Annotated in this window: 29 protein-coding genes (1 of these 29 running past the window's edge); 14 read left to right on the plus strand and 15 right to left on the minus strand. The window is 72.5% G+C overall.

The genetic code is table 11. The annotated features are described in order from the left end of the window. The 3 genes from IF54_RS44095 to IF54_RS0132250 all read left to right on the plus strand — a co-directional run. The coding region (locus IF54_RS44095) for a polyketide synthase dehydratase domain-containing protein (protein WP_037820930.1) at positions 1 to 2,694 on the plus strand (2,694 nt) is incomplete at its 5' end. A gap of 24 nt (positions 2,695 to 2,718) precedes the next feature. Then, a complete protein-coding gene (locus IF54_RS0132245) occupies positions 2,719 to 5,865 on the plus strand; it encodes a type I polyketide synthase (RefSeq protein WP_420790753.1) in 3,147 nt (1,048 codons plus the stop codon). A gap of 1 nt (position 5,866) precedes the next feature. After that, complete coding sequence (locus IF54_RS0132250; RefSeq protein WP_030325244.1) at positions 5,867 to 7,474, plus strand: bifunctional 3-(3-hydroxy-phenyl)propionate/3-hydroxycinnamic acid hydroxylase; 1,608 nt, start codon at positions 5,867 to 5,869, stop codon at positions 7,472 to 7,474. 239 nt (positions 7,475 to 7,713) lie between these two features. On the opposite strand, the gene IF54_RS0132255 is transcribed toward IF54_RS0132250, so the two are convergent. Further along, entirely contained in the window at positions 7,714 to 8,754 is a 1,041-nt protein-coding gene (locus IF54_RS0132255) for a 3-dehydroquinate synthase family protein (protein WP_030325246.1), read from the minus strand. A gap of 24 nt (positions 8,755 to 8,778) precedes the next feature. After that, positions 8,779 to 9,600 carry a lantibiotic dehydratase C-terminal domain-containing protein gene (locus IF54_RS40605; protein WP_051735616.1) on the minus strand — a complete coding sequence of 274 codons (822 nt, stop codon included), beginning with the start codon at positions 9,598 to 9,600 and terminating at the stop codon, positions 8,779 to 8,781. 295 nt (positions 9,601 to 9,895) lie between these two features. Here IF54_RS40605 and IF54_RS0132265 point away from each other — a divergent pair, with 295 nt between their 5' ends. The 3 genes from IF54_RS0132265 (at position 9,896) to IF54_RS0132275 (ending at position 14,112) form a co-directional block, all read left to right on the plus strand. Continuing rightward, positions 9,896 to 10,858 carry an ROK family protein gene (locus IF54_RS0132265; RefSeq protein WP_051735617.1) on the plus strand — a complete coding sequence of 321 codons (963 nt, stop codon included), beginning with the start codon at positions 9,896 to 9,898 and terminating at the stop codon, positions 10,856 to 10,858. An 82-nt stretch (positions 10,859 to 10,940) separates the two neighbouring features. Further along, a complete protein-coding gene (locus tag IF54_RS0132270) occupies positions 10,941 to 12,476 on the plus strand; it encodes an FAD-binding oxidoreductase (protein ID WP_030325252.1) in 1,536 nt (511 codons plus the stop codon). 37 nt (positions 12,477 to 12,513) lie between these two features. Continuing rightward, entirely contained in the window at positions 12,514 to 14,112 is a 1,599-nt protein-coding gene (locus tag IF54_RS0132275) for an FAD-dependent oxidoreductase (RefSeq protein WP_063754990.1), read from the plus strand. Here the strand turns inward: IF54_RS0132275 and IF54_RS0132280 are convergent. After that, positions 14,066 to 14,530 (minus strand): winged helix-turn-helix transcriptional regulator, encoded by a 465-nt coding sequence (locus IF54_RS0132280; protein WP_030325257.1) that lies wholly within the window; start codon positions 14,528 to 14,530, stop codon positions 14,066 to 14,068. The genes IF54_RS0132275 and IF54_RS0132280 overlap by 47 nt on opposite strands. A gap of 182 nt (positions 14,531 to 14,712) precedes the next feature. Between IF54_RS0132280 and IF54_RS0132285 the strand changes: the two genes are divergently transcribed. After that, a complete protein-coding gene (locus tag IF54_RS0132285; RefSeq protein WP_199821273.1) occupies positions 14,713 to 16,149 on the plus strand; it encodes an MFS transporter in 1,437 nt (478 codons plus the stop codon). Between the two features lie 716 nt (positions 16,150 to 16,865). Here IF54_RS0132285 and IF54_RS0132290 read toward each other — a convergent pair. The 5 genes from IF54_RS0132290 to IF54_RS0132310 form a co-directional block, all read right to left on the minus strand. Then, complete coding sequence (locus IF54_RS0132290) at positions 16,866 to 17,657, minus strand: arylamine N-acetyltransferase family protein (RefSeq protein ID WP_030325261.1); 792 nt, start codon at positions 17,655 to 17,657, stop codon at positions 16,866 to 16,868. A gap of 44 nt (positions 17,658 to 17,701) precedes the next feature. Continuing rightward, complete coding sequence (locus IF54_RS0132295) at positions 17,702 to 20,401, minus strand: helix-turn-helix transcriptional regulator (RefSeq protein ID WP_030325262.1); 2,700 nt, start codon at positions 20,399 to 20,401, stop codon at positions 17,702 to 17,704. Between the two features lie 262 nt (positions 20,402 to 20,663). Next, on the minus strand, positions 20,664 to 21,371 hold the full coding sequence (locus tag IF54_RS0132300) for an HAD-IA family hydrolase (RefSeq protein WP_078852180.1): 708 nt from the start codon (positions 21,369 to 21,371) through the stop codon (positions 20,664 to 20,666). A 47-nt stretch (positions 21,372 to 21,418) separates the two neighbouring features. Then, a complete protein-coding gene (locus IF54_RS0132305) occupies positions 21,419 to 22,510 on the minus strand; it encodes a Gfo/Idh/MocA family protein (protein ID WP_030325266.1) in 1,092 nt (363 codons plus the stop codon). Further along, positions 22,507 to 23,673, minus strand: a complete 1,167-nt coding sequence (locus tag IF54_RS0132310) for a DegT/DnrJ/EryC1/StrS family aminotransferase (RefSeq protein WP_030325268.1) — start codon at positions 23,671 to 23,673, stop codon at positions 22,507 to 22,509. The genes IF54_RS0132305 and IF54_RS0132310 overlap by 4 nt, the downstream gene beginning before the upstream one ends. Before the next feature lie 190 nt (positions 23,674 to 23,863). Here IF54_RS0132310 and IF54_RS0132315 point away from each other — a divergent pair, with 190 nt between their 5' ends. Both IF54_RS0132315 and IF54_RS0132320 read left to right on the plus strand, forming a co-directional pair. Continuing rightward, positions 23,864 to 24,307 (plus strand): type II 3-dehydroquinate dehydratase, encoded by a 444-nt coding sequence (locus IF54_RS0132315; protein ID WP_030325270.1) that lies wholly within the window; start codon positions 23,864 to 23,866, stop codon positions 24,305 to 24,307. Continuing rightward, positions 24,304 to 25,098, plus strand: a complete 795-nt coding sequence (locus IF54_RS0132320) for a thioesterase II family protein (protein ID WP_078852181.1) — start codon at positions 24,304 to 24,306, stop codon at positions 25,096 to 25,098. Before IF54_RS0132315 ends, IF54_RS0132320 begins: the two co-directional genes overlap by 4 nt. A 244-nt stretch (positions 25,099 to 25,342) precedes the next feature. On the opposite strand, the gene IF54_RS0132325 is transcribed toward IF54_RS0132320, so the two are convergent. Together IF54_RS0132325 and IF54_RS0132330 are read right to left on the minus strand one after the other, a co-directional pair. Then, on the minus strand, positions 25,343 to 27,949 hold the full coding sequence (locus IF54_RS0132325) for a LamG-like jellyroll fold domain-containing protein (protein WP_030325274.1): 2,607 nt from the start codon (positions 27,947 to 27,949) through the stop codon (positions 25,343 to 25,345). 47 nt (positions 27,950 to 27,996) lie between these two features. Next, positions 27,997 to 29,490, minus strand: coding sequence for an arabinofuranosidase catalytic domain-containing protein (locus tag IF54_RS0132330; RefSeq protein ID WP_234439118.1), 1,494 nt, complete (start codon positions 29,488 to 29,490; stop codon positions 27,997 to 27,999). A gap of 544 nt (positions 29,491 to 30,034) precedes the next feature. On the opposite strand from IF54_RS0132330, the gene IF54_RS0132335 reads away from it, so the two are divergent. The 5 genes from IF54_RS0132335 to IF54_RS0132355 all read left to right on the plus strand — a co-directional run bounded on the left by IF54_RS0132335 (position 30,035) and on the right by IF54_RS0132355 (position 38,743). After that, a complete protein-coding gene (locus IF54_RS0132335; protein WP_051735624.1) occupies positions 30,035 to 31,060 on the plus strand; it encodes a substrate-binding domain-containing protein in 1,026 nt (341 codons plus the stop codon). A 266-nt stretch (positions 31,061 to 31,326) separates the two neighbouring features. Then, positions 31,327 to 32,472, plus strand: a complete 1,146-nt coding sequence (locus tag IF54_RS0132340; protein ID WP_030325281.1) for a substrate-binding domain-containing protein — start codon at positions 31,327 to 31,329, stop codon at positions 32,470 to 32,472. A 2-nt stretch (positions 32,473 to 32,474) separates the two neighbouring features. After that, positions 32,475 to 34,040 (plus strand): sugar ABC transporter ATP-binding protein, encoded by a 1,566-nt coding sequence (locus IF54_RS0132345; protein ID WP_030325283.1) that lies wholly within the window; start codon positions 32,475 to 32,477, stop codon positions 34,038 to 34,040. Continuing rightward, complete coding sequence (locus IF54_RS0132350; protein WP_030325286.1) at positions 34,037 to 35,056, plus strand: ABC transporter permease; 1,020 nt, start codon at positions 34,037 to 34,039, stop codon at positions 35,054 to 35,056. The genes IF54_RS0132345 and IF54_RS0132350 overlap by 4 nt, the downstream gene beginning before the upstream one ends. Positions 35,057 to 35,176: 120 nt before the next feature. Continuing rightward, positions 35,177 to 38,743, plus strand: a complete 3,567-nt coding sequence (locus IF54_RS0132355; protein WP_030325288.1) for a BTAD domain-containing putative transcriptional regulator — start codon at positions 35,177 to 35,179, stop codon at positions 38,741 to 38,743. A gap of 38 nt (positions 38,744 to 38,781) precedes the next feature. Here IF54_RS0132355 and IF54_RS0132360 read toward each other — a convergent pair whose 3' ends face one another. The 5 genes in view from IF54_RS0132360 to IF54_RS0132380 are tightly spaced (at most 7 nt apart) and all read right to left on the minus strand, a layout consistent with a single transcriptional unit that may run on beyond the window. Further along, the gene (locus IF54_RS0132360; RefSeq protein ID WP_051735619.1) at positions 38,782 to 39,981 is read right to left on the minus strand and encodes an RICIN domain-containing protein; all 1,200 of its coding nucleotides are present in this window, start codon (positions 39,979 to 39,981) and stop codon (positions 38,782 to 38,784) included. Then, positions 39,978 to 41,057 (minus strand): RICIN domain-containing protein, encoded by a 1,080-nt coding sequence (locus tag IF54_RS0132365; RefSeq protein WP_030325293.1) that lies wholly within the window; start codon positions 41,055 to 41,057, stop codon positions 39,978 to 39,980. Before IF54_RS0132365 ends, IF54_RS0132360 begins: the two co-directional genes overlap by 4 nt. Next, positions 41,054 to 41,791, minus strand: a complete 738-nt coding sequence (locus tag IF54_RS39910) for a type VII secretion system-associated protein (RefSeq protein ID WP_078852183.1) — start codon at positions 41,789 to 41,791, stop codon at positions 41,054 to 41,056. The genes IF54_RS0132365 and IF54_RS39910 overlap by 4 nt, the downstream gene beginning before the upstream one ends. Continuing rightward, a complete protein-coding gene (locus tag IF54_RS0132375; RefSeq protein WP_030325297.1) occupies positions 41,788 to 57,591 on the minus strand; it encodes a hypothetical protein in 15,804 nt (5,267 codons plus the stop codon). Before IF54_RS0132375 ends, IF54_RS39910 begins: the two co-directional genes overlap by 4 nt. A 7-nt stretch (positions 57,592 to 57,598) precedes the next feature. Beyond that, positions 57,599 to 57,671, minus strand: the 3' end of a protein-coding gene (locus tag IF54_RS0132380; RefSeq protein ID WP_030325299.1) for a hypothetical protein. Its footprint extends 272 nt past the window's final position; 73 of the gene's 345 nt are visible here — the last part of the coding sequence; its start codon lies beyond the right edge, outside the window — the gene reads right to left on this strand; the stop codon is at positions 57,599 to 57,601.

Raw genomic sequence — 57,671 nt, forward strand, 5'->3', positions numbered from 1 at the left:
GCCGGGCTCACGTACGCGGAACCGCGCATCCCCGTGGTCTCCAACGTCACCGGAAAGCCCGCGACTTCGGGTGAGCTGACCTCTCCCGAGTACTGGGTGAGACACGTCCGCGAGGCCGTCCGTTTCGCGGATGCCATTCCCGCCCTTCAGGAGCAGGGCGTCACCGCGTTCCTCGAACTCGGGCCCGCCGGTGTGCTCACCGCCCTGGGGCAGGAGTGCGTCACCGAGGACGCCCTGTTCGTGCCGTTCCAGCGTGCGGACGCTCCCGAGGCGCGGGCCGCCGTGACTGCCGTCGGTCGGCTCTTCGCCGCCGGAGTGCCTGCGGACCTGGCCGCCTTGGCCCCGGGTGGGCGCCGGGTGGACCTTCCGACGTACGCCTTCCAGCGGGACTGGTACTGGCTGCGCCCTCTGGAGACCCGCTCCGATGCCGTCGGACTGGGACTCGACCTGGCCGACCATCCCGTCCTGGGTGCGGTCACTCGACTTCCGGATTCCGGTGGCGTGTTGGCGACCGGGCTGTTGTCGCTGCGAAGTCATCCGTGGCTGGCGGATCACGCGGTGGCGGGGTCGGTCGTGGTGCCGGGTGCGGCGCTGGTCGAGCTGGTGGTGCGGGCCGGTGACGAGGCGGGCGCGAGCGCGGTCGAGGAGCTGGTGATCGAGGCGCCGCTGGTGCTGTCCGAGACCGGCGGGGTGCGTGTCCAGGTGGTCGTCGGCGGGGTCGAGGACGGGCGGCGTGACGTCAGCCTCTACTCGGCCGCGCAGGACGCCGGGCCCCACGCTCCGTGGACCCGGCACCTCACCGGCACGCTCACCGAACAGGCCGTCACTGCAACGGAGTTCGACCTCATGTCCTGGCCGCCCGCCGGGGCCGAGGAAATGGCTCTGGAGGGCTTCTACGACGGCCGGCGCGAGGCCGGGCTGGCGTACGGGCCCGCCTTCCAGGGCCTCACGTCCGTGTGGACCAGGGGCGAGGAGGTCTACGCGGAGGTCGTCCTGCCGGAGGAGCAGGCGCCCGAGGGCTTCGGCATCCACCCTGCCCTCCTGGATGCCGCGTTGCAGATCGGCACCTTCTGCGGCACGGACGGCGGGCTGACCCGGCTGCCGTTCGCCTGGAACCAGGTGGCCCTGCACGCGTCCGGCGCCACCGCGCTGCGCGTCCGCGCGGTCCCCGTCGGCGCCGACGGCATCTCGCTGAACCTCGCCGACTCGACCGGCACGCCCGTCGCCGACATCGGCACCCTCATCACCCGCCCGCTGTCGCCCGGAGCCTTCGGCGCGTCCCAGGCGCCCGACGCCCTGTTCCGGGTCGAACGGACACCCGTGGCCGTCGGCGCCGAGGACGTGGCGTTCGCCGTGGCGGGCGAGGACCTGAGCGTGCTGGGGCGGGACGCGGCTCCCGTGGTCATCGCCGACCTGACCGAGGCCGAGGCCCCGGCCGGGCCCGCCCGCGCCCGCGAACTCGCCGGCCGGGCGCTGGACTTCGTCCAGAACTGGTCCGGTGGCCCGGAGTCGACCCTCGTGCTGCACACCAAGGGGGCCGACGCTGCCGACCCCGCGGCCGCCGCCGTATGGGGACTGGTCCGCTCGGCACAGACCGAGAACCCCGGGCAGTACGTCCTCGTCGACGCCGACCACAGCGCCACTCCTCGGCAGATCGCCGCTGCCGCCGTCTCCGGCGAGCCGCAGCTGGTGATACGGGACGGGGCGGTCGCCGCCCTCCGCCTGGCCCGTGCGACCGCCGGCGGTACATCCGGCCGGCCCCTCGACCCGGAAGGCACCGTCCTGATCACGGGCGGCACCGGCACCCTTGGCGCGCTGCTCGCGCGGCATCTGGTGACCGTCCATGGTGTGCGGCATCTGCTGCTGGTGGGCCGGCGTGGTCCGCGGGCCGAGGGGGCGGCCGAACTGGCTGTGGAGCTGGGTGAGTTGGGTGCCGAGGTGCGGATCGAGGCGTGTGACGCCTCGGACCGTGCGGCTCTCGAAGGGCTTCTGGCGTCGGTGGAGCGGCCGTGGGAGCAGGACGGCGGCATGCAGGACTCCCTCACGCACAGCGACCGCGAGCGGATGAGCCGCAGCGGCATGCGGGCGCTCGGCGGGGCCGAGGGTCTCGCCCTCTTCGACGCCGCGCTGCACGCCCCCGACGCGGCGCTGGTCGCGGCCCGCTTCGACTTCCCGGCCCTGCGCAGCCGCACCGGGGAGGACGCCGTGCCCGCTCTGCTGCGCGGTCTGGTCGTACCGGCCCGGAGGTCCGTGCGGTCGGCCGGGGCGGCTGCCGTCGAGTCCCTCGCCCAGAGACTGGCCGCGCTGTCGCGGGAGGAGCGGCGCCAGGCCCTCCTCGACCTGGTCGCCGAGCAGGCCGCCGCCGTGCTGGGCCTGGCGGGAGCGGAGCAGGTGGCGGACGACCAGGCGTTCAAGGACCTGGGCTTCGACTCGCTGACGGCGGTCGAACTGCGCAACCAGCTTGGCGCCCGCACGGGGGTGCGGCTGCCCGCCACCCTCGTCTTCGACCACCCGACGCCGACCGCGCTCGCGCGGCGCCTGGACGAGTCGCTGGTTCCGCAGGACCCGCAGGAGACGGACCCGCAGGAGACAGCGGCTCAGGCGCCCGCACCGGAGGCAGCGGCGGACGACCTGATCGCCGGCATGGACGTGGAGAGCCTCGTGGCGCGCGCCCTGAGCGGCTCGACCAACTGATTCGGTCTCGGACCGGGAGAGAAGATCATGACTGTTTCCGACGAACGACTCGTCGAGGCGCTACGAGCGTCCCTCACCGAGAACGAGCGGCTGCGACGGGAGAACGAGCGGATCACGGCCGCTGCCCAGGAGCCGGTGGCCATCGTGGGCATGGCCTGCCGGCTGCCCGGCGGGGTCGGCTCACCGGAGGAGCTGTGGGCCCTGGTGTCCGGCGGCCACGACGCCGTCACCGGCTTCCCCACCGACCGCGGCTGGGACCTGGACGGCCTCTACCACCCCGAACCCGGCCACCCCGGCACCACCTATGTGAAGGAGGCCGGGGTCCTGCACGGCGCGGGCGGGTTCGACGCCGGCTTCTTCGGCCTCTCCGAACGGGAGGCCCTGGGCACCGACCCGCAGCAGCGCATCCTCCTCGAACTGGTCTGGGAGGCGCTGGAGCGGGCCGGCATCGACCCGCACACCGTCCGCGGCAGCGACACCGGCGTCTTCGCGGGCCTGATGTACCACGACTACGCCAACGGAGTGCGCCAGGTCCCCGACGGCGTCGAGGCGTTCCTCGGGCTCGGCAAGTCCGGCAGCGTGCTCTCGGGCCGGGTCTCCTATCTGTACGACCTGACCGGCCCGTCCGTCACCGTCGACACCGCCTGCTCCTCCTCGCTGGTCACCCTGCACATGGCCGTACAGGCACTGCGCGGTGGCGAGTGCTCCCTGGCCCTGGCCGGCGGGCTTGCCGTGATGGCCACACCCGACGCCTACGTCGGTTTCGCCGCTCAGCGGGCGCTCGCCGCCGACGGGCGTATCAAGGCGTTCTCGTCCACCGCCGACGGCACCAACTGGGCCGAGGGCGCGGGCGTGCTGCTGCTGGAGCGGCTGTCCGACGCGCGGCGCAACGGGCACCCCGTGCTCGCCGTCGTGCGCGGTACGGCCGTCAACCAGGACGGCGCGTCCAACGGCCTGACCGCGCCCAACGGGCCCTCCCAGGAACGGGTCATCAGGGCCGCCCTCACCAACGCCGGCCTGACGCCCGCCGACGTGGACACGGTGGAGGCGCACGGCACCGGCACCGTACTCGGCGACCCCATCGAGGCCCAGGCCCTCCTCTCCACCTATGGCCAGGGGCGGCCGGACGGGCGCCCGCTGTGGCTCGGCTCCCTGAAGTCGAACATCGGGCACGCACAGGCCGCCGCCGGGGTCGCCGGAGTCATCAAGACGGTGCTGGCGCTGCGCAACGAGCAGTTGCCGAAGACCCTGCACGTGGAGCAGCCGACACCGAAGGTGGACTGGTCCGAGGGCGCCGTCGAACTGCTCACCGAGGCCCGCCCATGGCCCCGGGAGGAGGGACGCCCGCGTCGGGCGGGCGTGTCGTCCTTCGGCATCAGCGGCACCAACGCACACGTCCTGCTGGAGGAGGCCCCACCCGAACCGGCACCTGAGCCCGAGCCCGGCACCGGCTCCGTGCGCGCGGCCGGCCCCGTCGCCTGGGCGCTGTCGGCGAAGACCGCCGACGCACTGCGCGCCCAGGCCACCCGCCTCGACGCGTTCCTCGACGCGGCGGACCACCCCGCGGATCCGTACGACATCGGACACGCGCTGGTGCTGACCCGCACCGCCTTCGACGAGCGTGCCGTGGTCGTCGGCGACGACACCGACACCCTGCGCGCCAAGGTCCGGGCGCTCGCCGAGGGGAGTACCGGATCGCTCCCCGGCGTGGCCCGCGGCAGCCGCACCAAGGGCCGACTCGCGGTGCTGTTCACCGGGCAGGGCGCCCAACGCGTCGGCATGGGACGGGAGCTGTACGCGACGTATCCCGTGTTCGCGGAGGCCTTCGACGCGGTCGCCGCGGAGCTGGACCGGCATCTGCCGCGGCCCCTGAAAGAGGTCGTCCTCGAGGACGCGGACGCTCTGGACCGCACCGAGTTCACCCAGCCCGCACTGTTTGCCGTCGAGGTCGCGCTGTACCGCCTGTACGAGTCCTGGGGTGTGCGCCCGCACGCCCTGGCCGGGCACTCCATCGGCGAGCTGACCGCCGCCCACGTCGCCGGGGTGTGGTCCCTGGCCGACGCGGCCCGGCTGGTCGCCGCGCGCGGCCGTCTGATGCAGGCGCTGCCGTCCGGCGGCGCGATGGTCGCCGTACAGGCCACCGAGGACGAGGTGCGGCCCCTGCTCACCGAGGGCGTGGGCCTCGCCGCCGTCAACGGCCCGCGGTCCGTGGTGGTTTCGGGAACCGAGGCCGAAGCACTGGCGATCGGTGCTCACTTCGGCGAACTCGGCCGCCGTACCAAGCAGTTGACGGTCAGCCATGCCTTCCACTCGCCGCTGATGAACCCGATGCTGGCGGAGTTCCGGCAGATCGCCGCCACCCTCACGTACCAGGAGCCGCGCATCCCGGTGATCTCCGATCTCACCGGCCGGCCGGCCACCGCGGAGGAACTCACCTCGCCCGAGTACTGGGTGCGGCATGTCCGGGGCGCGGTCCGTTTCGCCGACGGCATCCGCGCGCTGCGCTCCCAGGGCGTCGCCACCTTCCTGGAGCTGGGCCCCGCCGCGGTGCTGTCCGCGCTGGGCCCCGGCTGCCTGGACACCGCCGACGACGGCGCTGTCTTCCTGCCCGCACTGCGCGTCGACGCCCCCGACGCACAGACCGCGCTCACCGCGGCCGGCGGACTGTTCACCCGGGGCGTTCCCATCGACTGGACGGCGCTCTTCCCGGGGGCACGGCGGGCGGACCTGCCGACGTATGCCTTCCAGCGCCGCAACTACTGGCTGGAGGCCCACGCCGTGACCACCGAGACGATCAGCACCCCCGAGACGGAGACCGGCGCCGCCGACCCCGGCGCCGAGGCCCAGGACGCCACCCGCCGAGGGCTCCAGGCACGGCTGGCCGGGCTGGACGCGGACGCGCAGCTCGCCCTGCTGGTCGACCTGGTCGCGGCGGAGGCGGAGACCGCCCGCACCGAGCAGAACCCGGACGACACCTTCGACGACGAACTCGACGGCGAGAGCCCGTTCTTCGAGGTCGGCTTCAACTCGCTGAGCGCCGTCGAACTGCGCAACCGGCTGGTCGAGGCCACCGGCCTCACCCTCAGCCCGATGCTGCTCTTCGACTACCCGACCCCGGGCTACGTCGCCGAGTTCCTTCTGGAGCAGCTGGCCGCCGAAGGAGGCGAATGAGATGACGGAGCACTCCGACGTCCTGATCGTCGGCTACGGCCCGGTCGGCCAGCTGCTCGCGCTGCTCCTGGCAGACCGGGGGCGCACCGTCACCGCCGTGGAACGCTGGCCGCAGGCCTACCCCATGCCGCGAGCCGTGGCCTTCGACGGCGAGGGCGCCCGGACGCTGTCCGCGGCCGGCATCGGCGGACTCGTCGGCCGGATCGGCGAGCCCTCCGGCGAGTACCGCTGGCAGAATGCCGACGGCCAGGTCCTGCTGCACATCGACGGATCCGAGCGGAAGCTGGCCGGGTGGCCCGAGTCCACCTCGATGTACCAGCCCGCGCTCGAGGCCGAGATGGAGGCCCGCGGGGCCGGCCACGACCTCATCACCCTGCACCGCGGCCACGAGGTCGTCCGCATCGAGGAGGACGCCGCTCCGGACGGAACGGTCCGTGTGACGGCCCTCGGACCGGACGGCGAGGAACGGCTCCTCACCGCCTCCTGGGTGGTCGGCTGCGACGGCGCGAACAGCTTCGTCCGCCGCGCCATCGGCACCGAGATCGCCGACCTCGGCTTCTCCCACGACTGGCTGGTCTGCGACGTCGTCCACCACGACGACCGCGTCTTCGACCCCAACAACCTTCAGATCTGCGACCCGGCCCGCCCCCGCACCTCGGTGTCCGCAGGCCCCGGCCATCGCCGCTACGAGTTCATGCGGATCGCGGGGGAGACGGTCGAGGGGCTCAACACCCCGGAGAGCTGCTGGCGGTTGCTGGAGCTCTTCGACGTGTCACCGGCGAACTCCACGCTCCGCCGCCACCATGTCTACAGCTTCCGGGCCGGCTCGGCCGAGCGCTGGCACCGGGGCCGGCTGGTCATCGCGGGCGACGCCGCCCATGTGATGCCGCCGTTCGCCGGCCAGGGCATGTCCTCCGGTTTCCGGGACGCGGGCGCGCTGGCCTGGCGACTCGACGCGCTGCTCGCCGGCCTGACCGGCCCCGAGATCCTCGACCACTACGAGGACGAGCGCCGCACCCACGTCAAGCACGCCGTCACCATGTCGGTGAACCTGGGCCGCATCATCTGCCAGACCGACCCGAAGGCGGCCGCCGACCGGGACCTGGTGATGCGGGCGGCCGCGGAGCGCGCGGCGGCCGCCGGCTCCGTGCCCCCGCAGCGTTCGCCTCTCCAGCCCCTCACCAAGGGCTTTCTGCGCCGCACGGCGAACGGCAGGCCCGCCAAGCCCGCCGGCGCGCTCTCCCCGCAGGCCCGCGTCGCCCAGGGCAACCGGACCGCCCTGTTCGACGAGATCGTCGGCCTCGGCTTCGTCCTGCTCACGACCGAGGACCCCGAACTCCTGCTCACCGAACCGGACCGTGCGTTCCTGGCCGGTCTCGGCACCAGGATCGTCCGCGTCCTGCCCTCCGGCACCGACCCGGCACGGGCCGTCCCCGGCGAGGTGGTCGACGTCGACGACGTCTACCTCCCGTTCCTGTCCACGGCCTCCGCGACCACGCTCCTGATCAGGCCCGACTTCTACGTCTACGGAGCCGCCGCGGGCCCCGAGGACGTGCGCGCCCTGCTCGACGAGGCCCGCACCGCGCTGCGGGAGGTGGTCCCCGCCTGAAGTGGGCCGCAGCCTGTACGCCGAGGAGGCCGCACCCCGTCACCGGGGGCGGCCTCCTCGGCGTATCGCGCGGCCATCGGAGAGCCGATGGGCCGGCGGTGGTGGCCGAATGTGTGCGGTCTGCGAGGCTGTGTGCGGGGTGAAAGACCGGGGGAGCACGGCCGAGGGCCGCTCCTTCCGCGGCGAGAAGCGGCGCGGAAAGAGCGGCCCGGGGCCATGCGACGTCCAGATTCCAGCAGTCAGTTCTCGCGGGCCTCTCGCGGCATCTCCGCGAGGACCCGGACGACCACCTCCTCCGGGACGGAGGAGACCAGTTCGGGGCCCTCGGGCCCGCTCAGCACGAAGGAGAGATCCGTCATCGCCTTCTTGTCCAGCCGCATCAGCGCGACCAGGTCCGCGTCCCGCAGCCCGGCCGGCAGCCGGTGCGGGAGCCCGTAGTCCCGGACGACCTCCTCGTGCTCGGCGACCCGCGCCTCGTCGATCCGGCCCAGCGCTCCGGCCAGCCGGCCGGCGAACACGGTGCCGATCGCGACGGCCTCGCCGTGCCGCAGGGCGAAACCGCTGGCCCGCTCCAGGGCGTGCCCCAGCGTGTGCCCGTAGTTGAGGATGTGCCGCAGCGAGGCGTCCCGTTCGTCGGCGGCGACGATGCCCGCCTTGCACGCCACGCTCGCCGCGATCTGCTCGACGAGCGGGCGTCCCCGCAGATCCCCGGTGCCGATGAAGTGAGCGCGGGCGATCTCCCCGTACCCGTTGCGCCACTCGCGTTCCGGGAGAGTGTCGAGGAAGTCGGTGTCGCACAGCACCGCGGACGGCTGCCAGTACTGGCCGACCAGGTTCTTGCCCTGCGGCAGGTTCACCGCGGTCTTCCCGCCGACGCTGGCGTCGACCTGGGCGAGCAGCGTCGTCGGCAGATGGATCACCGGCAGCCCCCGGTGGTAAAGAGCCGCGGCGAGTCCGACGGAGTCCGTGGTGGTGCCGCCGCCGACGGAGACGACGGCGTCCGCGCGGCTGAGCCCGTACTCGGCGAAGGCCCGGCACATCCGCTCCACGGTGGCGAGCGACTTGTCCTCCTCCCCGTCCCGCGCCGGGAGATGCAGCGTGGGCAGCCCCGTCTCCGGCAGCAGGGCCCGCGGCCGGGCGGAGACCACGACGGCCTTGCGGACACCCAGCCGGTCCAGGACGCCCGCCAGTCGATGTCGTACGCCCGCGCCTATGTGCACCGGGTACGAGCGCTCGCCCAGCTCCACGTCGACGCGGTGCGCGGTGGTTGCGGTGGTCACAGCAGTCAAGGGTGATCCCTTCGGTCAGGCCGATTGCAGGGGCGTCAGGCCCGTGAACGCGGTCGGCAGAGGAGTGTCCGCGGCGAGGGCCGAGCGGACCGTGCGGGCCGCCCGGGCTCCGGTGCGGGCCGGTATGCCCAGCCGTTCGTGGGTGAGCAGCACGTGGTCGTACAGCAGGAAGTTGACGGGTATGACGTCCTCCCGGCCGGCGGCGGCGACGGCACGGACCGCGGACAGGTACCGGTCCCACAGCGCCACGTCGCCGGGCACGCACACGCCGTCGGGGACCCCCGCGGGGGCGTCCGCCTCCGCCGCGAGCCGAGCCCGTTCCGCCGGGTCCAGGCCGTCCGTGCCGAACTGCCAGAGGTGGAAGAGGAACGCGGCCCGCTCCCGCTCGGGCACGAGGGCGGTGATCTGCCACAGATGCGCCAGGGCCAGCCACTGCCGCTGAGCCGGGTCCCCTCCACCGTCCAGGAGCAGCTCCAGCGCGAACGAACTGGACTCCGTGGCCAGCCGGTGCGCCGTCCGCAGCGTCCCCGGCGAGTGGTACTTGACCGTCTCAGGCGCGTAAGTGCAGGTGATCATCGGCCAGTTGTGGGCGGAGGAGCGAGCCAGCAGCCGACGCTCCAGCTCCTTGAGCACCGGCTCGGCCGAATGGAACCACAGGCCGAGGTCCGGCCCGCCCGTGGCGTCCGGCCGCCGGAACTCCCACTGAGCGTCCGGGTCCTGTGTGCGCAGATGGTCCACCAGCTCGCCGACCATCGTGGTCACGACCCGGACGGCGTGCTGCTCCGGCCGGCTCCGCATGGGGTTGGGCAGTCGGACGAAGAGCCATTGACGGTTCATCGCGGAAATCTCCTCGTGGAATGGCGGGGCAGTGGACGGATGCGGCGAGGCTAGGCTCCGCAGCACCCCGAAATCCCCGCCGAGGGCGAGCACGAGGCCCCGGAGCCGAACTCAGGGCGGAAATAGGGGGATCGGGGAGGGGGTGGCAATTCCCGGCCCCCTGCCCGCCTGGGGCGGTTCACGGTCCAGGCGGCACCAGTGCCGCCGGGCTGCGCGCGCTGCTCGTCGCCGCCGGGGTCCGGCAGGTGGATGTGCGATTGCCGGGCAGTGGGGCGGGCCGCCGAGACTCCACGGAATGAGTGGTGTCACGGGATTTCTCGGTATCGACATCGGCGGCACCAAGGTCGCCGCCCGGGTGGAGGGCGCGGACACCGAACCGCACCTGACCACCTTCCGCTGGACTCCGGCCGCGGACGCACACGAGGACATGGCCGCACTGGCCGAGTGCCTCGCGGGCGTACGGCGCCGCTGGCCAGGACCGATCGCCGCGGCCGGCGTCGCCCTGCCCGCCACGCTGGGCCCCGACGGCCGCGTGACGGCCTGGCCCAACCGCCCCTCCTGGGCCGGCCTGGACCTCGCGGCGGAACTGCGCCGCATGCTGCCCGGGGGCACCGTGTCCGTCGCCGACGACGGCGATCTCGCCGCACTCGCCGAGGCCCGGGCCGCGGACCTCGCCGACGTGCTGTACGTCGGCGTCGGTACCGGCATCGGCGGCGGCAGCGTCCTCGGCGGCGAGCTCTGCCCCGGCCCCACCCGCGGCTCCTTCGAACTCGGGCACCTCGTCATCGAGCGTTTCGGCGCCCCGTGCGACTGCGGCCGGCGCGGCTGCGTCCAGGCCCGCGCCTCCGGCCCCGCCGTGCTGCGCCGGGCGGCCGAACTCCGGGACGCGCCCGTGACCTACGCCGAGTTGTGCGAGGGCTGGCGGCAGCGGGTGTCCTGGGCCGTGGTCGCCGTCGACGAAGGCTGCGCCGCCCTCGCCACGGCCGTCGTCTCGGCCACCGAGTTGCTGCATCCCGCCGCGGTGGTCGTGGGCGGCGGATTCGCCGCAGGGCTGTCCGGCTTCACGGCCCTGGTGGCCCGCCACGCCGGGCAGCTGTCCCGCCCCGGCCACCCCGCCCCCGTCCACCGCGAGGCGCTCCTCGGCGGCCTCTCCTCCCTGCACGGCGCGGTGCAGCTCGCACGCGGCGCGGCCACCGTCGCGGGCGGCATCGGGCAGTGGGCGGCGGATTCCCCGGCAGTGGTCCGCACGGCCCGATAGTGGTGCCGCGCAGGCCACACAACCCCGCCCCCGGCCCGGCCGCGCCACCCCTTCCATCAGTCGACTCACTTCGAGGAGTGCCGTGTACACACGTCGAAACGTTCTCCGGGCCGGAGCAGGAGCCGGGCTGGCGCTGGCCGCGTCGGCCGCCGGGGCGGGCACCATGGCCACGGGAGCACCGGCCGTCGCCGCCGATGACTGGACAGGACTGGGTTCCCGCCTCAAGGGCGACCTTGTCCTGCCGGCCGACGCCGGCTACGACCTCGCCAAGCAGAACCAGTTCGCCGAGTTCGACGCCGTCCACCCGTCGGCCGTCGCCTACTGCGAGACACCGTCAGATGTGCAGGCCTCCATAAGATTCGCCCGCGACCAGGGCATATCCGTGCGCACCCGCAGCGGCGGACACAACTACCGCGGCTGGTCCACGGGCGAGGGCCTGGTCGTCGACGTCTCCCGTATCCGCCACGCCACGGTCGGCACCTCGACGGTCCGCATCGGTCCGGGACTGACCTCGGTCGACGCGCTCTCCGCGCTGGCCCCTTACGACAAGCAGCTCGTCTGCGGCACCTGCCCCACCGTGTGCCCGGGAGGCTTCCTCTCCGGCGGCGGAATCGGCTACCAGACCCGCAAGTTCGGCATGGGCCTGGACCACGTCCGCTCCGTCCAGCTGGTGCTCGCGGATGGTCGTCTGGTGCGCGCCTCGGCCACGCAGCACCCTGATCTGTACTGGGGCCTGCGCGGCGCCGGCGGCGGCAACTTCGGCGTCGTCACCGAGTTCGAGGTGACCCCGATCGCCGCACCGCGCATGGTCTTCTTCAACACCACCTGGTCGTGGGACAGGGCCGAGGCGGTGTTCGCCGCCTGGCAGACCTGGCAGCTCACCAGCCCGCTCGCCCTCGGCTCGGCGCTCATCTTCATGCTCCCCGACGCCGCTCCCGGTGCGGTCCCGCAGATCATCGTCACCGGCGGCTACCACGGCTCCGCGGCCGGGGCCACCGCCGCCCTGGACCAGCTGACCTCCCTGGTGGGGACCCAGCCCACCAGCAGGTCGGCGAGCGACCTGCCGTACCACGAGGCGATGAAGACCGCCTACGGCTGCGGCGATCTCACCCAGGACCAGTGCCACCGGGAAGGCACCAACCCCGACGCGCTGCTGCACCGGGTCGGCTGGCTGCGCGAGGCCTACCGGTTCTTCGACAAGCCGTTCTCGCCGACCGAGCTGAACCGGCTCGTCACGGCGTGGGAGGGCGACCGCCGGCCGGGCCAGCGCCGCTTCCTGCACTGCATGTCCGTCGGCGGCGCCGCCAACGCCGTCGCCCCGGACGCCACCGCCTTCCCGCACCGCTCCGCCAACTTCATCGTCGGCTTCACCACCCAGCTCGACCAGCCGACGCATCCCGAGGACGAGCAGGCGGCGACCGCCTTCGTGGAGAAGGGCGCCGCGCTGCTGAACCCGCTGGGGGACGGGGCGTACGTCAACTTCCCCGGCTCGCAGCTGCCCGACTGGGCCACCCAGTACTACGGCGGCAACTACCAGCGCCTGCTGACCGTCAAGCACCGCTACGACCCCGACAACTTCTTCCGCCACCCCCGCTCCATCGGCAGCACCACCCAGTGACGCCACGTACCCGGACACGGAACGAGGAGAACCGATCATGAGTGATTCGACCAGGCGCGGCACCGCGGTGGTCATCGGCGCCGGCATCGCAGGCCTGACCGCGGCCACGTCGCTGTCCGACGCGTTCGAGGCCGTCGTGGTCGTCGACCGCGACGAGCTGCCCGACGGCGGCCGGCCGCGCCGCGGTGTACCGCAGGGGCAGCACTCGCATGTGCTGCTCGTGGCCGGCCAGCGCGCCCTGGAGGAGCTGTTCCCCGGCCTCGGCGAGGAACTCGTCGCGGCCGGGGCCCAGGTCTTCGACTCGGGCGCGGACCTCCACCTCTACCGGCTCGGCGCCGCCTGGAACCCGGTGCACAGCGGGCAGCCGTTCGTCTCCATGAGCCGTCCGCTGCTGGAGTACACCATCCGCCGGCGGGTCGAGGCGCTGCCGAACGTCACCGTGCGCCCCGGCACCTCGGTCTCCGGGCTCGGCGGCGCCGACGGCCGCATCACCGAGGTGCTCCTGGAGGGCACCGAGCGGCTCGCCGCCGACCTGGTCGTGGACACCACCGGACGCGGCAGCCGCTCCGACCGCTGGCTGTCGGCACTCGGATACGCCACCCCTGAGGTGGAGGAGGTCAAGGTCAACGTCGGCTACGTCAGCCGCCTGTACCGGCACGTGCCCGGCGACCTCGACGTCAAGGCCGCGTTCGTGCAGCCCACCCCGCCGGCCGAGAAGCGCATCGGCGCCGCGCTGCTGATCGAGGACGACCAGTGGCTGGTCTCGGTCGGCGGCTGGCACCGCGACTACCCGGCCGCCACCGAGGAGGGGTTCCTACAGCACGCGGACAGCCTGCCGGACCCGATCATCGCCAAGCTCGTCCGCCAGGCCGAGCCGCTCACCGAGCCGGTCGCCTTCCAGTACCCGGCTAACCGGCGGCGCCACTTCGAGGCCATCGAGGAGGTCCCGGCCGGCTATCTGGCCCTCGGCGACGCCATCTGTAGCTTCAACCCGCTGTACGGGCAGGGCATGACCTGCGCCGCACAGGAGGCGCTCGCCCTGGGCCGGCTCCTCGCCGACCACGAGGGCGTCACCGCGGAGCTGTCCCGCGCCTTCTACCAGGAGGCCGCCGGGGTGCTGTTCGTGCCGTGGCAGGCCGCCATCGGCGGTGACTTCGACTACGCCGAGACGGTGGGCCAACGCCCTTACGCCGCCGAGCTGTTCGGCCGCTACTCCACCCAGGCGCAGCTGGCCGCGCAGGTCTCCGGCGAGGTCCGCAAGGTGATCCTCTCGGTGCAGCACCTCCTGGTGCCGCCGATGGCTCTGTGGGAGCCCTCGCTCACGGCCGAGATCGTCCGCGCCGCCCGGCACGCGCCCGAGGGCACCGAGCCGGAGTTCGGGCACGGCGCGTACGGGCGTCCGCTGTGGACCCTCGAGGACCGGGACGCCGAGCGGATCCGGGCCGCGCTGCGCGAGGCGGGGCTGCCGGAGTTCACGGACCAGCAGCCCGGCTTCGCCGTCGAGGGCGGCGCGCCGATCCTGGTGGCACGCCTGGACGGGGGCGACCGGGAGGACTACGCCGAGGTCATCACCGCGGCCGGGTTCACCGTCACTGCCGACCCCGACGACCCGACGACGCTGCGTGCAGTGGCGTAGCGGGCTCCTCCTCCTCGGCGGCGGCCAGGGCGGCGCTGTCGTAGGCCGCCCTGGCCGCGGTGACCGCACCACGGTTGCGTTCCGCCCAGTCCATCAACGTGACGAAGGCGTCGTGCAGTTCGCGTGCGCTGTCCGTGACGCTGTAGACGACCTTCGCCGGGACGGTGGGGTAGACGGTGCGCACCAGCAGGCCGTCCCGCTCCAGGCTGCGCAGGGTCAGGGTGAGCATGCGTCGGCTGATGCCCGGGATGGTGCGCTCCAGTTCGGTGAAGCGGACCGGTTTCTCGGCCGCCACCAGGATGATCTGGATGCTCCATTTCCCGCTGATCCGCTCCAGCACCTCGCGCACCGGACAGGCCTCCACATCGGTCATGGCGTCCGTGTCCAGCTCGGTTACACCCGTGTTCCGTTGGGACATAAAAGTGCCTCCTTCCCAGTCAGGCCATCGTTACAGATGATGGAGTCAGTAACAAGACGTAACGTCAGCACACCGACTGATACCTGACAGAACACCCCCGTTGATTGCACATCCATCAGAAAGGAAAAAGGCATATGTCTGCCACATCGCCTGTCCGGTCCTCCGGCCGGCCGGCTACGAAGATGGCACTGCTGGCGTTCTGCATGCTCATCTTCTCCGTCGACTACAACATCGTGTACGTGGCGCTGCCGGAGATCGGCCGTGAGGTCGGCTTCTCGGCGCAGTCGCTGCAATGGGTGGTCAGCGCCTACTCGGTCGGTCTCGGCGGCGCCCTGCTCATCGGCGGCCGCGCGGTGGACCGCCTCGGCGCCCGCCGGATGCTCGTCCTCGCCCTCGGCCTGTACGGCCTGGCGTCGATGGCCGGCGGCCTGGCCGGCAGCCCGGGTCTGCTGATCGCGGCCCGTGTGGTCCAGGGACTGGGCGGCGCACTGCTCTTCCCGGCCACCCTGTCGCTGATCAACACCAGCTTCTCGGACGAGGAGCGCGGCAAGGCGTACGCATGGTGGGGCACCGCCGGTGCCTCCGGCGCGATCATCGGCTCGATGGTCGGCGGTCTGCTCACCAACTACCTGGGCTGGGAGTGGGTGTTCTTCGTGAACGTCCCGCTCTGCCTCATCGCCATCGCCGGCCTGCTGTCGAACTTCGACGCCGACGCGGTGCAGGGCGACGCCCGCGGCTTCGACCTGCCGGGCGCGCTGCTCGCCACGGGTGCCTCCACCCTCCTGGTCTTCGGCCTGATCAGCGGCCCCGAGGCCGGCTGGGCCTCCGCCCGCACGATCATCGTGCTGGCCGTCGGCCTCGCCCTGGGCGTCGGGTTCTTCGCCCTGGAGGCCCGTACCGCCGACCCGCTGGCCCCGTCCCGTCTCTTCGGCTACCGAGGCCTGCTCACCGCGATCCTGATCATCTTCGTCTTCCAGGGGGCCATCAACACCCTGCACTACCTGTTCTTCATCCAGCTCCAGGACGTCATGGGCTACAGCCCGTTGCAGGCCGGCCTCGCCTTCCTGCCGATGAGCGCGGTCGCCATGCTCGGCTCCAACAAGCTGCTGCCCCTGGTGGTCAAGCGCTGGGGCGTGCGCACGGCGCTGTTCACGGGCATGCTCGGAGTCGGTACGGCCATGATCGTGCTCGCCGCGTCCATGTCCACGAGCCACAGCTTCTGGCCCCTGCTCCCGGCCGTCCTGCTGTGGGGCCTGTTCGCCGGCATGATCTACCCGGCGATGTTCATGGCCGCCGGTTCGGACGCCGCGCCCGACGAGCAGGGCGTCGCCTCCGCGCTCGCCCAGACCTCCGCGCAGATCGGCGGCGCGATGGGCATGGCCGCGCTGATCGCGGTCGCGAACTCCGGGCTCGACCTGGGCGAGGGTGCGCACAACGCGGTCGGCGACGTGGTGAACGGCCTCCAGCTCGCCGCCCTCGTGGGCGGCGTGGCGGCCATCGCCGGTGCGTTCCTCGCCTTCCGCGTCAAGTCCCAGAAGGCGGCGGCCCAGGACACGGACGTCCAGGCCGCACCGGAACCGGCGATCACGGAGGCCGCCCAGCCCCAGACCATCAACTGACGTCACACCCCGCTCCCCACCCCACCCGCCCGCCAGTGCCCCGGCACTGGCGGGCGAAGGCGTCCCCTCCCCACGCAGGGCAGGGCCACCGCCGACTGAACCCACCGACGCGGCGCGGGATCTCGGGACCAGCAGATGCGGGGCACCCATGCGTGGGGTGGGCCGACGCGGGTGGCCGTTCAGCGGACCCGCGCTGCTGTGGCGGCAACACGTCGGACCTGCCGCCGAGGACGGACGCTCTCCGGACATCCGGCGCAGCAGGCTCTCCGGCCCCTGGGGTGAGTGCCCGCGGAGGCGGGGGCAGAGCCGGCGGCGGGCACGTGTCCAGGCGCGCCACGTGCCACCCCGCCGACGCCCGACCGTCGCCTTCGGGCCTCGCGGAAGCAGCGCCGTCTGCTCTCTGCTCGGGGCCGGTGCTCGCCATGGGTGAAGTGGTGCAGGCAGGGCCAGAGTTGGCAGCGGCACACTTACAGGCGGCTGCGCCACATCCCCCGGCCCTCGGGCCCCCGGCTCCCCGACGCCCGAGGGCTGAAGCGGTGCAGCCATTCGCCGGGTACGGCGACGCAGTACCGTCCATGCTCCATCAAGCCCCGCCTTCGGCGGTCGCTCGTCCTGGGCGGAAGGCGCACAGGTCGGGGCAGATGTGACGACGAGGGTGCCCCTCCGTGGTGGAGGGGCACCCTCGTCGTCGTTGTGCTCGGATGTGTGCGGGGCGGTCAGGCCTCCGTGACCAGGAGGGTCTCCTCCGGGGCCAGGATGGTGCCCACCGCGTTCTCGTAGTCCGCCGGCTTCACCAGGACGCGGATCTGCTGGCGGCCGCCCGCGACCGTGATCAGCCGCTTGCCGATCAGGGTCAGCTGACCGGTCTCGAAGGCACGGCCCCGGATCAGCGTCACGGCCGAGTTGAGCTCGCGCGCGTACTCCCGCAGCGCGGGCTCGCCCCGCCACTCCGACAGATCCCGTACGACGTCGGGGAACCGGTAGACGACCTCCCACGCGCCGTCGCGCGGACGCCGGTTGAGCGTCCAGTACCCGTCCTCGGGGTCCAGCCGGTACGTGCAGCCGTACTGCTCCTGCTCACCCTCGGCCAGCCGCAGCGGCTCCAGGAAGGAGGGCCCTGCGAAGCCGACGTCGACCAGCCACCGCTCGTCACCGAACCGCACCACGTGGAACATGTGCTCCAGCTCGGGCCCGAACTGGCCGTTCGCCATCCGGACCCCCGCGGCCATCACGGAGACGTCGAAGCCCAGCCGGGTGAGCAGGTTGCGGAAGAGCCCGCTGAGCTCGTGGCAGACACCTCCACGCCCCTCGGAGACGACCGCGTCGAACGTCTCGTCGACGTCGATGTCCACGTACTCCCAGATGTCCAACCCCCGCCCGGCATTGAGCGAGTTGTCGAACGGCACCTTCATCAGGTGCAGCTTGTGGAGCGTCCGCAGCAGCTCGGGGGTCGGGTCGAGGGGACCCGAGTAACCCAGTTTCTTCAGATAGGCATCTGTGTCGAACACCTGGAAAACCTCCATGCAGGAAACGGGAATCGAGAACGTGGCCTTCAGCCCGCCTTGGAGGCGTTCGGCCACAGGAACGACGGAAGGTCCTGACGGCGCTGAATCCTCAGCTTCCGGTAGACCCGGGTGAGGTGCTGTTCCACGGTGCTCGGTGTGACGTAGAGCTTCGCCGCGATCTCACGGTTCGTGTATCCCATGACCGCCAGCGAGGCCACCCGCGTCTCCGAGCCGGTCAGTCCGCCCGCCGCACCGCGGGTCTCCGGTGGGGGCACCCGGTCCGCCTCGCCGTCGGCGGACCCCGCGAGCAGCTCCTGGGCCAGCGGCTGCGCCCCGCACGCCTTCGCGACGTGCAGGCTCTGCCGGAACAGCATCCGCGCCCGGCGCTGCTCGCCCACCGCGTTGTACAGCCGGCTCATGTCGCCCAGCACCCGCGCCTGTTCGAAGCGGTCCCCGGCCGATTCCAGCAGCTCGAGTGCCTCGTTGAGCAGTTGCAGTCCGCGCCCCGGCGCACAGGTCGCCGCGTAGAGCCGCAGCGCGATGCCCCGGGCCCGCCCGCCGCTCGCGCCCGGCCGGGACAACTGCTCGTGCACCAGCTGCTTGGCCCGGTCCATGTTGCCCAGCTGGATGCACGCCTCGGCTGCCCCGGCCCGCCAGGGCAGCGGACCGAAGCCCTGTACACCCCACTGGCGCTGCAACTCCCCGCAGGACAGGAAGTCGCCGAGCGCGGCCCGGTGGTGATGCGTCGCCAGATGATGGATGCCGCGCGCCTGCAAAAAGGGCAGTCCGTACCAGCTCTCGTACATCGCCGACGGCACAGCCTGCGACAGATGGCGCAGCGCTTCGTCGTACCGGCCCATCCGGGTCGTGGCGACGATCAGCCCGGACAGCGGCAGCCCGATGGCCACCCCCCACGACTTGGCCGGCAGCAGCTCCAGCGCCAGCCGCCCGCGCTCGAAGGCCGCGGCCAGGTCCCCCTGGCGTACGGCGACGGTGGCGCGCACCGCCTGGAAGACAGCCTGCCAGGTGGGCGTGGCGCGTTCGGCGGCGTCCAGCGCGAGGCGTTCGCACCATTCGGCCGCGCTGTCCGTCCGGTCCCCGTGCGCCAGCGTGAGCAGGGCCAGCAGCGCGGCCTCCTCGGACCAGTACGCGGAACGGCTCAGCCGCAGGTCCCACAGCACATGCTCGGCCCGCTCCACCGCCACCTGCCGATCCCGGGCCAGCTCCCCGGCGAGCGCGGCGGCGCGCTCCAGCCAGGGCTCGCTGCGCAGCGTCACCACGCTGCCACCGCCCGGGCGGCGCGGGCCCGGAACGGGGGTGCGGGCCGGCCGGGCGAGCTGCGGATGGGCCCAGCCCAGCCACTGCTCCAGGTCGCTCTGCTCGCCGGAGACCGCCCCGCGGGCGGTGGCAGCTGTGCGCAGCCGTTCGAGTGCCTCCGCCGCCTCCGCATTCCGTCCGTGCCACAGCAACTGCCGTATCAGCAGTACCGATTCGGCGAACCGCAGCCGGCCCGCCCGGTCGGCCGTGACGAGCTGCGGCAGACTGCGGGCGGCGGGCGCGGGGTCGGAGAGGAACTCGGTGTGGGCCAGCCGGGCGAGGATCTCGGCCCGTTCGGTCAGATCGCCGCTGGAACGCTGGGCGAGCTCCAGGCAGACGGCGGCCGCGTCGGGCCGGTCGGCGAGCAGTTCGTGGTCGGCGGCCTCCAACAGGACCTGCACTGCCCAGGGTTCGTCGGCGCGGCCTGCCGCCAGCAGATGCCGGGCCACCTGGCCGGCCGGTGCCCCGCCGTCGTACAGAAGTCCGGCGGCGCGGCGGTGGAGGGCGGCCAGCGTGCGGGGAGCGAGGTCGTCCAGGACGGCCTGGCGGACCCCGGGCTCGCGGAACCCGCCATCGGAAAGCAGCAGCCCGGCCGCCGTCAGCACTCTTACCCCCGGCTCCACGGGTACGTCCGCCAGGGCGGCGACGGTGTCGTCGGCGGCGTCGGGGCCCAGGACGGCCAGGGCGCGGGCCAGCGCGAGCGCGGCCTCGTCGCCGCGGTGCAGGCAGCTGAGGACCGCGAGGCAGTAGGACGGGCCGACGCTCTCGTCGCCGTCGGAGGCCTCCCAGTCGTCGGCGAGGGACGACAGCAGCAGCGGGATGCCGCCGGTGGTGGCACGGAAGTACGGGGTGAGGCGGCGCGCGGTCTCCGGGCCGAGGCGTGGCGAGAGGAACGCCGTGACGCCGGCCTCGCCGAGCGGTCCGACCTTCAGCCGGTCCGGCCCCGCCTGCCGCACCAGCTCGGCACGTAGCTGGAGGTTGACCGGGGCCACGTCGGTGTTGTCGGTGAACACCATGGCCATCGGGGCCGAGCGCAACCGGTGGGCGAGGTGCAGCAGCATCCGCAGGGAGGGTTCGTCGGCGTGCTGAACATCGTCCACGGCGATCAGGACCGGCCCCTCGGCGGAATGGTCCAGCAGAGCGGCCCACAGGTCGTCGGCGGAGTGCGCCGTCGTGCCGTGGCCGGCCGGGCCGGCGTAGCGCAGCAACTGGGTGACCACCCCGTGGGCGTGGGTGCGTTCGGGCCGGGAGCAGATGGCGTGCAGCAGCCGGAAACCGGCCTCCTCCGCACGGTCGGCGAAGGTGTTCAGCAGTTCCGTCCTGCCGGACGCGGACGGCCCTTCGATCAACGCCGTCCGGCCTCTCCCGGCGAGCGCGGCCTCCTGGACGCGGCGCAGCCTTCCCAGTTGTTCCTCGCGTTCGACAAGCATCGCTGACCCCCCAGACGTGGTGGCCGTTCGCGGGCCGGGTCCACTATCGGCGGGAGCGGGCCACCGCCCGGGAACCCGTCGACCAACCGGCCGGGAACCGGTCATCCATTCGAACGGCGGGCGCCCTGTAGGGGCGTGGGGCTGTGGAATATGCGGCTCCGCCGCGCGGGCGCGGTCAGCCACGATGGCGCAGCGGACGGTCGGCGGTGCCCTTTGCGGCCCCGCCGCGGAGCCGCAAAGGGGCACAGCCCCGGGGTGCTGATCAGACGATGTCGGCCACCGCCGGGCACAACGCCAGCAGCTCGGACGGCCGGTGCAGCACTGCGTCGGGGGCGGCGGCGAGCAGTTCGGCCGCATCGCACTCGCCCCACAGCGCGGCCACGGTGTCGACACCGGCGGCGCGGGCTGCCGCGATGTCGGTGACGGCGTCGCCGACCATCATGGCGTCCTCGGGCCGGGCACCGAGCAACTCCAGCGCGCGCAGCACGATGTCCGGCGCCGGCTTCGCGCGTGCCACCTCGTCCGAGCCGAGGACATGGTCGAAGTGGTGCAGCACGCCGAGGGTGTCCAGCAGATGCCGGGCGCGGGCGCCGGCCTTGCCGGTGGCGATCGCCGTACGGAATCCGCGCTCGCGCAGCTCCTCGAGGAGCGAGGTGACGCCGGCGAACAGCGGGACCCGGTCGGCGAGCCGGTAGCTCTCCCGGACGAAGGGCCCCTCCATCTCCAACGGCAGCCCCATGAGCTTCATGATGTCGGGAAAATATCGGCCCAGATGGCGTTCGTACTCCTCGAACGGCGCTTTTCCGTCGCCGATGACCTCGGCATAGGCGATCGTGAACGCCTCCCGCATGACCGGGAAGCTGTCCACGATCACACCGTCGAGATCGAAGACGACCACGCTCTTGGGGTGGCTGAACGGACCGTCGGCGGCCCTGGTCGTTCCGGGGGCGAAGGCGATACCAGAGTGCATGGGGATCTCCCTGACGTCGGTATGTGGGGTTCGGTGGCGGTGGCGGCTCAGACGGCCGCCGGCACCGCGGACCGCGCGCGGTGGGCCGATTCGTAGAGCCGCTCGATGACGCCGATGGTCCGACGTGCGTCGGCGACGGCCCGGCCCTGGTATCCGGGGTCGGTCAGCAGCCGTGGCAGGGCGTCGAGTTGACGGTCGTACTCCGCTCCGATCGGTTCCTCGTCGAACGGGACCGGCGCGGATTCGCCGGCCCGGACGAGCCGCAGCTCGGAGCCGCCCGCACGGTTGGGGCTGAAGCCGAAGGTGCAGTGCAGCGAGACGGACGCCGCGCTGCCCTCGACGCGGATGACGGTGGTGTCCAGCGCCTCGTGCGACGCCCAGCTGGCCCGCAGGGCCACCGACACCCCGGTGGAGGTGACCAGGAAACCGCGCGCGGTGTCCTCCACGTCCCCGGCGCCGGCCGGGGCCGCACCCTCCCCGTGCCGCCAGGACGTGCCGTGCGCGGCCGCGTTGACGAAGTCCCCGGAGACCGTGCCGACGACCTGCTCGTAGTCGACCGCACCGAGCAGCGGAGTGACCGTGTCCAGCAGATGCCAGCCCAGGTCGACGAGGGCACCCCCGCCGGAGAGGTCGCCGCGGGTGAACCAGCCGCCCGCGTCCGGCACCCCCTTGGCCCGCACCCAGGACACCTCCACGTGCCGGATCTCGCCGGCCTTGCAGGCCACTGCGGCACCGAGGGCGGCGACGTCCGCGCGGTAGCGTGCGGCACTGCCTGCGAGCAGCACCGCGCCGGCCTCCCGCTCCGCCGCGCCCAGCCGGATCGCCTCGGCGGAGCTGAGGCAGACGGGCTTCTCCAGGAACACCGGCACACCACGCCGCAGCAGCCCGCTGGCCACCGGACTGTGCAGATGGTTCGGTACGGCGACCACGGCGAGGTCCGCCAGTTCCGTGGTCACGTCCCCGACGTCGGCCAGTACGCGGACGCCCGGCCACGCCTTCGCTGCGGCCTCGCGGGCGGCGGGCGACGGGTCCGCCACCGCGACCACCTCGTACGCAGGGTGCGCGACCAGCCGGGACAGCCAGATCTCCCGCCCCGCCCAGCCGAGCCCCACGACGGCCACGCGTACGCGCGTGGTCACAGCGTTGCCAGGGTCTCGGAGAGGATGTCGGCGATCTGGTGCATCTGCTGCTCACCGGCGAGCAGGGTGCGGTGGTGCAGCCAGATGGCGTCCGCGTACACGGCCTCGGTGTTCGGGCAGCGGGCGGCGATGCCCTCGACGGACTCGTCCGGCGCGCCCGTCTCCCAGAAGCCGTCGGAGCGGTAGATCGCGCGGAACGCGGCGAAGGCCGGCAGCCCGCGCTCGATGAGCGCGTCGACGAGCTGGTTGCGGCGTTCCGCGCTCATGCCCGGGATACGGAACATGGCCATGTAGTGCGGGTTGCGGGTGACCCGCTCGTCGATGATCTGCGGCTGTACGCCGTCGATCTCGGCCAGCAGCCCGGACAGCACCGGCCAGTTGCGTTCCCGGGTGTCGATCTGCCCACCGAGCCGGTCGAGTTGGGCGCGCAGCACGCTCGCGGAGAACTCGTTCAGCCGGAAGTTGGAGCCCGAGGTCTTGTGGTAGTAGTAACGGTCCGTGCTGGGGCGGCCGCAGCTGTGCCGCAGGAACGCCTGCTCGCGCTGCTCGGCGTCCACGAAGGTGACGAGACCGCCCTCACCGGCCGTCATCAGCTTGCCGTTCTGGAAGCTGAACGCGGCGACCGCGCCCAGCTCGCCGACCTTGCGGCCCGCCCACTCCGCCCCGTGGGCGTGGGCGGCGTCCTGGATCAGCGGCACACCGCTGTCCGCGGACAGCTTGGCCAGCGCGTCCATGTCGCACATCTGACCGGCCATGTGGACCGGCATGATCGCCGCGGTGCGCGGGGTGACGGCGTTCGCGGCGGCCACCGGGTCGATGTTGAAGGTGCCCGGGTCGATGTCCACCGGCACGGCCACGGCACCCAGCCGCTGAGCGGCCTGCGAGGAGGAGATGAAGGTGAACGCCGGCACGATGACCTCGGTGCCGGGGCCCACGCCCAGGACCTGAAGGGCCAGTTCGAGGGCATGCGTCCCGTTGGTGACCGCCAGGGCGTGCGGGGTGCCGTGGTACGCGCCGAACTCCTCCTCGAAGGTGTCGACCTCGCTGCCACCCATGCGCCACCACTGGCCCTGTTCGAGGGCGCGCACCAGTCCGGTGCGCTCGGCATCCCCGAACTGCGGCCACGCCGGGAATTCGGGCTTCGGTCGAGAATTCTGAGTCATTTCCATTTGCTCCTTCGCGGTCAAAAGCTGTGCCGCGAATCTACCGGTGAAGAACAGGCCGGGTCATCCCCCTACAGGACCCCTATGTCCCCCTTGTCAAGGGCCTTGGAGACGGTTGGCAATTCCACACCGCAAGGCGTTGCTCTAGCTTTTTCAGCAGTGCAGTCAGGCGCCTTCACCTGGAGGGGAAATGAGCGAAATACTGCTGCTGAACGGGCCCAACCTCGGCATCCTCGGCCGTCGCGAGCCCGAGATCTACGGCACCGAAACCCTGGCGGACATCGCCGAGGCCGTGGCGGACGAGATAGCCGATCAGGGCTGGAAGGTGAAGAACATCCAGCATGATTCGGAGGCGGAACTGATCCGTGCCATTCAGGAGAACTACGACACGGTCGGCGCCATTGTTAATCCCGGCGCGCTGATGATTGCCGGATGGAGTCTGCGGGATGCCCTGGCCAGTTACCCGCGACCGTGGATAGAGGTGCACATTTCCAATATCTGGGCGCGGGAGTCCTTCCGGCACGCGTCGGTGATCGCCCCGATCGCCGACGGCCTCATCGCCGGCCTCGGCTCCACCGGCTACCGGCTCGCGGCCCGGGCGCTGCTGGCCCTCGCACCCGCCGAGGCCCGATGAACGCGACCACCGCCGTCCACGGCCGCCCCGCACCGGGCGGCCGTACGGCCCGCGAGTCCACCGACCCCTGGATCCGGCGTTTCGATCCGGCCTCCGAGGCACCCGTACGGCTGGTCTGCCTGCCGCACGCCGGCGGTTCGGCCTCGGTCCACGCGCCCTTCGCCCGTGCCCTCGCCCCCGTGGCGGACGTGCTGGCGATCCAGTACCCCGGCCGCCAGGAGCGCCGCACCGAGCCGGGCATCACCCGCCTCACCGACCTGGCCGACCGCGTCGCGGACGCCCTCGCCGCCTGGGCCGACCGCCCGCTCGTCGTCTTCGGCCACAGCATGGGCGCCCTGCTCGGCTACGAGGTGACGGCCCGGCTCGAGGCGGCGGGCACCGCGCCCCGGGCCCTGGTCGCCTCCGGCCGCCGCGCGCCCTCCCGGCCCCGTGCCGGATCGGTCCATCTGCGTACCGACGAGGGGGTGTTGCAGGAACTGCGCCGACTGGGCGGTGTCGACCCCGTCTTCCTCGACGACCCGGAACTCCGCGCGATGATCCTGCCCTCGGTGCGCAGCGACTACGAGGCCATCGAGACCTACCGCCACCCGCCCCGCCCACCCCTGGGGACCCCCATCACCGCCCTGACGGGCGACACCGACCCCGAGGTCACACCGGAGGAGGCAGCGGCCTGGGCCTCCCACACCACGGCCGCCTTCGCCCTGCACACCTTCACGGGCGGCCACTTCTTCCTGGACGACCACATGACCGAGGTGCTGACGATCCTGCGCGGCCTGCTGAAACCGGCCTGAACATCAACAACGCCCTCCCGAAGAAGGGCAAATGGGCCGCGAACTGCGGTCGGTCCGCCTGGGGCGGCAGCGATCGGAGGTGGTCGATACCGGTCTGCCACTTGTTGATCAGGTACTGCTCGTCGATCCGCTCGGCGTCGCGCGGACATGAGTGACTCGGTTCAGCTGCGACCGTTCGTGGCAGCGTGAGCCGGAGGCCGCTGGACAACTGGCGGTCCAGCGGCCCGTAAAGGCTTGTCAGGTATCAGGTGAGGGTCAGCTCCAGGACCGTGACCGACAGCGGTGGCAGGGTCGTGGTGAAGGTCGGTGCCGCTCCCGTCACCCCCGTGGTCCTCGGCACCAGCGTTGTCGGCTCCGTCAGGGTGTTCGTCGCTGTCCCGGACGGGCCTGTCAGGACCGTGGCCGTCGCCGACTTCTTCACCCCCCTCGCCAACCCCGTCAGCTCGATCGGTACGTCCAGCTTCGCCGTCCCGTAGTTCACCGCCGCCAAGTACACGTGCTTACCCGTGCGGGTCACCACCGTCGCCAAGCTCGGCAACGCCCGTGTCGTCGCCGGAAGTACCAGCTCGCCGAGCCTGCTCGTCAGCATCTGCTGGGCCCAGTAGCTCGGCGAGACATAGCTCGTCAGGTTGTCGTAGGCGATCAGGTTCGTCGCCCAGACGTTGTTGTTGACGTTGGAGAACAGCGGGGCGTAGCACTCCATCAACACCTGGTCGGAGTTGCGGATCAGGCCTGCCAGCCAGGACGCGTCGCCGAGTGCCGCGTTCAAGTCCGGTGTGGGGCGGCCTTCTTGTGCCGCCCATTCGCCGACGAAGACCTTCGTCGACGACCGGTCCCTGTTGTCGTACTTGTGCGTTGCGGCCTGGGCCGCCGACGGGGCCAGGTAGTAGTGCTCGTCGATCAGGTCCGGCGTGCGGCTCGTCACCGTAGTCGTCGCTATCAGCTTCAAGTGCGGGTGCTTCGCCTTGATCGCGTCGTAGAACGCCGTGAAGCGCGCGTCGTACGACCCCGAGCCGTCGAACCAGTCCTCGTTGCCGATCTCCACGAACTCCAGCGGGAACGGCTTCGGGTGGCCGTCCGCCGCCCGGCGAGCGCCCCACGTGCTCGTCACCGGGCCCGTCACGTACTCGATCTCGTCCAACGCGTCCTGGACGAAGGGCTGGAGAGCGTCGCCCGTGACGTGGTCGCCCCTCAGGGTGTAGCCGGCGAAGACCGCCAGGACCGGCTGGGCCTTCATGTCCTCCACCCACTCCAGGTACTCCAGCAGGCCCAGGCCGTCCGTCGACCAGTAGCCCCACGCGTCGTCCAGGTGGCCGGGGCGTTCCCAGACCGGGCCGATCGTGTTCTTCCAGTTGAAGCGGGTCGCGATCGTGTTGCCCTCCAGGAAGTTGCCGCCCGGGAAGCGCAGGAACCTCGGCTTCAGGGCGATCAACTTGTCCATCAGGTCCACCCGGAGACCGTTCGGGCGGTTCTTGTGCGTGGGCGGGAAGAGGGAGACGTGCTGGAGCCACAGGGTCTCGCCGGACGCGGAAGGGTCGGCCGTCGTCACCGTCAGGCGGGCGTCGCCCGTCACCGGGACGCCCGCCCCCGTCCGCAGGGTCAGTTCGTACGGGCGGTCCGGGAAGGTCGTACCGACATGGGACACCCGAGCCGACGCGTACACCGTCCCCCCGTCCGCCGACTCGATGGACACCGTCAGCGGGCCCAGCCTGCGGGACGCCTTCGCGAACAGGCGGGCCGTGTACGTCGTTCGGGGACGGACCGGGATGCCCCAGAAGCCGTCGTTCGAGACGCCCGCCCGGCTCCCGGCGCCCGTACCGCTCGGCAGCGCCACCTTCAGCGAGCGGTTCAGCGCCTCGTTCAAGGGGGCCCCAGTGTCCAGCGTCAGCGTCGTACCGCCCACCGCCGACCAGTGCACCGGTGACGTGTCGCTCGCCATCATCGAGCGGTTCTGGACCAGTTCGGCGTAGATGCCGCCCTCGCCCGAGTGGTTGATGTCCTCGAACATCAGGCCCGGAAGGATGGGGGAGACCGCGTGTGCCGGGGTCGACACGTCCACGCTCAGCAGGGGGGTCGTCGAGTCCACCGGGACGCCCGCCAGCGTGGCCACCTGGTCCGAGGTGAGGGCCGTGGGGAAGAGTTGTACGTCGTCTATCTGGCCGTGGAACTGGTCCACCTGGCCGCCGCCGTACAGGGCACGGCCGATCGCCGTGGCCCCTGTGCCGGCCCAGCCCGCCGCATACGCCGTCTCCCCTTCCAGCACGCCGTTCACGTACAAGCGGGTCACGCCGGACACCGGGTCGTTGACGCCCACCAGGTGGGTCCAGGTGTTCACCGCCGGGGCGGACGCGGCCGCCGCCACCGCCGCACCCTGCGTCGCGTCGGACGCCAGGCGGGCGAAGGCGAACGTGCCCGTGTCGTCGCGCAGGCCCAGGTAGAAGGCGCTGACCACCTTGCCGTCGATGCTCACGGCCGTCTGGTAGCCGCCCAGTTGGGCGAGGTTGACCCAGGCGGACACCGAGAAGGCCGCCGAGGTGTCCACTACGGGGGCGGAGGCCGTCGCGTTGCCGCCCGCCGCCAGGTTCAGGCTGTGCGCGCCCACCTTGCCGGCGCCCCAGCCCGCCGCGCCCTGGAGGGTCGCCGTGTGGGCGTTGCCGGACGTGTCGGCGGCCGTGGTGCCGCTGCCCTCGTCGAAGGTCCAGTGGGCCGACGGGGTGGGGAGGGCGACGGGGGCGGTCGTCGCTGCGGGGGCCGCTACGGCGGGGAGGGACCCGGCGAGGGGACCGGCCAGGGACGCGACACCGATGGCGGTCAGGACGGCTCTGCGGGACGGCCCGGGTTCTGAGGGCATGCACGGCTCCTTTGAAATGGGATGTGTCATGGGAGGGTTGGTGAGGGTCACGGCGCGATGTCCCACTGCTGGCACGTGTTGTCCAGCTGCTGCCACTGCCGTACGACCGTCCCGTTGGCCGTGCCGCAGTTCGTCACGTCCAGCGTCATACCGGTGTTGACGTTGGAGATCGTGTAGTGGCTGCCGACCCGCGTGACGTCCCACTGCTGGCAGGTGTTGCCCAGCGACGCCCACAACTGGACGGCCGTGCCGTTGGACTGGCCGCAGTTCTTGTCGTCCAGGACCGTGCCGCTGTTGACGTTGGTGATGGTGTAGTGGCCGTTGTCCGCGCTCGCGAACTTCCACTGCTGGCAGGTGTTGCCGAGCGAGGCCCACAGGTCGATCGAAGTCCCGTTGCCCGTACCGCAGTTCACCGCGTCCAGCACCTTGCCGGAGTTGGTGTTGGTCAGGCGGTAGGCGGTGCCGGTGACCGGGAAGGCCGGGGTCGGGGTGGTGTAGCCGACCGAAGTGATGTTGGCCTGTACGGCGTTGTCGGCGGCGTCCGTCGGGTAGCCCGCGGTCATCACGCCCTCGAAGAAGGAGCCGTCCGAGCCGTTGCTGTTGTCGCCGCCGGTACCGAGGACGATGGCGCCTTCCTTGTGCATCGGGGCGTAACCGCTCGTCGTCGGCAGTGCTCCGTTGTAGAAGGTGCTGAGGGAGCCCGACTGCGCGTTGCCTCCCTTGATCGCGTACGTCGTCGTGCCGTTGTTCTTCTCCAGCGCGGTGACGTACTCGCTTGAGGTGCCCGTGTTGCCGGAGTAGGCGCCGTTCGCCCCGAAGAACAGGCCGTTCTCCAGGTCCGCTTCGACCCAGGGCCCGGAACCGGTGCACGAGAACCAGCACTCCGTACCGAAGTTGATCGCGTCCATGTGACCGTTGCCGGTGTCGTTGCCGGACGTCTCGGCGTTGCCGTAGTCGAAGCAGCAGCGGTTGTTCACGTGATGGCCGCTGGTCACCATGTACGCGCCCTCGGGGGAGCTGCCGGTCGCGATGCCCGTGGTGCTGTTGTCGCGGTAGCCGACGCCGGCCGACACGAAGACGCCGTACGCCGCGTGCCCGGCCACCGTGACCGGGAGGGCGTCGGCGATCGCGCCCACGTCCTGGCCGCCGTTGCCGCCGGGGCCCTCGATGGTCAGGTTGTTGTGGTTCGGGCTCTGGTCGTAGATCTCGGTGATCGTGCAGGTCGTGCCGGAGCAGAAGGAGTTCTGGGCCGCCGCGTTGGCGTAACCGCCCGCGCTGAGCACGCCGATGTTCGTCGTAGCCCCGTCCGAGGCGCGCTTCACCTGGTAGAGGGCGCCGCTGTACGAGGCGTAGAGCGCCCGGGTGGTGCTGTGGGCCGCGGCGCAGGGGGTTCCGGCCGAGGCGTAGATGTCACAGGGGAGGGACGAGGCGGCTGCTGCTGTGCCGGCCGTGCCCACCACTCCGGCGAGGATGCCGGCGAGGAGGGTGAGGGCCGCGCATACCGCCGGCAGGAGCCCTCTCAGACGTCGGTGGGCTGTCACTCGACCTTTCACGGTGAACCTCTTCCGTCGTTCGTGCGGGTGCCGTGTGTTCCGGGAAACGGGGATGTGGGCGCTAACAAACCCGGGGCCCTCACGAAGCGTCAGTCGCGGCGCAGACGTGGGGGAGGGTGGGGGGAAAGAGGGTGGGGAAGGGCTGACCTGCGCACACGCCGTCCACGTGTGATCGGTCGGGAGGGAGCGTTCGCTCTCGCGGCTCCGTCTTTTTACGGCCGTATGAATACCGGGTCAACACGGTTGCACAGTCAAGAGTCCGGAAACAAAAGCTGTGCCGTCTGTTTACCCGAGTTCACAGAGTCGCCGCCAGTGATCTTTGGGCGGCCGATAACCGCTGCTCAGAGCCGACTTGACGAATTCCCGACGCGCGGAGATTTCGGTCCTCACGGCGTCCGGATCACCTTGACCCTCCAAGAATGTGTGCGCTAACAATTCGTCACGTCGTATCCAGCACGTCGTATCCAGCGCGACGTATCCGGCACGAGGGCGTGTGAGGAGGCAGGACGTGGACGGAGAGCGTGCCCCGGTGATGGCGGACGTGGCCCGGATCGCGGGTGTCTCGCACCAGACCGTCTCCCGGGTCCTCAACGACCACCCGAACGTACGGGACCGCACCCGGGAGCGGGTCCTCGCCGCCGTACGCGAACTCGGTTACCGGCCCAACGCCGCCGCCCGCACCCTGGCGACCCGGCGCACCCGCACCCTGGGTGTCATCAGCTTCAACACCACGCTCTACGGCCCGGCTTGCATGCTCTACGGCATCGAGCAGGCCGCGAGGGAGTACGACTACTTCGTCACCGTGGCGGCCGTCGGCACCCTCGACCGGCGTTCCGTCCTCGACGCCGTCGACCGGCTGCGGAACCAGGGGGTCGCCGGAATCGTCGTCATCGCACCGCAGACCGCGGCGGTCGGCGCACTGGCCAACGTGCCGAGGGACGTGCCCCTCGTCGCGGTCGGCTGCGGCACCCACACCGCGCTGGTCTCGGTCGCCGTGGACAACGAGGCCGGTGCCGAACTCGCCACCTCCTACCTTCTCGACCTCGGCCATCGCACCGTGCACCACCTGCTCGGACCGCGCACCTGGCTCGACGCCCAGGAACGCGAGGCCGGTTGGCGGGCCGCCCTGGAGAAGCGGGGCGCTCCGGTGCCCGAACCCCTGGCCGGTGCCGACTGGACGGCCCGTACCGGATACGAGCACGGCCGCAGGATCGCCGACGACCCGGGGGTCACCGCGGTGTTCTGCGCCAACGACCACATGGCCCTCGGGCTGCTGCGGGCCCTCCAGCAGGCCGGGCGCCGGGTGCCGGAGGACATCAGCGTCGTCGGTTTCGACGACATGGCGGAGACCGAGTACTTCGGCCCCTCCCTGACCACCGTCCGCCAGGACTTCGACGAACTCGGCCGCCGTGCCCTGCACGCGCTCATCGAGATCGTCGGTGATCCGGACTCCGGGATCCCGGCGTCCGGCCGCAGACCCCACATCGTGATACCGCCCAGCCTTGTCGTGCGGGCCTCGGCGACCCGCCCGCGACACCGAACAGAGAGCCCGACATGACCGACGTCAAGTAGTCATCGGTTCAGCAAGTCCCGCCCCTGCAAAGCCTTTTGCGAGCACCAGCCTCACGAAGCGTGAAGCAGGGCGCCTGAAGCCCGGCCTCGGCCCCACCGCGCCAAGCGGGCGGCCCCCCAACGGCTCTGACATCAAGTCAGATGAGCCTGCCCACCCGCAACGGTCTCCCGACACGGGCATGCCGTGCGCACGCCTGCGCCCCGCCTCACCCATCCACCAAGTCACCCCCTTCAGAAGGGCGTTGATCCACCATGCTCCGCACCAGAAGGTCCCGCACCCTGGCCACCGCGACCGCCGTGCTCCTCTGCCTCGCCGCCACCGGCTGCTCCAAGAGCGCGGGCGGCTCCGACACCGCGGGTTCCGGCAGCGGCACCAAGGCCGCCGCCCCGATCACCCTGGCCGGTTCGGTCACCTTCAACCAGGCCGACCTCGCCAAGCTCGACGCGGCGCTGAAGTCCGCGCTGGCCGGCAAGGACCTGTCCAAGGTCGACATCGCGATGGTCGTGAACGTGGCCGCCGACTACTGGAAGGCCGGCCAGGTCGGCTTCCTCAAGGGCTGCTCCGACCTCGGGATCGCGAAGAGCAAGTGCACCTACTTCGCGCCGCCCAACGGCAAGCTCACCGAGCAGAACTCCGAGCTGGAGACGCTGCGTTCGCAAGGCGTCACCGGGTACTCGATCTCCGCGATCGACCCGACCTCGGCCGCCGGGACCATCCACGCCGACGTCCAGAAGGGCATCAGCGTCCTCGCGATCGACTCCCCGCTGCCCGGCACCGACGCCGCCTCGCTCTACCTCGGCACCCCCAACTACACCGCCGGCTTCCAGGCGGGCACCGCGATGAAGCAGGTCCTCGGCGGCAAGGGCAAGGTGGCCATCCTGGTCGGCTCGCTCACCGCGTCCAACGCCACCCAGCGCATCGCCGGCTTCGAGGCCGCCCTCAAGGGCACGAAGATCACGGTCGCCCAGAAGGTCAACGACAACCTCCAGGCCAGCACGGCCACTTCGGACGCCGAGACCATCCTCGCCAACAACCCGGACGTCAACGGCCTCTACGGCGTGTACTCCTACGACGGCCCCGCGCTGGCCCAGGCCGTCACCTCGGCCGGCAAGACGGCCTCCGTGCACATCGTCTCCGACGACTCCGACGCCCAGACGCTCAAGTTCATCAAGTCCGGGGTGATCTCCGGGACCGTCGTCCAGATGCCGTACCAGCAGGGCTGCACCGGGGCGTACATCCTGGCCGCGGAGAAGGTGCTGGGCAAGGACAAGACGATGGCGCTCGTCAAGCCCTATCTGGAGAAGGACGGTTCGACCCTCAGCTCCGGCGTCGGCCTGGTCACCAAGTCCGACCTCGGCGCCTACCAGTCCCTCGAGTCGCAGCTCGGGATCGGCTGAGCATGACGGCCACCGATGAAACCCCGGACCGCGCGGTCACCGCGCGGCTGCGGGGCGTCCACAAGTCGTACGGCCCGGTGCGCGTCCTCGATCTGCCCGAACTCGACCTCTACGCCGGGCAGGTGATCGGCGTGGTCGGCGAGAACGGGGCCGGGAAGTCCACCCTGATGGGCACCCTGGCCGGCTCGGTGCACCGGGACGGCGGCGAGATCCTCGTCGACGGGGAGCCGCTGCCCCCCGGGTCCACAGAGGCCGCGGGGCAGCTCGGCATCGCCATGGTCTCCCAGGAGTTCCCGCTGGTCGGACAGCTCTCGGTGGCCGAGAACCTGCTCCTCGGCCGCCGCCCGCGCGAGTCGAAGCGACGGCTCCTGGTGGACCGTACGGCACAACGCGACGAGGCGAAGGCGATGCTCGCGGAGATCGGGCTGTCCGCCGAGACGATCCCGGTGCACCGCGAGGTCCGCACGCTGCCGGTGCCGACCCGGCAGATGATCGAGATCGCCAAGGCGTGGGGCCGTGAACCCAAGCTGCTGATCCTGGACGAGCCGACGTCCTCGCTGGGCCCGGTCGAGGCCGGCATGGTGCTGGGTCTGGCCCGCCAACTCGCCGACCGCGGCGGGACCGTGCTGTTCATCGGGCACCGGCTCGACGAGGTGCGGGAGATCAGTGACCGTGTCCTGGTGCTGCGCAACGGCCGACTCGTCGCCGACCTCGAACCGGCCGAGGCCACCGAGGAACGGCTGATCCGGGAGATGGTCGGCGGCGAGGTCGCCCAGGGCGCACCGAAGGCACCGCCCGCCACCAACCCGGTCCTGCTCCAGGTCGAGGGCCTGACCGCGGACGGCCTCGGACCGGTCGACCTCGACGTGCGCGAGGGCGAGATCCTGGGCGTGGCCGGGCTGATGGGCTCCGGCCGCAGCCGCCTGGTCCACACCGTCGCCGGCGCGCAGCCCGCCACCGGCGGCCGCATGCTGCTGGGCGGCGAGCCCTACCGGCCGCGCGGCGCCGGGGACGGGGTGGCGGCCGGGATCGCGCTGATCCCCGAGGACCGCAAGGAACAGTCGCTCGTCCTGTTCGCGTCGATCCGGGCCAACGTCGTCGTCTCGGTGCTCAGGCGGATCAGCACCCGGGGCCTGCTCGGTCCCGGCCGCGAACGTGCCGAGGCGCGCAGGATCACCGAGAACGTCAACGTACGGATGCAGTCGGTGGAGCAGCCCATCGGCTCGCTGTCCGGCGGCAACCAGCAACGCGCCATCTTCGGGAGGGCGTTCGCCGCGGAGCCGCGCCTGCTGCTCCTCGACGAGCCCACCCGCGGGGTGGACGTGGGAGCCAAGGCGGAGATCTACAAGCTCATCGACCAGGCCGCCGAGCAGGGCATGGGGATCGTGGTCGCCTCCTCCGAACTGGAGGAGCTGCTGTGGATCTGCCACCGCATCGCGGTGATGAACCACGGGCGGGTGGTCGAGGTCATCGACCGGGCCGACGCCACCAAGGAACGGATCATGACGGCCGCGGCCGGAACCGCCTCTCTCGAGAACCGTCACGTGACGAACGGAGCCACAGCATGAGCGCGCAGAGCACGCTCGCCCCGAACGAGGTCGCGCCGCCGCGCCGTTCGGCCGCGTCGACCCTCGCCCGCAGACTCGCGGCCTCCCCGGAGGCCGGCGTCATCATCGCCTGCGTGGTGGTGTTCGTGGCCATCGCCGCCAACGCCGAGACGTACACGGCGGTCGGCAACCTCCAGGTGATGGGCCGCGACCTGTCCCAGGTCGGCATCCTCGCGATCGGCGAGTCCCTGGTCATCCTCACCGGGGGCATCGACCTGTCGGTGGGCGCCCTCGCCGGTCTGGCCGGCATCCTGGCCGGCTGGATGAACGTGAACGAGGGCCTGCCCGCGCCCCTCGCCATCCTGCTCACCCTGGTCGTCACCGCGGGCGTCGGCCTCTGGCACGGCGTGATGGTCACCCGCCTCAACGTGCCGCCCTTCGTGATCACCCTGGTCACCTACACCGTCGCCCAGGGCACCGCGCTCGCCATCACCAGCGGCTCGCCCATCAACGACCTCGACCCGCTGTTCAGCAACCTCAGCCAGTACTACATAGGCCAAGTCCCGGTCCCGGCACTGTTCTTCGTCGGAGCAGCGGCCGTCGCCTGGTTCGTCCTGGAGCGCACCTATGTGGGACGCCAGATCTACGCCGTCGGCGGCAACAAGGAGGCCGCCCGGCTCGCCGGCATTCCCACGGGCCGCCGGATCACCTCCGCCTATGTCGCCAGCTCCGCCCTCGCGGGTCTCGTCGGCGTTCTGGTCATCGGCCGTATGAACGTGGCCGACCCGTCGGTCGGCGCGGGCTGGGAACTGACCGCGATCGCCGCGGCGGTGGTCGGCGGGATGTCCCTCTCGGGCGGCGAGGGCCGTATCGCCGGCATCGCGGCGGGCGCCATCCTGCTGGAGTTCATCACCAACGGCCTGCTCGCCCTCAAGGTCAGCCCCTACGACCAGCAGGTCGTCCAGGGTGCGGTCCTCGGCGTCGCGATCCTCCTGGACCGGGCCCGCGCACGGTACTTCGGCAAGAGCCGGAGTTAGGAGCGGGAGCTGGTGGCCGGAGCTAGGGAGCGGGGTGCATGAACGCACCGGGCCGATCGAGCCATCGCGAGACGCTCCCGAAACCGGCGGGGCGGGTGAGGCCCTTACGATTTGCTCACCATGCTGCGGTTGAGAGTGCTCGGGTCCGTCGAGGCCGATGTGAACGGCGTGCGGGTAGGGCTGGGAGGACCACGGCAGCGTGCCGTTCTCGCGCTGCTGCTCTGCGCGCGCGGCAGGGTGCTGTCCGCGGACCGGATGATCGAGCAGGTGTGGGAGGGCAGGCCGCCGACGCGTGCCCTCGCCTCCTTGCAGGCGTACGTGTCGAATCTGCGGCGGATCCTGGAACCCGGCCGGGCACCCCGGGCCCGTGCCGAGGTCCTGGTCAGCGACGCGACCGGATACGCCGTGCGGGTACCGGACGAGGCGGTGGACGCCTGGCGTTTCGAGAGCGCGGTGTGCCGGGCGCGCGAGGCAAGGTCGGCGCGCGAAGCCCGGGAACTCGTCGAGGAGGCGCTGGGCTGGTGGCGCGGGCCTGCCTACGCGGAGGTCGCCGATGCCGGGTGGGCCCTCGCCGAGGTCGCGCGCCTCGACGAACTGCGCCTGAGCGCACAGGAGCTGCTGATCGACGCGCTGGTCCGTGACGGGCGGTGGAGCGAGGCGGTGGCGTCGGCCGAGGTACTGACCCGGGAGCACCCGCTGCGCGAGGAGGGCTGGCGGCTGCTGGCCACGGCGCTGTGGGGCGCGGGACGGCGGGGCGACGCGCTGGACGCTCTCAGGCGCAGTCGGCGCATCCTGCACGACGAACTCCGCCTCGCGCCGGGACCCGCGCTGGTCGAGCTGGAGCGGGCCATCCTCGGGCGGCGGGAGGATCGTCCTCTCGGGCGACGGGAGGACCGTCCCCCAGGGCGGCTGGAGGACCGCCCGGCGCAGCGGATGCCCCGGCCCGACGACTGGACGGCGCGGCGGGACATGCCACCGGGGCCTGACCCCGCGACGAGACCGCCGGGGCCTGCCTCCGCGAGGAAGAATCCGGGACCCGCCCCTGCGAGGAAGCCGCCCACCGGCGCCCCCGCCCCCGCCCCGGGCACGGACGGTACCCGGCTTCCCTCCGGCACGGCCCCTCGGGCGGCACGTGACGCCGACTCCGGCCCCGCCCCGTCCCTCACTGATCACCGGGCGCCCCGCGCCGACGAGCTCTTCGTCGGCCGGGACGACGAGCTGAGGACGATCGAACGCGCCGCCCGGGAAGGACGCCTGACCGGAGGCGTCGTGCAGATCACCGGCGAGCCCGGAGTCGGCAAGACCCGGCTGCTGGGGCGAGCGGTCCAGTGGCTGCGCGACGAGGGATGGCAGGTCGCCGTGGGACGCTGCCCCGAGTTCGACGGGGCCCCGCCCGCCTGGGCCTGGGTCGAGGCGCTCCGGGACCTGGCCCGACGGGTGCCGCCGGAGGACCCGGAGGCGGTGGCCGCGCTGGTCGGCGAAGGGGCGGACGGTCCCGGCGGCCCGGCCGACGCCGTTGCCGGACGGTTCTCGCTGCACCGGGCCGTGGCGGCCTGGACGGCACGCGCCGTCACCGAGGCGGGCCCCCTGGCCGTCGTCCTCGACGACCTCCACCGCGCCGACACCGAGACCCTCGCCCTGCTGGAACACCTCACCGCGGTCGACGGACCGCCCCTGCTGGTGCTCACCGCCCACCGTCCCACCGAGGCCGCCCGGCGGCTCACCGGCACGCTCGCCCAGCTCGCCGCCCGGTCACCGCACCGCATCGCCCTCGGGGGACTCGCCGACGACGACGTACGGGCCCTGGTGAACGCCGTCTGCGCCGCACCCGTCGACCGGCACACCCTCGCCGCGCTCACCGAGCGCACCGGCGGCAACCCCTTCTACGTGCGCGAAAGCGCCCGGCTGCTGGCCAGCGAGGGTTCCCTGGTGGCGCTGTCCGAGGTGCCGCAGGGTGTCCGGGACGTGCTGCGCCGGCGCCTGGCGCGACTGCCCGCGTACGCCTTCGAGGTGCTGCGGCTCACCGCCGTGGTGGGGCGGGAGGCAGAAGTGGAGGTGCTCGTGCGCGCCTCCGAGGCCGGCGAGGAGGCCGTCCTGGAAGGACTGGAGGCCGCGGTCGCGGCCGGGCTGCTCGTCGAACCCGGGCCTGGACGGGTGCGCTTCGCGCACGCGCTCGTCCGGGACACCCTCTACACCGACCTGACCCGGCTGCGGCGCGGGCGCACCCACGCCCGGATCGCCGAGGCCTTGGGCGAGCTGCGCCCCGCCGGGTCCACCGCACTCGCCCACCACTGCGCCCGCTCCGGTACGGCCGCCCTGGCCCCCCTCGCCGTCGAACACGGCCTGCGGGCAGCGGAGTTGGCCGAACGGCGCTACGCCCACGACGCCGCAGTACGGATGCTGGAGCAGGTCGTTGAGTCCTACGAGCGGATACCGGCACCCGGCGGTGACCGGGACGCCCGGCGGGTCGAGCTGCTCGGGAAGCTGCTGCGGGCGCAGGTGCGGGCGGGCACCACCCTCGCCGCGCGGCGGACCAGGGGACAGGCGATCGAGATCGCTGAACAGGCCCGGCGGGAGGACCTGTTGACCGCCGCTCTCACCGGATGGCAGGTGCCCACACCCTGGCAGACGCGCCCCTACGGCTTCGTCGACCGGCCCCTCGTCGCCGCCCTGGAACGGCTCCTCGCCGCCGACCGCGCCGCCCCGGGCACCCGCTGCCTCCTCCTCGACACCCTCGTCGCCGAACTGGCCGGCGAGGACGATGCCGCGCGGGTGGTGACGGCCGCCCGGGAACTGGTCGCCGTGGCCCGGCAGTCCGACGACCCGGCCCTGCTCGCCCTGGCACTGGCCTCGGCGGCCAAGTGCCGCTCCTACGAACGGGCCGTCTCCTTCCGGGCCCGCACCTCCGCCGAGCTGCGCCCCCTCGCCGAGCGGCTCGACCTGCCGGTCTACCGGTGGGTGTGCGAGTTCATCGACGGCAGCGTCGCGGGCGCGCTGGGCGACCCCGACGCGCTGCGGCGGCACGCCGAGGCCGGCCTTGACCTCGCCCGCCGCTACCGGCTCGTCGAGCCGGAGGCCGTGCACCAGGCCAGCCTCGCCATGCTGGCGCATGTCCGCGGCGACTTCGACGAGGCCGTGCGCGGCTACGACGAGGTCGGCGCCCTGATGCACCGGCACGGCATGATGCACGCCCAGAACTTCCACGAACTCGGCCTGATCACGGTGGGGTTGGGAAGGGGGCCGGGCCTGGAACCGGGCGCGGAGGCCGCGGAACTGGCCCGCGAGCGCTACGAACGCAACGGACCCATCGACGGGGACACCTACGCGCTGGTGCTGGCCCGGCAGGGCCGCATCGCAGAGGCCCGCGCGATCCGGCGCGCCCCCCTGCGCCACGACCACCACCACACCCGCAACACCGGCATCCGGGCAGAACTGGCCGCGCTGCTCGGGCTACGGGCCGAGGCGCCGGAACTGATCCGCCAACTCCTGCCCGTACGCGACCAGTTGTCCGGAGCCGCCTACACCGTGTTCGCGATGCGGCCGGTGGCGCACTACCTCGGCCTGCTGCACCGGCTGACCGGCGACGAGAAGGCGGCCGTGCGCTCCTTCGAGCGGGCGGAGATGGTCGCGCGGCGGTGGGGTGCGGAGCACTGGGCCGCCGCCGCGCGTGACGAGCGGGATCGGTAGGGCGGGGGTAGGTCTGTCCTCGGGCGGCAGTCAGCGGGTCACGCCTTGCCCCACTTCTGGTTGGCGGTGCCCCCGCACGACCAGAGCTGGAGCGCGGAACCGTTCGCCGTCAGCTGGTCCTTGACGTCCACGCACTTGTCGGCCTTGACACTCACCAGGTCGTGAGCCGCGTTGAGCCGGAACTGCTGGGCCTGGTTGCCGCTACAGTTCGCCAGCTGGATCGCCGCCCCGTTCGCCGTCGAACCCCACGACACGTCCATGCACTTGCCCATGGAACGGACCGTGCCGTCCGGCATGAACTTCCACTTCTGCCAGGACGCTCCCGTGCAGTCCCAGATCTGCAAGGGGGTGCCGTCCTTGCCGGAGCCGCCGGTGACGTCGATGCAGCGGCCGGAGGCGTAGCCGCGGATCGCTACGGCGGTGACGATGGCGGTGGGCGTACCGCCGCCGCTCTTGCCCGTACTCGCGCCTGAGGAGCCGGAGTTCGACTTGCCGCCCGAACCGGTGGAGGACGAGCTGGACTTGTGCGGGGAGGACGGCTTCTTCCCGGGGGACGACCCGCCGCCGGAGCCGACCGCCCCGGCCTGACCGGCCTGACCGGCCTGTCCGGCCGCCGGGGCCGCGCCGGCACCCGGGTTCGCGGCCGCCTTCGAACCTCCCTTGCTCTGCACGCCGTTGTCCTTCGCTCCCGCCGAGACATGCCCGCCGGGGGAGGGGCTGGCGGTGCCGAAGACGCCCGGGATCTCCTGGTCGCCGGGACCGCCGAGGACCGTGTCGGCGAGGGTGTCGGCTCGGCCGGCGCGGTGCTCCTCCCCGCTGTCGGTACTGACGAGGAAGGGCGCGGCGATCAGCAGGGCACCGGCCATGGCGGCACCGGCGAGCAGCGCTTTGCGGGGGCGGGCGGGGTCGGTTTCGGCGGCGGTGTCGGGGTGTTCCTCCTCGTCGGGGTGGGTCTCGACGTCCGTGTCGGTGGAGGTGTCGGTGCCGGTGGACGAGTCGGTGCTGGGCGTGGATTCCGTATCCGGGTCCGCCTGCCTCTCGGCTGCGGACCCGGACGTGGACTCGGACGTGGACTCGGAGCCGTCGGGTTCGGTGACCGCGCCGACCGGCGGTTCCGGCGTCGGCTCCGCCGTGACCACCACGTCCGGCTCGGCGGCGTTGGCGTTGGCGGTGGCGGTTGCCGTCGGCTCGGGAGAAGCGGCCGTCATCGGGTCCCTCCGGGTCGGATCGGTGGTCATGCGGTGCTCCACTTCTGGTTGCCGCCGCCGTTGCACGACCACAGCTGGAGCCGGGCCCCGTTGCCGGTGGCCACGTCCTTGACGTCGACGCACTTGTCGGCCTGGACGTTGACCAGGTCGTGGGCCGCGTTGAGACGGAACCGCTGGGCGCCGGTGCCGTTGCACGTGACCAGCTGGACGGCGGCGCCGTCGTCGCGTGAGCCTCCGTCGACGTCCATGCACCTGCCCAGCGCCCGGACGGTGCCGTCGGAGGCGAACCGCCAGCTCTGCCGGGCGGCACCCGAGCAGTCCCAGATCTGGAGCGGGGTGCGCTCGGCGGTGCTGCCGTCGGTGACGTCGACACAGCGGCCGGACGCGCTGCCGCGGATACGGACGCCGGCGGCGGGCTTCGAGGCCGACGCGGAGGGAGCCGTCTGCTGTCCGGACGCGCCGTTCGTCGTACCGGTGGCCGTCGGGGCGCCCTTGTCCGGCTTCCCGGTCTCCACGACCTGACCCGTGGCCTGGTTCGCCGTGGAGTGCGGGGTGGGGGAGCCACCGGAGGGACTGGCGGTGCCGAAGGTGCCGAAGGTGCCGGTGCCGTCGCCGGTCCAGTGGTCGCCCAGGGCCGTGTCGCCGGTGCTGTCGACCCGGGTGGAGCTCTCGTCGCCGTCGTCACCGGTGACCAGGAACGGTACGGCGATCAGCAGCGCCCCCAGGAGGGCGGCACCGGCGAGGAGGGCCTTGCGGGGGCGGCCCGGGGGGTGCGGCGTGGTCTGCGGGGCGGTGGTGACAGTGGGGGCGGACCAGGTGCTCGTGCGCGTGTTCCGGGCAGCGGCTGCGGCGGTTGCCGGTTCCGGTGCCGGGTCCGCGGCGGTGAGCGCCGCGAACTCCGCTGCCGCCGGTGAGAGCGGGGGTGCGATCCCGGCCGTGTCCGCATTCGCCTCGGAGGTGCCGGACGACTCCTCGGCCTGGGCGCGCGCGACGGCGGCGGAGGCCTCGGCGATCGCCGACGGTCCCCGCTGACGGCGCGGGAGCGACGGAGTGGTGGCGGACTCCGCCGAGGTCTCGGCGGCGGCTTCGGGGAGCGACTCCGTCATTCGGCACCTCCCAATGCGGAGCCGTACGCCGGACCGGATCCGGAAGCCGATCCCGATCCGGAAGCCGGGTCCGAGCCCGACCCGAAAGCCGCATTCGATCCCGATCCGGAAGCCGGACCCGAGCCCGACCCGGAAGCCGGGCCCGAACTCACCGCCGCGACCGCCGCCTCCAGCACCTCCTCCGCCGTGACCACCAGACAGGCCGGCCCCGCCGGATTCACCGTGAGGGTCACGCCATGGGCGGCCAGCGCGGTGGCGGGCAGGGTGGCATGCGTCAGGGAGAGGGCGAAGGGCTGGTGGGCGTCGGACGTGAACACCGGAACGGTCGGGGTGCCGTCGGGGGAGGTGAGCTGCTGGGGTACGCCGTCCCGGGTGCGGAGGAAGCTGACCTCCGCACCGGCCAGGGCGCGCACGGCCTCCACGACCGTGCCGTACCCCGTGACCGCCGCCTGGACGGCCGCGTCCACCGGGTCCGTCGGCTCGGGCCAGCCGAGCGAGGCGGGGGAGGGGCGGTACTCCTCGTTCGGCTGCCACTCCTCGACCTCGCCCGAGAGCCCGGACCGCCACTCGCCGACCACCGCCCAGTGCGGCGGCGGCCCCTCGCCCCGCCAGCCGGGGTCGACGACGCCCAGCCAGTGGTCGGGGGCGAGCCGGGCCGCCTCCCGGACGTCCTCCGGCAACGGCGGTGCGTTCGGCGGGAGTTGAGAGCCCCGCCCTTCCTCGCTGCTGATCACGTACTGCTCCTGCTGTTCCTGCTGGGTGATGGGTCGTCAGGGAGTCCTGGCCGGTCCGGCGGAGGTGCCGACCGGACCAGGTCCCGGGGGATCGCCGGCGGTTCGGCGACCGGTGCCGGCCCCGGCGTGGGGGTGTAATGGACCAGGCGTGCGGTGTCGTTCTCGGGGCGGAAGCGGATCAGGGGCTCGCCGTCCGGGCCGTGCGCCGCCACGATCTTCTGGAACACGCCCTCGCTGTACGGCGATCGGGGCGCCCGCCAGTACAGGTGCGCGCCGTGGGTGACGGCCATGTCGTTGTGGGTCATCGCCTCGACCGTCTCCTCGTACGTCGGCGTGTCCACCCGTCCGCCGCCCGGGGTCGCCAGGCTGAAGACGTCGTGGTCGCCGGTGAGGGGCTTGAGCGGACCGTCCGAGGTGCCGCCCTCGTGCCCCAGCACCAGCCCGTCCCGGACGTGGAACCGGTCCTGGTCCGCAAACTGCTGCATGGTGGAGGCCAGTTGCCGGAACTCCTCCAGACGCTGGGTGTACCGGTCCGTCACCCGTGTCCAGGTCGTGTCGTCGTCGGAGTCCGCGCGGTCCGGGAGGACGGGGCTGAAGTAGCCGACCAGGCCGACGTTCCCGGGCTCGGCGCCCAGCCGGACGTCGAGCGCGTTGATCGTCTTGGCCTTGATCTCCTTCGGTTTGGGCAGCATGCCCGCGTCGAGCCACTTCGCCGCCGTCGGGTTGGTCGGGCGCACGTCGATGACGAGACCGCGCTCGCGGGCCAGGCTGCGGAACTTGCCGAAGTGCTTCTCGGGCATCCCGAACCGCTGTCGTGCCGTCGCGGGCGTCACCGCCGGGCCCACTCGGTGCCCGACCCGCTGGAACAGCCTGCCCAAGTCCTCCGGGATGAGGCCCAGTTCGCGGACCGGGAGCGGGGTGTCCGGGGTCAGGGCCCAGGTCGTGGTGGCCGCGCCGCCCACCGCGAGCCCCTCCGTGTCCTGGGGGGTGACTTCGAGCGACTGGAAGTCCGGGTCCTGCGGGCCGATCCCGGCCGGGGGCGCGGGCGGCCGGGGACGGGCCGGCAGGAAGTCCCCGCCGCGTTGGTAGAGGGTGACCGTGCGGTCGCCGGACGGGCGTCCGGCCGGCGGGAAGGAACGGGTCGAACCGTCCTCGGCGACGATCCGCACCGTGGCCCCGGTGGCGTCGGCCGCCATCCGGGCGGCGGTGCCCGTCGTCGCGGTGTTCCAGCGGCGGGCGGTGCGCACCTGGGTGCGGATCAACTCGCTCTCCTGCGCCGGGGTGAGCGGGACGTCGTCCGGGATCCGGCCCGCCGTGGCGTGGAACCGTGCCACCGGCCGCCCGTCGTGGCCCAGGCTCTCCCCGGCGTCGGAGAGTTCGGCCGCGGTGAAGGGCGCCGTGCGGTCGAGGGCCGCGCCGGACGGCAGCGGACCGGCCCAGGCGCCGGCGGCCCTCGGGTCCTCGGCGGTCAGCGCGGCCCAGAAGTTGTTGCCGTCACCGGTCGGCTCCACGAGGTCGTGGACCGTGCCGTCGGGGGCGGTGAGCGTACCGGGCCCTGCGGCCGGATCGCGGCGCCAGCCGGTGGACCCGGGACGTGCGGTCCAGGGAGCGGCGGTGTGGGCGGGGCGGATGTTCGTGCGGGACGTCTCCTCGGGGGCCGTACGGCGGCGCGGGGCCGCTACCGGAGCGGGCAACGGAGACCGGTCGGCGCCGGACTCCGCAACGGCCACACGGTAGTGACGGTCCTTCAGATGCAGTACGACACGGTCGGCGCCGCCCGTCTCCGTTGGCGTCGGCGTGAAGTCCTGGAACCCACCGTCCTCCCGTACGACCGTGACCGTGACCCCGAAGTGCCGTGCGGCCAGGGCCGGGAGGAGGTCGGCGGCGCCGTGATCCCACCCGGTGCCGGACTCGGACGTGCCGAGGCGGCGGATCTGCGCGGCGGTGAGGGCGCGGCGCCCGGCCTCGGACAGGGTGCCGTGCAGGGGAAGGTGTCCCCGAGTGTCGGCCAGTTCGCGGGCCTCGGGTGTGTCCGCCCCGAAGTCGACTCCCGCGGCGGCCAGTTCGGCGTCGGTGAAGGTGTCCTGCCGGTCGGGAACGGTGAGCGCCGACAGCTCCGGGTAGGCACCGGACTCCAGGGCACCGGCGAGATCCTCGCGCAGCGCGGTGACGAGGCCGGCTCGGTCGGTCAGGGGGAGATGGCCGGGCAGCCCGGCGTCCGTGCGGTGCAGCCCCTCGGCGAGCGCGTGGTAGAAGCCGTCGCCGTCCTCCGGCACGTCGAGGAGGGTGTACGGGGTGCCGGAGGGGGAGGTGAGCGTGCCGTCCTCGGCCTCGGTGTAGCGGTCGGGTGCGGCCTTCGCCGCGGCCGCGGGTGTCTCGAGGACAGGCACGGCGGGCTCCTCGACCCCACCCCGCAACTCGACCCCACCCCGCAACTCGGCTTCGCCCCGCAACTCGGCTTCGCCCCGCAACTCGGTTTCGCTGCCACCCGGTTCCGTAGAGCCGGCGGCCCCCTCCACGGGCAGCCGATGCCACCGCGTCAGCCGATCCGTGGCCGCCCGCACCCCGTGGAAGGCCGCCGCGGCCTCCTCGGCCGCCGCTCGCCGGGGCGCCAGCCCGGTCCACAGCACCCGCATCTCCTGGACGGCAGCCCGCAGTTCGGCCCGCGCCTGCCGCACGTCGGCCCGCAGCGGCTCCAGGGAACGCCCGTCCCCGGCCACCGCCGCGCGCGCATCCGCCCCGGCCGCCGCCGCGCGTGCATCCGCCCCGGCCACCGCCCCGCGCGCATCCGCCCAGGCCGCCCTCCCGCGCGCATCCGCCCCAGCCACAACCCCGCGTGCATCCGCCCCGGCCGCCGCCGCGCGTGCATCCGCCCCGGCCACCACCCCGCGTGCATCCGCCCCGGCCCCCGGGGCGGCCTCGGCCGTGGTCTCCGGGGTGACGACCGTGGTTCCCGCCTTCCCGGCGCGTGCCTCCGCCAACGCCCGCCGGGCGGACCTCAACCGCCCCCGCGCGGCCGCATGCCGCTCCCGGACCTCCCCCAGCGCTCGCCGGGTCGTCCAGTACGCCTTGTCGGCGTCGGCCCAGGCGGTCCCGGCGGCGGCGACCCGGGACCAGGCCTCGGAGACCTTCTCCGGGAAGGTGGCGTCGGTGATCAGACCGAGCTGCCGTGCCACGTCCTCGCGGACCCAGGCGAGCACTTGCCCCCGGGTCTCGACGGCCCGCGGTCCCGGCCGGACCCGTCCGAAGGGGCCGAGCGCCCGGCCCACCAGGGTCCCCACGGCGCTGTCCTTCACGTCGTGCTCGACCTCGGCGACCCCCAGCCAGTCCGTCGGGATCGCGAACAGGAACGAACGCCCCGTCTTGGGCTTGACGTTGGACTGGACGCCGTCGGCGCCCGCGGCCTTCGCCGTGTCGGTGTCCGCCGCGTTGCCCAGTGTCCCCGTGGCACCAGGGACCACGCTGCCCGCAGCGCCCGCGGTCACCACGGCCTGCCCGCTCAGAGCCGAGTCGTGGACCTCGGTGCGCCCCGCCGACACATCGGAGGAGTCGGTCTCCCGCTCGGCGCTCTCCATCGTGCTCTCGGGCGCCACCGTCAGCAGTGTCGCGCCGGTGAAGTCGGGCCGTGCGTACAGCCGGAACTCGCCGTGCGCTCCGGCGAGCGACGGGTCCACGAGCCCGGCCACCTGGTGTCCGCCCGGGGTGAGCGCGTCGCCGAAGAACGCGGCCAGGGAGGCGTCCGCGGTGCCGCCGTCCAGGGCGAGGGCGGAGGCGCTGCCGGGGCGGGTCAGCGGGGTGCGGCGGGCGGCCGTACGGGCGTCGGTCAGGCCGTCGCCGGACAGCCGCCCGGAGCCGACGGCGCCCTCCGCGCCGTACGCCTTCGCCACCGCCATCTCCGCGACGGCGTGCACGGTGTCCCGGCCGACCAGCCGGCGCACCTGGAAGCCGTTGGAGGGCAGCGAGAACCCCGGCCCGGCGGCCCGCCACGCGTCGACCGCGCCGGGTGTCACCGTGCCGGAACGCCAGACGGTGACCTCCGGGTTGCCGGGGGACAGGTCCGGCGGCGTGAGGGGATCGGAGGCAGACACAGCAGTGTCCGTCGGCTCGGCAGCCTCCACGGGGACGGTCAGACTCAACGGGACCTGCTCCCGCAGCCGTCCCACCTCCTTCATGCTCTCCGCCACCCGGCCGTCGTCGAGCGTCAGCGTCAGCCGCATCCGGTAGGGCGTCACGAACTCGGCGTGCGGCTCGTTCGGGTAGAAGACGTACGACTTCCAGCGCGTCGAAGACCGCGTGGTGCCCGCCGTCCGGTCCACCGAGCCCGAGGTGGTGAGCGCCGGTCCGGACGCGGGTGCCCCGCCGGCCCCCGTGCGGATGCCCTCGTCGGCTGTCAGCCCCGCGCCCCAGCCGCGCCCGGCCACCGTGCCGCTCTCCACGGTCTCGGCGGCGACCCGGGTGTCCTGGAGCGTCGTGCTGTGGTCGAGACCGTCGAACTCCTCGTCACCCTGGATCAGTTCGACCCTGAGCGCGCCGGTGCGGCCGCCGAAGTGCACCTTGCCCAGGTTGAGCCGGCCGATCCGGGCCGGTGCGGTGGCCCCCGGAGGGGACGTCATACGGTCCCGCAGCGCGCGTACCGCCCGCGGGGTGACCAGGGAGCGCACCCGGGCACGGCTCGCGTCGTCGGCGTTCAGCGCGAGCAGCTGGGTGTCGAAGTCGGTCAGCACGGCAGTGGTGTCGAGGGCGTTGACCGGGTAGGAGCCGAACGGGTTGTCGCGCAGCCAGCCGGGCCTCGACCACGTCCGCGCGGTGTACCGGGGGACCTCGCCCAGTTTGTCCCTGAGCAGGCCCAGCCGGTGGGCCGCCTTCTCGGGCAGGTGGCCCAGCCAGTCCGCGGCGAACGTGACGCGCTTTCCGACCCAGCCGCTCCGGAAGCGGGTCGCGAGGTCGTGGGCCGGGGAGAGCACGCCGTCGGCGCGGGAGGAGGCGAGGATCTCGTGCCGGGTGTCGCCGGACACCAGCACCTTGAAGTTCTCGTCGTCCCGGTCGAGTTCGGAGGTCACGGTCCGGGTGACGGTGTGGGTGGTGCCCCGTGAGCGGCCCCAGCGGCCGAGGAAGCCGTAGGACCCGGCGAGGGACGGACCGGCGGGGTGGGTGGTGCCGTAACCGCCGCCGCCCGTGACGGTGAAGGACGTGCTCGTGGTGACCGCCCCGGAGGACTGGGTGTCGCTGCCCAGGGTCTGTTCGGTCTCCACCTTGACCGGCTTGGACACGACGACCGGGCGGACCACGCGGGTGCGGTGCACGAGGTCGCCGAGCCGGTTGAGGTAGGGGCCCTTGCCGAACAGCCCGCCGGTGAGGGAGCCGGCGGGGCCCGAGGTCTGGTCGAACTCGGCCGCCAGGTACTGCGGTTGGAAGGGCCGCAGCATCGCGTCGTGCGCGGGGGCGCCGGGGCGGGCGAAGTGCCATGAGCCGCCGGACGCGGCGCCCATGACCTCCTCGGCCAGCTCACCCAGCCTCTTGTGCCCGCCGACGCTCACCGTCTGGTAGGGGTGGTCCCCGAACGGATCCTCGTGCGGCGCGCTCCCGGCGGCGAGCCCGGCGGCCTCCGCCGCCGTCAACTCCTCGATGTCCGGGGCTGTTCGCGGGGCCGGGACACCGGACACCGGGGTGTGCTCGTCCGGCACCGACAGCAGGACCCGCCCCCGTACCGCCGCGCCCGCCCGGCCGCCGACCAGGTCGGTCTCCGCCTCCCCGCGCACGAACAGCCCGGTACCGAGCAGCCCGAAGGAGGGCAGCCCGCGCCACAGGGTGCGCGGCCGCCAGTGGCCGCCGCTCTTCGCCGTCAACTCCAGTTGGTAGCTGTGCAGATGGGAGGGGAGAGCGCTGACCGCGAGACCTTCGTACGACGCCGTGGAGCCGAAGCCGGTCTTGCGGCCCTTCTGCCAGGCCCAGCGGGGTCCGGCCGTGAGGTTGCCGAGGTTCTTCGGCGCACCGAGCCCGTCGCGGCCCTTGTCGCGCAGCGCGAGGCCCGTGTCGAAGCCGGTCTCCAGGGTGCGGCTGACGCTCCGCGAGCCGTCGAGGCGCTCGGTGCCGGGTGAACCCCCGCGCAGGATCAGGTCGTTCTGGGTGCCCTCGTAGCGGCGGTCGGTGAGACGGCCGTCGATCCACAGGTAGCGGTGCGAGCGGCCGAAGCGGCCGGTGCCGGTGAGGGGGATGCGCAGACCGGTGGTGACGACCGCTTCCAGGCCGCCCGCCACGCTGTGGTGGGAGAGGGCTTCGACGACGGCGAGGGTGTTGGCCAGGGCGAGCCGGTAGCGGTCGGGGTCGCTCCACCGCCCGGTCCGTGCCTCCAGTTCGGCGAGCGGGGCGATCAGTCCGGGGTGACGGCGGGCGGCGGCCCGGATCACCTCGTCGGTGAACTCCTGGAGCAGCGTGGGGGAGTCCCCCGAGGTGAACGCCTCCGGGCGGACCATGCCCAGGACGGCCGGGTCGTCGTCGGTCAGATAGACGGGCGGCAGCGGCTCGTTGCCGTGCCGCTTGCGCAAGGTCGTGCCGTCGTCCCAGCCCGCGAGCCGGCGCGCCTCGGTGCGGGTCATCCGGTCCAGGCTCCACGTCTGGAACGGCGTGGCCTCCTGGTCGCCGGTCCGCCGCACCCAGACGGTCTTGTGGACCTTGTAGAGCTCGGTCGGCACCTTCTTCGCCCGTCCCACGATCTTCCGCCCGCCCGAGCCGCCGAACATCTGCCCGGAGGCGATCCCGCGCGCGTACCGGCCCACCGCGCCCGCCAACAGCCTCACGGAGAAAGGCCCGCTGTTCGCGAGGTCCACGCTGGGGCCGATGCTGCCGCTGACCTCGAAGCCGTACGACGTGGTCAGTCCGCGTTCGTTCTTCACGGTCTGCTGGACGGTGTTGCGGAGTTCGGCGGCCTCGGTCTCGGTCAGCAGCTCCGCACGGCCCGGCACGACCCTCTCCACGACGAACGCGCCCAGCGGCGAACGGGACTTGTCCTCGCCCAGCAGTTGCCGGGTGGGGACCTTGCCGCGGGCCAGGCGGTCGGCCATGCGGTGGAAGGTGCCGGTGCTGAAGAAGCCGGAGAGCTCCTGGTGGGCGGTGCTGCCGGGCCGGGCGCCGGTGCGGTCCAGCGCCCACGTGCGGATCGCCTCGACCGGGCCGTAGCCCTCGGTGTGCACCAGCCGGTAGTCGCTCCGGGGGCCCAGTGACAGGGTGCGCGGCACCGGGCCGGGCTCCCCGGGGCGGGTCTCGCCCTCGGGTATGCGCAGGGTCAGGCCGTTGCGCACCGCGAAGGTGAAGTGCCCCTCCCCGGTGGCGAATCCGCGCGGCAGCCGGTCCTTGCGGGTGGCCGTCGGGGCGCCCTCGAAGGACACCTCGTACTGCACGTCGTCCAGGTGGAGGTGGGAGCCGTCGAGCCGGCGGGTCTCCACCTGGCTGAGGGTCTGGTCCTGCATCGCGTAGTCGTACGACCGTCCGTAGCTCACTGCGGCGCCGACCCTGCCGTAGGCCACCGGGCCCGCCGGAGGACCGATCGGGAGCGAGCCCGCGAGGCGCTTGGTCTGGGCCACGGTCCGGCTCGGGCCCGAGGTGACCTGGCTGCGGTGCCCGGCGTCCACCTTGACCGGCACGCCGTGCGCGTCGGTGAAGCGTTCCCACACGCCGTGCGGGCGGGTCCGCACCCGCATCACCCGGGTCCGGCCCCGGGAGTCGGTGAACGGCGGCGACAGCCAGCCGTCGCCGTGGAAGGCCTGCGGAGTGGCCCGCAGCGCCCGCTCCAGCCGGGCCCGGACGTCCTCGGGGAGCGCGGCGCGCTCCCCGATCTCCCGCACCACCTGGTCCGTGCCGCGCAGTCGGGCCCGGCTGTGGCCGTACGCCCCCTCGCCGAGATGGGAGGGAAGAGCGCTGCCGTCGGTGAAGGTGACGGTCTTCCCGGCGGGCGGGGGCGGGAGCAGCGAGCGGTCGAGGCGGGGCGGGCGGTGCGTGTCGAGCTCCGCCTCGACGTCGGCGAACGGGTCGGTGGGGCCGGGGAGTTCGGCGGCCGGGTCGTGCGGCGGCGGGGGCGTCTCGCCACGGGATGCGCGGAGGGCGGCGAGGGTGCCGGGGGTGAGCCGACGCAGGCCGTCGAGCGTGCGCTCCGTGGTGTCCGGGGCCTGGACGCGGAGGAAGGCGACGAGGTCGGTCAGGTCCTGGGAGGTCCTGGAGTCCAGGAAGTCGTCGTGGTCGGTCACGGGCGCGACGGTTTCGGAGCCGGCGGGACCCCGGGGCGCCGGGGGCGTACCGTCACCCTCCGCGGGGGCCAGCGCCGAGTAGTGGTCGACCCCGTTGTAGAGGACGTGGACGGTCCTGTTGCCGTCCGGGTGGTACTCCTGGTCGGGGCCGCCGTCGCTGCGGACGACCACCAGCCGTACGCCGAGGGCCCGCGCCACCAGGCCGGGGGCGTGGTCGAAGAAGGGTGTGTTCCACAGGTTGACGTCCCGCAGGGAGTCGGCGACGAGATCGCCGGCCCCGTGCCCGCGTACGGCGTCCAGCCGCGGGCCGGTCAGGGCCCATCTCGGGTAGCCGACCTCCAGGAGCGTGCGCCACGCCGACTCGGCGGCCGGGCCGTCCTGCGTGAGCCGTTCCTGGAGCAGCGGTCGCAGGATCTCGCGCCGGGCCGCGTCCATGAGCCGGTCCCGGTCGGCGGCCGGGGCCTCGGCGGGGTCGGGGCGGTAGCCGGGCAGCAGGGCACGGACCGCCGCTCGGGGGAGGTCGGCGAGAACACCGCTGTCGGCGGCGTCGGTCCGGCGGCGCAGCTCCGCCCGGTACATGGCGTCGGTGAGCCGCTCCTCGATCCTCGCCAGGACCGGCGCGGGCAGACCGGGCAGCGGGCCGCCCACGATCCGGCGCAGTTGGGCGGTGCTGAGGTCGCGGGTCAACTCCTCCAGCGCGTCCTGCCGGTTGAGGAGGGCGTGTTCCGCCGTGCCGGTGAACGCGTCGGCCGCCCGGTTCCGCAGCTCGCGCACGTTCTCGCCGAGCGGGGCGGCCTGCGGGTCCTGGAGCCGGGCGCTGTCCAGGAGCGCCCGGAAGCAGCAGTCGCCGTCCCCGACGACGGGCGACTCGGTGAAACGCCGGTCGCCGCTGGTGTACACGGTGCCGTCGAGTCCCTCGGTGACCGCGCCGCGGACCGGGGTCTCGGCGGCCGTCGCCGGGGCGGGGGTCAGCAGAGCGGTGACGATCTTGTCGATGTCCGGTGTGCTGAAGCCCTTGGTCTCCTGCTCCTGCTGGGACTTCGTGTGCTTGCGCTCCTCGTGGCCGGCCCGTACCCACGCGGGGTGCTTGAAGTCCTCGGCCAGGCTGTTGAGTTCCTCTTTCTGGCTCGGGGTCGGGGTCTTGCCGTGGAGTTCCTTCGTCTGCTCCCACACGGCCCGCGCCTCCAGCACGACCCGTCCGGACAGGGTGGGCGGCCGGTCGATGACGATCCGCTCGTAACCCGTCTTCAGCGTGGCCTTGGCCTTGTGGTTGTCGCTGTTCCACTTGGCCATGCGCTCGCCGCCGAAACTGTCCGGCTCCTCCAGGTAGTTGACCCGGTGGCCGGACAGGGCCATGGCTTCGAGATTTCCGCTGCGGAAGCCGAGGTGCTTGAGGTCGCCGCCGCTTCGGCGGTTCAGGTACTCGAAGAGCCGCAGCTGACCCGTGCGGGTGTCGCCGCCCCAAGTGGCCACGCCCTCCCGGTCGTTCCAGAAGTCGGTCAGGTCGTGGACGGCCAGTCCGGCGAGGTCGGGGTCGCGGACCAGGTCCGGATAGCGCGGGCGGTGCCGGTCGTCCACCCGGGCGTCGCCCGTGATGATGACGAGCGGTCCGGGCCGGTCGTCCTTCGTCCGGTCGCGGATGCCGCGCAGGATCTGGCCCATGCCCTTGTAGCTGGTGTCGTGCTCCACGTGGACGTCCCCGCGCTTGCCGCTGAAACGGGACCACAGCACGATGACCTTGCGGCCGGGCTCCACCTGGACACCCTTGGTGGCGAGCCAGGCGCCGACCTTCTCCTGCTGCTCCCCGGGGAAACCGGAGTCGTCCAACCGCCAGCCCGCGCGGACCTGCTCCCGCACCTCCGTGGAGAAGTTGTCGATGATCCACTCCGTGCCCGCGCCCACCCCGAGGACGAGGTTTTTGAGCTTGGACTTCGACAGCGGGGGCCGGTCCGCCAGGACCTCGGCGTTGAGCTCGTCGAAGATACGCTTGGCGTGGGCGTCGCCGTCGGCGTCAGGCGTGACCTCCACTTCGTGGACACGACCGGGGTCGATGCCGCTCGCCCGGTAGAACGCGGCGATGTTCGCGCTCCGGTCACGCTCGTTCAGGGGATCCCTCGCCACCACGACGTGCAGGTTCTCGTCGGCGAGAAGGTAGGCGGCGATGCCGAACTGGTCGCCGGTCGCGTAACCCGGGTGGTGCAGCACCTTCTTCAGACCGGGGTCGGGTTCCGCCTTGGCGTGGAGGGCCGCCTTCGCCTCCTTGGACAGCTTGGACGAGGAAGCGCCGGACCCGCTCGCCTTCTTGCTGCCGTTGCCGCCGCCCTCCCAGAGGGGGTCCCGGGCGGGTCCGCCCTCGTCGGCGTCCGGCCCGGTGCCGTGTACGACCCCTGTGCCGCCCGTCGGTGCGCCCTGGACGGGCAGTCGGTCGGGCGCCGTTCCCGGGGCCGCCGTGGTGGCGGCGGCGAGGACCGCGCGGTACTGCTCCGGGGTGGGTGCGGCCGTGTCGGGCAGGCGGAAGGTGTCGCGGGTGATCCGGGTGAGCAGGTCCGGGGTCATCCGGGCGTCGGTGTAGGGGTGCGACGTGCCGCCGTTCCAGCGCAGTCGCTCCAAGGCGCCCAGGCCGCGCAGCAGTTCGTGGTCGGAGCCGGTGTCGAGGCCGGTCGTGCCGCGCAGGGTGCGGACGAACTGGAGGGTGCGCAGGGCGGCGAAGGGGCCCGGCTCGCCGTCGCCCTCGTGCTGCCCGGCCGCGCGGGCCAGTGCGGTGAGGTCGGGGCCGGACGGCTCGGGCAGGAAGAGCCGCCATCGGCCCGGTTCGACCTCGCCGGTCTCCGACTCGACGTCGAGGGTCGGCCGCACCCGGCCCGAACCGTCCAGCGCCGTACCGACCTTGGTGGTCGGCGCGTACACCGGGCGGCCCGTCACGTTGGCGACGTGCTGGGCCACCGGCAGTCCCCCGTGGGTGGGGGAGGCGCCAGTGGAGCAGGAGTAGAGGACGATCGGCTCGCCGTCGGGGCCGAGCCCGCCCCAGCGGACCATGTAGCGGCCCAGTTCCCGTCCGCTGACGGTGACCGTGTGCACACCGTCCTCCTGGGGACGGCCGTCCTTGTAGCGCTGGTCCAGGGCGAGTTCGACCCGGGTCGGCTTGCCGTGCGCGGCGAAGAACGACACCTTCCTGTTCTTCCAGGGCACGTCCTTGGGACCGCCGACGAGCACCCCGCGTTGCGGGCGGTGGTCCGAGTAGTCGTCCGTGGTGGTCACCGTCGGGTAGCGCCTCTCCCGGCGCGACCAGTCGGCGGGGGTGAAGGAGGCCTGGCCCCGGGCCTCGCCGAGGCCGTAGCCGTTGACGGCCGTGTCCGGCACGTCACCGTTGGCGAGGGTCTGGAGCCTCCCGCCGCCGGTGACCGGGCGGCTCACCAGGCGGGTGGGTCCCGGGCGCGGGCCGCCGGCCAGGTACTTGGTGATCTCCTTGACGTCGTCGTCGTGGAAGCCCCTGTTCCTCGGGTCCTTGTAGGGCTTCTCGACACCGCGCTTGTTGTTCTTGCCGACGACCCACGCGGGGTGCTTGAACTCCGTCTCCAGGTTCTTGAGTTCGTTCTTCTGGCTCGTGGTCGGCGTCTTGCCGTGCAGTTCCTTGGTCTGCTCCCACACGGCCTGCGCCTCGACGGCGATCTGCCCGGAGAGCGTGGGCGGCCGGACGATGGTGATGCGTTCGTAGCCGGTTTTCACCGCGGACCTGGAGTTGGCGGCGTGCCACTTGGCCATCCGCTCGCCGCCGATGGAGCCCGGCTCCTCCAGGTACCTGACCTGGTGGCCGGAGAGCGCCATCGCTTCGAGGTTTCCGCTGCGGAAGCCGAGGTGCTTGAGCTCGCCGCCGCTCTGCCGGTTCAGGTACTCGTACAGCCGCATCTGGCCGGTGCGGGTGTTGCCTCTCCAAGTGGCCACGCCCTCACGGTCGTTCCAGAAGTCGGTGAGGTCGTGGACGGCCAGGCCCTTGTCCCAGTGCTTGGCCGTCAGGGCCGGGTAGTGGTCGGGGCGCTGGGGGTTGACCTTGGCGTCGCCCGCGATGATGACCAGCGGCCCGGGCGGGTCGTCCTTGGTGCGCTCGTGGATGCCGGTGAGGAGCTGGTCCATGCCGGTGTAGCTGGTGTCGTGCTCGACGTGGATGTCTCCGCGCTTGCCGCTGAAACGGGACCACAGGACGATCACCTTGCGCCCGGGTTCCACGGTGATGCCCCGGCCGGCGAGCCAGGCGGCGACCTTCGTCCGGTCCTCCGGGGGGAAGCCGGCGTCGTCAAGGCGCCAGCCCTTGCGGATCGTGTCCCGCAGCGGGTGGCTGAAATGTTCGCCGATCCAGGTGGTTCCGGTGCCCACCGGGACGCTGAGGTTGTTCAGCTTGGTCTTGCTCAGCTTGTCGAAGTCCGGGGCGCCCGCGTTGATCTCCCGCACGATCTCCTCGGACCGTTGTTTCGCGGTCCTGTTGTGCGGGCCCTGCTGGAAGTGGACGCGCTCGGGCGCGATGCCGCTGGACCGGTAGAACTCGGCGATCTCCGGGCCCTTGTCCCGGGAGTCCGTGCCGGGTGCGGCGCTGTCCACCAGGACGTGCAGGTTCGGGTCGCCGTGCAGGGCGGCGGCGATGCCGAACTGGTCGCCGGTGGCGTAGCCGGGGTGGGTGAGGACGGATTTGTAGTCGGGGGCCGGGGGTGAGGAGGAGGACTCGGTGGCGGGCTTTCCACCCTTTGCCCCCTTGCCGCCCTTTCCGCTGTTGCCGCCCTTGCCGCCCGGCGGGTTGTTCGCAGGCCTGCCCTTGCCCTTGCCGCCCTCGGCACCATTGGCGCCCTTCGCGTCCTTGCCCCCGCCGCCCAGCAGCGCGTCCACGGTCGTGGAGCTCAGGGTGCGCAGACGGTCCAGGGTGCGGTCCTCGACGCCGAGGCCGTCCTGGCCGCGTAGGAGAGAGACCAGCTCCTCCGCACGGTCGCTGCTGGTGGTCGCCGGCCGCACGAAGGACTCCTCGGCGGGTGCCTCCGGGGCCGGCGCGGACGTGGGGGCGGGGGAGTTCTCGATCGCCGAGTAGTGGTCGCGGCCGTTGTAGTGGAGGTAGACGGGTCTGCCCGCACCGGAGTTGAGGGGCGTGTCGTCAGTCGCGCCCTGCCGTTGCTCCACGACGGTGACGTTCAGGTCGAGCGCGTGGGCGACCTCGGAGGGCGCGTAGTCGAAGAACGGAGTCGCCCACAGGTCGGTGCTGCGGATGGAGTCGGTGACCAGGTCGCCGAGCCGGCGGTCCCGGAAGTCGGTCAGGCGGGGACGCTGCTCCGCCCACCGCTCGTACCTCGTCTCCAGCAGCCGGGTCCAGAGCTCCTCCGCCCGCTGCCGGTCGTCCCCGGTGAGGGCTTCCCGGAGCTGGTTCCGCAGGGCGTTGGCCTGGAGGGGGCGGGCCAGCCGCGCGCGGTCCTCCTGTGACGCGCTGCCGGGATCCGGCTGGTACTGGGGCAGGAGGGCCCGGATCGTGGCCTGGTTCAGGTCAGCGAGGACGGCACGGTCGGCGGGGTTGTTGACGCGCCGTCGCAGCTCCTGGCCGTAGAGCTGATCACGCAGCCGGCTGTCGACCGTCGCGTTCTGCTCGGGGGACAGCGGTGGCGGTGGTGTGCCGAGGACCGCCGACAGCGCGGCGGAGTCCAGGTCCTGCACCAGCACGTCCAGCGCGTCCCGCTCGTTCAGCTCCCGGTACCGCTCGGACCCGTGGAACCTGTCCGCGGCGTGCTGCCGCAGCTGCGGGACGTCCATCGCGGTCAGCGCGGAGCCGTGGCCCTGGTGGTGCAGACCGGCGAGGAGCGAGGTGAAGAAACAGTCGCCGTCACCGACGACGTCCAGGACACGGAGGTCTTCCTCGTGCCCGGGGAAGGGGACGGTCTGCGTGACGGGGCGGTGTTGGGAGGCGGTGGGGGAGGGGGTGACCGGGGTTGCGGAGACAGGGGTGGGTGCGGGCGCGTGGGTGCCGGTCGTCGACGAGGGTGCCGGCGCATGGGAGGCGGTCGCCGTCACCGGAGCCGGGTCGGTCTCCGGGGTGCCGCTCCGCTCGTCCCGGCTGAGGGTGGGCGTGTGCCGGGGCTGGGGTGAGGTGCTCGGCGCATGCGGCTGTCCCCCCGGGGAAGTGGGCGTGGGCGCGGTCAACTGGCCCTGCTGTCCCGCGTCCTCACTTCCGCCCTCGCTCTCGCTGAGGACGTCGTGGACCGGTGATTCCTCGGTGTCGTCCGCCTTGGCCGGGTTTGCGCTGGTCGTCGGTATGTTCCTGGGCTGGGGTGAGGGACCCGGCGTACCGGAGGAGCCGCCCGAGGAGACCGGCGTCGGAGTCGTCGACCGGCCCTCCTGGTGCGTCCCCTGGCTCTCGGACACCGTGTCGTGGGCCGGTGTCTCCTTCGTGCTCCGCGTCCTCACCGCCGCGTCCGCGTCCAGCGCCCGTACGTCGTTGAGCGCGCTCGTGTCCAGGTGGATGTTGAACTGCGACCCGAACTTCACCGCCCCGGCGAACACCATGCCCATGAACAGCGCACTGCCGGTCGCGGTCAGGAACGTGTCGCCGCTGAGCGCCCAACTCCCGGTGAACAGGCCGACGGTGACGAACTCACCGAAGGTCTCGGCGGCTCCCTCCGCCACCGCGCCCCCGATGTCGTCGCCGAAGCCGTCCCGGTCGTGGGTGTCCCGGTTGCCGAGATCCCGGTTGCCGAGATCCCCGTTGCCGGTGTCCCGTTTGCCGAAGTCCCGGTTGTCGGAGGACGACGGCAGGTCCGACCGGTTCCGGTCCACCTTCGTCAGCACGTCCTCGTCGAACTTCTTGAACACCGTGTCGTCGAGATGGCTGCGCCGGAAGAAGTTCCGCAGCCGGTCGGCGACCCCCTCGAACACCCCGTGGAACATCCCCGTGATCCCGCCGAACACGGCGTCCTGGAGGATCTGCGACCAGTCGAACCCCTTCGGCCGCCGCCCGTCGGGACCGAACGCGATCAGCGCCAGCCGCACGGCGAACGTCGTGAACGCCTCGTCGAACGCCTCGCTCAGGCTCGGCATCAAATGCGTGCGCTTCATGAGCTGGTCGAGGATCGCCAGGACGGTCACCCGGCTCTGCGCCCGCGCGACCGCCGCCTTCCCGGCCGTCGCGCCGCCGCTGAAGACGGACATCACCAGGATCACGGCGAGTTCGATGAGCAGCCGGACGATCTCGGCGATGATCTGCCACTTCGCCTCGGTGATGTTGATGGACGTCTCGACCCGCCCCCGGGCGACGACGTCAAGCTCGTCGGCGAACTCCTTGAGGTAGTTGCGGCCGCCGTCGTCGACGAACATGTTCATCGCGCGCACGTACCGCGTGGCGACCTGCGGCGGCAGCGAGCGGCCGACCTCGATCACCGAGTCCTCGATCAGCTCGGACAGCCTGGTGAGCTGCTTGCCGAGACGGTCGTACGGTTCGTGGCTCCGGTAGGCCTTGTCCTCGTCCGCCTGGAGCATCCGCTCACCGATGAGCAGGAGCAGCAGGTTGTTGACCTCGGGCGAGACGTGGATGGCCATGGACGGTTCAGTGCCTTCCGGGGCCGTTCGCGGCGGACTCGTGGATGGCGTCCAGGACGCCGTTCTGGGTGCCGAGGATG

This window comes from Streptomyces sp. NRRL B-3229 (genome assembly GCF_000719505.1).
GTDB classification, from domain to species: domain Bacteria; phylum Actinomycetota; class Actinomycetes; order Streptomycetales; family Streptomycetaceae; genus Streptomyces; species Streptomyces griseorubiginosus.

What these genes read in the sequence shown, in the direction of transcription:
- IF54_RS0132360 (WP_051735619.1), bottom strand. Translation starts at nt 39,981, where the DNA reads ATGACCACCGATCCGACCCGGAGGGACCCGATGACGGCCGCTTCTCCC.
- IF54_RS0132280 (WP_030325257.1), bottom strand. Translation starts at nt 14,530, where the DNA reads ATGTCCCAACGGAACACGGGTGTAACCGAGCTGGACACGGACGCCATG.
- IF54_RS0132320 (WP_078852181.1), top strand. Translation starts at nt 24,304, where the DNA reads ATGAACGCGACCACCGCCGTCCACGGCCGCCCCGCACCGGGCGGCCGT.
- IF54_RS0132365 (WP_030325293.1), bottom strand. Translation starts at nt 41,057, where the DNA reads ATGACGGAGTCGCTCCCCGAAGCCGCCGCCGAGACCTCGGCGGAGTCC.
- IF54_RS0132340 (WP_030325281.1), top strand. Translation starts at nt 31,327, where the DNA reads ATGCTCCGCACCAGAAGGTCCCGCACCCTGGCCACCGCGACCGCCGTG.
- IF54_RS0132275 (WP_063754990.1), top strand. Translation starts at nt 12,514, where the DNA reads ATGAGTGATTCGACCAGGCGCGGCACCGCGGTGGTCATCGGCGCCGGC.
- IF54_RS0132345 (WP_030325283.1), top strand. Translation starts at nt 32,475, where the DNA reads ATGACGGCCACCGATGAAACCCCGGACCGCGCGGTCACCGCGCGGCTG.
- IF54_RS0132375 (WP_030325297.1), bottom strand. Translation starts at nt 57,591, where the DNA reads ATGGCCATCCACGTCTCGCCCGAGGTCAACAACCTGCTGCTCCTGCTC.
- IF54_RS0132350 (WP_030325286.1), top strand. Translation starts at nt 34,037, where the DNA reads ATGAGCGCGCAGAGCACGCTCGCCCCGAACGAGGTCGCGCCGCCGCGC.
- IF54_RS0132325 (WP_030325274.1), bottom strand. Translation starts at nt 27,949, where the DNA reads ATGCCCTCAGAACCCGGGCCGTCCCGCAGAGCCGTCCTGACCGCCATC.
- IF54_RS0132295 (WP_030325262.1), bottom strand. Translation starts at nt 20,401, where the DNA reads ATGCTTGTCGAACGCGAGGAACAACTGGGAAGGCTGCGCCGCGTCCAG.
- IF54_RS0132250 (WP_030325244.1), top strand. Translation starts at nt 5,867, where the DNA reads ATGACGGAGCACTCCGACGTCCTGATCGTCGGCTACGGCCCGGTCGGC.
- IF54_RS0132315 (WP_030325270.1), top strand. Translation starts at nt 23,864, where the DNA reads ATGAGCGAAATACTGCTGCTGAACGGGCCCAACCTCGGCATCCTCGGC.
- IF54_RS0132265 (WP_051735617.1), top strand. Translation starts at nt 9,896, where the DNA reads ATGAGTGGTGTCACGGGATTTCTCGGTATCGACATCGGCGGCACCAAG.
- IF54_RS0132355 (WP_030325288.1), top strand. Translation starts at nt 35,177, where the DNA reads ATGCTGCGGTTGAGAGTGCTCGGGTCCGTCGAGGCCGATGTGAACGGC.
- IF54_RS40605 (WP_051735616.1), bottom strand. Translation starts at nt 9,600, where the DNA reads ATGAACCGTCAATGGCTCTTCGTCCGACTGCCCAACCCCATGCGGAGC.
- IF54_RS0132335 (WP_051735624.1), top strand. Translation starts at nt 30,035, where the DNA reads ATGGCGGACGTGGCCCGGATCGCGGGTGTCTCGCACCAGACCGTCTCC.
- IF54_RS0132310 (WP_030325268.1), bottom strand. Translation starts at nt 23,673, where the DNA reads ATGACTCAGAATTCTCGACCGAAGCCCGAATTCCCGGCGTGGCCGCAG.
- IF54_RS0132300 (WP_078852180.1), bottom strand. Translation starts at nt 21,371, where the DNA reads ATGCACTCTGGTATCGCCTTCGCCCCCGGAACGACCAGGGCCGCCGAC.
- IF54_RS0132285 (WP_199821273.1), top strand. Translation starts at nt 14,713, where the DNA reads ATGGCACTGCTGGCGTTCTGCATGCTCATCTTCTCCGTCGACTACAAC.